Raw genomic sequence first — 57671 nt, 5'->3', positions numbered from 1 at the left:
ATCGCCGAGTACCGCCCATGCGTCGAGCAACGCGACGGCCGGATCGTCGGTGGTGCGCGCCGTGAGCTCGCGCAGCGCCGGATAGGCCGGTGAGGCCAGCCGGTCGAGCATGGCGGCGAGGAAGGTGCCGTGGGTGCCGGTCCTCAGCTCCAGTGCGGTGCGCCCGGGAGGGTTGTAGAGGGCGGCCGGTGCCCGGTTCTCGTCGTGGCCCCCGCAGCCGCAGCCGCAGTCGGAGCCGGAACCGCAGGAACTCCCCGCGCCGGGTGAGGTGTTGCGGAACGCTGTACTCATCGGGCGTCACTCCCCCAGGCGTCGCCGGGGGTGCCCCCACCCGCGAGCGTGATCTCCAGCGTGCCGTTCTCCGGCAGCACCGGGTCGTTGTCGCACTGGGCTGTTTCCAGCGGTCCGAGCCGCAGCACCCCGTCCTCCAGTTCTCCTCGGTCCTCGTGGAACTGCCTGCGCAGCCTTGTCACTTGGAGGCTCTCCACGCCCGCCACCGCCGCTCCCGCGGCGACCAGGCGGGAGAGCCTGACCGGTTCGCCGAAGGTGAGGGCGTCCGGGTGGAAGAAGCCGAGCCCGCGTCCGCCGGGCAGCGGGCGGGAGCCGAGCACGCGGCGCAGCTCCGCGAGGATCTGCCCGTGCTGGTGGCCGGGGGCCGCGCACACGGTGATGGCGATGTCGAGCGGAACGGCCCTTGCGGGGCGGACGATCAGGTCGTGGCCGATCCTCCGGCTGCCCTCGAGCGCCTGCTCGACGGCGGCCAGCAGCTCCGCGGTGGGCTCGTCCGAGCCGTAGGCGTCAATGGCGACGTGTGCCTCCGAGACGCTTCCCGTCCAGCGGATCTCGGCCGCCGCGCGCTGCACGCCGGGGACCCGCGCCGCGAGGTGCGCGTAGTCGTCGGCGGTGACCGCGCGGAGCCGGTTGCGCTTCAGGCCCAGCGGCGCCAACTGCCGTACCTGGTCGACCGGTTCGGGGGCGGTACCGCCGGTGGCGGGCAGCGGGTTGCGCACTCCGGCGACGGGCATCGGCTCGTCCGCGTCCACCGCGTCGGGGTCACGTCGCAGGACGAGGTGGCCGATTGCCTCGGCACCGAGGTTGCCCGCGGTGCCGCCGCCCGTGCGGTAGTGGAGGGCGAGCCTGCTGCCCGGTTCCGGCACGGCTCCGTACAGGCCGTCGCCGAAGCGGAGGGCGAGGCGTCCGTCGTCCTCCAGCTCACCGGTGAAGTGCCGGTCGTACGGGCCGCTTTCGAGCAGGTCACGGCGCGGGTGCCACACGTGTGCGCGACCCCTTGACCCGCCGTCGTCGCCGACGTCGTCGCTCACGGCGAAGACGGCGGGGAGCGCCGAGCGCGGGTCCTGCACGGCAGCGGCAGCCGCGCCGTGCAGTACGGGATCGTCCGGGTGCAGTCCGGCCGCGTAGGCGGGGCCCCAGGTCCGGGCGATCTCCCAGGAGATGCGTCCGTCCAGCACGGTGCCGGCGCGCGCCCGTGCGGTGAGGACGGTCAGCCGCCGCAGCTTCGCCCCGAGGTGGTGCTCGCTGCGGTGCAGCAACTCCCGCAGGGCGGCGACCGGATGCTCGCTCAGGGCGAGCCGCTCCAGCAGCCGCAGCCCGAACAGGACTGTCAGCTCCGCGATTTCGTCGTCGGAGAGTCCGTCGCGGTCGCGGGCCGATTGCCACAGGACGGCCAGCCGCTGCCGCACCGCCTCCGGAATGGCGGCGAGCCGCTGCGCCTGTCCGTCGGCGATGTGCCGCGGCTCCGGAAACGGCACGGCCTGCACGACCGGCTGATTCTCCAGCACGGGCCGCAGGCGCGGCGCGATGCCCGGGTAGACGGACTGCGCGAGGAGGGAACGCAGGGCCGCGGCCTGTCCGTGCACGGTCGCCGGGTGGACGCGCTCGCCGCCTCCGGCCGGGGGTGCCCCCACGCCGCGGAGCCCGGCGTTCTCCAGACCGATTCCGGCGCGTGCGGTGGCGTCGGCGCCCAGGAGTGCGTGCAGTTCGCGCACGCCGTCCGGGGTGAGCTGATGGCCGTGCTCCGCCTTGCGCAGAAGTGAGTTGACCAGGCGGGCGGGCGGATTGCCGGCCTGCCGGTCGGCGCAGCCAGACTCCGGTTCGCAGGACGGCAGCACCGCCGGCTCCGGCGGCACGACCATGGTCTCCGGAACGGTCCCGTTCCAGGTGAGGGAGCGGCCGTGGTCGGCCAGAACGGTGTTGCCGCGCGCCACGGTGACGTCGGTGACGAGTTCGCAGTCGGGGCCGCCGAGCGTGGACAGCACCAGCGGGAACGCGAGCGCGTCCTCCTGCGCCCAGGTCACCTCCAGTACGGGCTGGCCCATCAGTTCGTCGACGGACTCGGTGACGGAGGTGAGCCGCACGGGCTGGCGGTGCGCCGGGTCCGCATCCCCCGGGGTGCCGGTGCGGGCGCCGCGTACCTCCTCCAGGATCAGCAGGTCGCCGGGCCTCAACTGGAGTGTCCGGCTGGTGTGTTCGTCGTCGGCCCACTCGTCGCGCAGGGTCGCCGAGGTGGCTCCCCTGGGCAGGAAGCACTGCTCGTCGCCCCAGGTCCACAGCCGGATGGCGTTGTGGGCGGGGCGCAGATGCAGGGGCCGGTCATCCAGGGGCTCGAAGATCTCGGCGGCACCGCGCTCGTCGAGGCCGCCGAGTTCCTCCTCGTCAAGAACGGTTCCGGGAGCCGGCGGCTCGTGAAGTCCGGGCGTACGGAAGTCGATCGCGGCGAAGCGGTAGCTCCCGGGGTGCAGGACGAGGGGCTCGGCCACCTCCAGCGTGACGAAGGCCCGCGCGTTGCAGCCGTCGTGCATCGGATAGTCGATGAGCCGCACGTGCCTGCGTACGGACACGCGGCGCCGCGCAGTGTCCAGGTAGGCCTCGGTGGCTACGGCGTCCTGCTGGTAGCTGATCCGGTCCGCGGTGTGGGCGAGCAGCTCCACGAGGGTGGTGCCGAGGCCCGCGGGATGCCGCTCGCGCCAGTCGGGAGCGGTCAACGCGAGCCGGTCGAGGACGACTTGGCGAAGGGTGTCGAAGTCGCGGGCCGTGTAGTCGATGACGGGAGCCGGTGCGCTGCCGCCGCCGGCCGTTGCGCCCTGAGGTGAGCACCAGCCGTCGTCGGCACAGTCGAACGGGGAGGGACAGTCGGTGCCGAAGCGGAACTCGGCGCTGTAGTAGCGCTGGTCGAATCCCGGGTAGGGGTCGCTGCCGGGACGTCCTCCGGGGCCCTCCTCCACGAGGGAGAGGCGGTAGCGGGAGGTGTCACCCGTGCGGTCGAGGACGACCAGCAGCCGGTCGTCGAGCTCCGGGTCCTCCTCCCGCTCGACGCTGACCCTCTCCGCCGTCAGGCCTGTGATGCGGCGCCCGCCGTCGATGCGGACGTTGCCGGGCCGGATGCCGTGCGGGGCCTTGCCGAGGAAGGTCACGGTGAGGGTGCGTCCGTCGTCGCCGACCTCGACCCCGTCCACTCCGCCGAGGCGCGCGGCGCGGATCCTGCCGCGCCGAGTGTCGGTGCGGCAGATCATCTGCTGCCGGGGGCTGTTCACGCGGCTGTCCTCCCTTCGAAGAGGTCGTCGCGGCGGGTTGCGCTCGCGCCGTGCCTGATGAGGTAGCGGAGCCGGACCCGCACCGTCTCCTCCTCGCCGGTGACGTCGACGCCCTCGACCTCGACGAGGTCTCCGAGCCAGCGCTGCAGCGCGCCCTGCACGGACATCTCGACGGTGGCAGCGAGTTCGGGACTGTTCGGCGCGAACGCCAGGTCCAGCAGTCCGCAGCCGAAGTCGGGCCGCATCACACGCTCTCCGGGACTGGTGAACAGCAACTGCTCGATCAGGTCCCGCACATGCTCGTCGTACGGGGCGTGCGCGGTGCGGCCCCTGCGGTCGATGCGGAACGGGAAGGCGATGTCGGTGCGCGGCTTGCGCGTACTCATCGGCAGCTCACTCCCTGCTGTGCGGCGCCGACAACGGGCGGACCCTGCGGCGTGAGGTCGGCGGAGAAGCACTGTGCGGCCGTGGTGTTCAGCAGCAGCGGACGCCCGCCGGAGAGGGGCCGGGCGCCGCTGCCGGGGCTGAACCGGACGGTGAGGCAGGGGCGGGGCCGGCCGCCGGAGATGTGCGGGCAGCCGGTGACGACGAAGGCGTCACCCGCCCTCGCGACGGGCACACCGGCGATGCGCACGGGCCCCGCCGCACCTTGCGCGGGTCGTACGGTGCCGCCGTGCGGGCAGCGCAGCGCGCTTGCGGTGGTGAGGGGACTCGAGACGGTCCCCGCGTTGTCGGACACGGTGTTTACTCCCCCTGGTTTTCTCTCGACGGCGTTCTGGCAGCTCTCAACGGCGTTGCTGTGTCGGCCGGTTGTGCGCCGCGCCCTCAGCCGTCCCGCCGTACGGTCAGTCCGCCCTCGTTGATGTCCACGTCGCGGCCGGAGACCGAAATGGACGCTCCGTGGCCGCTGTTGATGACGACGCCCTTCTCGTCGATCTGCACATACGCACCGCCCGGCGCCTTCAGCAGAATCCCCGTGCCGCCCGGCACGTCCGACATGACGATCTTGTGTTTGCCCTCGGTCTCGATGACGACCGGGTGGCTGCCCGGCAGCTCCTTGACGACGTCCACCGGCAGTTCCGCCGCCTCGCCGTACCAACAGCCCGTCCAGATGGGGAAGCTGGGGTCGCCCTGCTCGAACTCCACCCACACGCCCGCGCCCACCTGCGGCAGCACGAACTGGCCCGCCGCCGTGCCCGTGAACGGCAGGCACGGCAGCGCCCACGTCGACGCCTCGTCCCCGAGCACGTCCGGCACCTGCGCGGTGATCCGGCCGATGCGCAGCGGGTCCTCGTTGTCGACGACCCTGCCTCGGTACTTGCCGAGGAAGCGGTTGTTCTGTGCGGGTGCCATGCGGCGGGCTCCTTGAGCTTCGTGGCTTCGTGGGCGGGTCGGCGGCTAAGGACGGACGCGGTCGCTCCGGGCGATGAGGCCCTCGCGGGAGAGGGTGAAGTTCTGCCTGAACGAACCGGGCTTGAGGTGGTGGGTGACGCTCTTGACGTAGTAGTCGCCGTCATACGTACATCCCGCGCCGCGCACGCCCACGAGTTCGCGGGGGCGCAGCACGTATCCGTGCCGGGTGACGTCCAGCTGGCCCGAGCCGGAGATCGCGTCGGCGGACGTCGCGGCGCGGGCCAGCGCCTCGGCCTCCGCCTGCGCGGGGTCCTTCTTCGCGGTGCCGGCGAGGGTCTTGCGCTTCAGCGCCGGCGTCGGCTGCAGCCCGAGCGGCGGACGCAGCGGATCGATGGGCCGCTGCGGCAGCAGGCGCGACTCCCGGTTGCGCGGGTCCTGCACGCGGGCCTGCGGCTCCTCGCGTGCGGTGCCGTCGTAGGCGAACGTCAGCTGCTCGACGGTGGATCCGGTGTCCATGTTGACGCTCAGCGCGTGCTGCCTCTGTCCGAGCCGCTGTTCGGGGCCCCAATACGCGGTGGAGCGGCCAGGACGGGGGCCGGGATCGAGGTAGAAGGTGTAACCGTTGGCGCGGGCAAGGTCGTTGACGTACGCGAGGTCCGTGCCGGTCTGGTAGTCGACGCGCAGCTCCTGGCGCGGCTGCTGCGGTATCTGCTCGCGGATGATGCGCGGTTCGATGCCGTAGTCGGCGTAGTTGCCGAGGATGCGGGCGACGCGCTGCGACGGGGCGAGGTTGGGGAAGCGGTCGGTGCGCTCCTCCAGGTCCATCAGCAGCGTGAGGTCCTCGCCGGTGACGGTCAGCGTGGAGTGGCCGGGCTGGTTGCTCGCGCCGACCTCGTGCCGCACGATCAGGCCGTCCAGCAGCACCGTGGGAGTGCCCTTCACGGTGACGGTGACGATGACGCGCGTGCGGGGGCTGAAGAACCCCTCGGGCAGCAGCCGTTGAATGATGGCGCCGCCCTTCGTCAGGTCGAATGCCATCTGGAAACCGCTGCGTTCACCCGACGTCATGGTGATCTGCGCCGACAGCAGCGCCTCGGTCACCTCCGGCGGTACGGGCTTCGTCAGCTTCGGCCCCATCAGCAGTCCCAGATGGACGGGACCGCGGCCGACGGGCTGTTCAGACACGCGGCGCCCCGCTTCCGCCGGTTCCCGGGAAGCCACCCGGGACGGGGATGTCTATCTCCTGGCCTGGCTCGTCCGTCAACTCGGCAGGATCGAAGACCGGGTTGGCGTCGGCGATGCGCCACCACTGGCCCGGATCGCCGAAGTAGCGCTGGGCGAGGAGGTCGGGCCGCTCCCCCGCGCTGACCGTGTGCGTGGCGAGGTCGTCGCCGTCCGTCTCCTGGGTCGGCAGAGGCGGCAGTAACCGCCGCTTCGTGTACCGGACTTCGGTGCCGTCGGGCATGCGGTGCACGCCGATCTCCGCGTCGTGGTACCGGCTGTCGCTCGGATACGGGTGCGCGCCCGGTATCCGGTCCAGCGCGCTCTCGTACGGCTCGATCCCTGCCATGGTTCCCCCTAGCCCCTGCTCGTACCGCTCGCGGTGAACGTTGTGCCGCCGCCCAGACCGCCCGCACCGCCCAGGCCCAGCGCGCCGATGCCGATGCCGGGTGCGATGCCGGCGAGGCGCTCCTTCTGCGCAAGGTGCGCCATGTACAGCTCCGCGCCGCGGTGCCCGGCCGGCAGATCGCTGACCGACAGCACCTTCATCCCGATGCTCAGCGCTGCCCGCATGGGGTTGAGATTCACGTCGAACGCGGACTCGTTGACGGACAGTTCCGTCAGCCGCACCGGCATCACGCGCTTGCTGCCCCAGGTGAACAGCGTCAACGGCTTTTCAATCGGGCTGATCTCGATCGCGCCCTTCTTCGACAGCCTGCTGTTCTCCCGGATCTGCGCCGTGGTGGGGTGCACCAGCATTTCCAGCGCGGCCAGTTGAGGGTGGATGCCGTTCGGTGAGGCCACCTCCAGCTGGTCGGTGGAGTCCAACTCGGCCGTGAACTTCCACGACTCCTGGGCCGGACCTTTGAGGCGCAGGGCCTCGTTCTTGTCGCCCCCGCCCTGCCCTTCGCTGTCACCGCCGGCGGACTGCGGTTGCAGCGACCGCTCCAGGGTGTCCGGATTGAACTGCAGCACGATGACGCGCTGCGGTGTGCCGCGCTCCGGGTCGAGGATGACGATGCCGGAGCGGATGGGGCGGGGTATGTCCGCGTAGCTCACAGCCGGGCCTCCAGACGCTCCTGAAGAGGTGAGTAGTCGTAATCAGGGAAGAGCCGTGGCAGAGCATCTAACATGCGGGTGATCCATTTCACGGTCGTCTGGAATTCGTCATGCCCCAGCGGAGCCCGGGTGAACAGGTGTTGCCAGCCGAACACGCCCTTGGTGAGGCGAAGGAGATCCATGTATGTGGTGTAGTCGAGTTCCATTCTCCATAGGCCTCGGCGATGGTCGGAGAACCAGAGCTCAGGATTTCCCCCACTTGACCTCAATCTGATAGCGGAGAAGGAACCAGCCCCGGTGAAGGGGCAAGCATCGATGACACGGAGATCCTTTCCGACACGTTCCTCTCTCTCCGTGTAGAAGAGGGAAGTGAAATCGGGCGGATCTCTCCATACAACATCTGTAAGGGGGGTGAGGTAGAACTCGCCCGTGACGAATGGATATGGCTCCACCGTCTGCCACTGACTCCCGATCTTGGTAATCCTGACAGATTTCCGATAGAGGGAGGAATCAACTGACGCCTCGTCCCTTAAGTCTGCAGCTTCGTTATGCGAATTCTCCGCGAAGGCGGGCTCGTTGACCTCATTGATGACTTCTACTCCCACGCTCTCCCGCAGTTCACGCTGAACTCGGAGCCACTCCTGGTCCCATGCGCTCAAGTTCGCCATGGTGTCACCTCCTCACTGCCAACTAGAAAGTCAGCCGACCCTTCCGTTTGGCTCTTCTCAGCTGCATCAGAGCCTCCAGCCTGTTCTTGTGACTTCCGCCCGTATGAGTCTCGTCGAGCTCTCCCGGACGCAGGTGCTTCCCCTTGTTGAGCGCCCTGGTCAAAGCGGCCATGTTGGAGAAGGTCTTGACTCTTCCGCGATTTGGAGCCGTCATACTGGCTATTCGCTTGGTGAAGTACATGCTGACGCCCGTCGCAATGTGGATGGTACGAGCATCATCCTCATTCACATTGGCCACAGGCGCAGAGTTGTCCTCCTTGTGCGGCGGTGGACGAAATTCACGTGACCAGACGCCGGTGGCCGGGTCTCGCTGCCAGTGACCGCTGGGATAGTCATACCCGCCCCAAGTAATGGTCATAGAGTTCGGGAACCCCGGGTATACGTCGTCATCGTAGTAGGAGACGTTGACGTCGTACCAGATCATTTTGTTGAGTCGCTGTCCCTTCCACTTGGAGTTCCGGATGACGTTGCCCAGCGATTTGGCAGCGGGATGTTCGACAGCGCTTGCAGCATCTTGGTTCTGTGAGTGGCGCGCAGGAACGAGGTTTGATGTGGTGGCCTCCCCGCCCAGCGGTGCCGGGAGTAGGTGCATGCGCACCCAGTCTCCATTGGCATTGTGGTGCGGCGATACCATGTCCCACCCCTTGGGGGACGCCTTCGGCCTCTCAAACGTCTCCGTTCCTCGCGGAGTTGATTTCTTGATGTGATGGGCTTTGAGACTTGGAGCCTTCTCGGGGCCGTCCTTGAACGGTGGCAATTTCGTAGGCGGAAGCGGCGGCTCGGCAGGCTGCTGCTCGTCGAAATCGAGCTCTTGCCCCTGCACCGGAGCCTGCTGCTGGTGGAGCTCCTCGAAACGCTGGCCCGGACTGAGTCCGGCGTGCAACTCAATTTTGGGCGCGCCCACACCGTAAAGCCGCTTCAGCCGGTAGTGGCGGCGCATCGACGCCAGCATGGTACGGACGTCGGCGTCCGGCATTCCGTGCTTCGTCCTGCGCTTGATGATCGGCCGGATTCTCGCGATGATCAGCGCCAGACGTTTCGATTTCTCGGCGTCCGACTCCTCGTCCTTCTTCCGCCTGTCTTTGTCCGCCTTGGACTTGGGCTTGCCCGGACCCCTCTTGTCGGGCCGGGGCTTGGACTTGCCGGGTCCCTTCTTGTCCGGCTTCGGGCGACGCTTGCCCGGGACCTCCTTGCCAGGCTTGGGCTTGGTCCTGTCGCCGTCCTTGTCGTCCTTGCCCTTCGGCTTCTTCCCGTCACCGTCCTTGTCGTCCTTGGACTTGGGCTTTCCGTCCTCGTCCGGGTTCTTATCCTTGCCCGGACTCTTGTCGTCGTCCTTCGGCTTCGTCGAACCCTTGTCACCCTTGTCGTCCTTCGGCTTGCCCGAGCCGTCCTTGTCGTCGTCCTTCGGCTTGGGCTTCGCGTCCGGGTCATCCTTGGGCTTCGGCTTCGACTCCGGCTTGGGCTTGGGCTTGGGGGCCGGCGTGGGACGGGTGTCCGGCTTGTCGTCGTCCTTGGACTTCGGCTTGCCGTCCTTGTCCTTGGACGTGCTCGGCTTGCCGTCCGCGTCCTTGTCCGGCCGGGGCTTCGGCTTGCCCGGGGCTTCGTCCTTGCCCCCGTCCCTGTCCTTGTCCCCGTCCTTGCCCGGGCCCTTCTGGCCGGGCTTGTCCAGGCCCGGCTTCCCGTCAGGCTTCGACCCCGGCTTACCGTCGGACTTGGTGCCGGGCTTCGCGCTCGGTTTCCCATCCGGCTTGGCACCCGGCTTCCCGTCAGCCTTGCCGCCCGGCTTCCCGTCCGGCTTGCTGCCGGACTTCCCGTCCGGCCTCGGCTTCGTACCGACCGGCCGCGCCCCCGGCGCGCCAGCCGTGTGCGGCGGCGCGTCCCCCTTGGCCGCGTCGGGGTCCTCTTCCCGTTCCTTCCGCTTGCCGCCCTTGCCGTCCGAGCCGTCGGCGCCCCCGCTCTTGCCACCGCCGGGCTTGTCCTTCTTGCCGCCGAGCTTGGCGGCAATCGCCTTCAGGCGGCGGCCGATCTTCGAGACGTACTTGCCGATGCCGCTCAGCAGGGCCTCGTAGGCCAGCTCCAGCAGTGCGACGATGCCTGCCGCGACCGCCTTGGCGAACAGGATCCCCGCGCCGCCCTGGCGCACGGCCTTCAGCCAGCTGATGACCGCGCCCATCGCCTTCAGGATCTCGCCGAGCGCGCCGATCGCCGTGCGGATGGCGTCGATGACGGCCATCACCCAGCCGGCGCCGGGGATGAGTTTGGCGACGACCTTCGTGATGACGATCTCGCCGATGATGAAGGGGAGTTGGGGGACAATCGCGTCCCACGTCTCCTTGACGATCCTTTCGAGGGTCCAGCCGCCCTTGAGCAGCTTGTCGAGGATCGCCTTCGGGACGCCGATGATCTCCTCGATCTTGGACTGGAACCACGCCTTGACGGCCGCCTTGACCTCGCGGAACAGGTGGTTCTTCGCCCCGTCCACCGCCGAGTTCTTCGCGCCGCTGAGCCAACCGCCGGGATCGGAGAGGAAGTCGACGGCGATGAGCATGAACTCACCCAGGGCGCCCAGGATCTTGGACGCGTACTCGAGAACCGTCTTCACGGCGGCCACGACGGCCTTGATGACGTCCTGCAGCGCCTTCATGAGGATGTTCAGGATGTTGCCGAGGAGCTTGGCGAGGGCGTCCAGCAGATCTTTGACGATCTGCTTGAGCATCCGGGCGAGCTTGTTGACGAGAGCGATCGCCGCCGCGATCAGCGAGGTGATGAACTTCCGTATGCGGTTGGCGAGTTCGATGACGGCACGAACCATCGCCTTCGCGAACTCGATCAGGTCGTTGATGAAGTTCTTGATCGCGTCGACGATGGCCTTGCGCGCGTCGTTGATCCAGCGCTCGACCGTCTCCTTGAAGTTCTTGATGAAGCCGATGACCGCGTCGCGAGCGTCCTTGATGACCTTGACGATCGCGTTCTTGATCTCGATGACCTTCTCTTTGATCCAGTCGAAGGCTTTCGTGACCCAGTTGCCCGACTCGTTGGCGCTGTCGTCCTTCTTCTTCTCCGCCTTCTCCTCGGCCTTGGTGCCCTCGTCCTTGATCTTCTTGTCGCTGCCCTCCTTCTCCTTGCCGACGTCCTTGTCGGTCTGCTCTTCCTTGTCCTTGACGTCCTTGCGGACCTTGTCGTGGCGGTCGGACTTCTTCGTGCCGAGCTTCTTCAGCTCGCCGTCCTGCTCCTTGCGCCAGTCCTCGCGCTGACCGTCGACGTCCTTGAGCGCCTTCTCCCGTTCGCCCGCCTGGCTCTTGGTGTTGGACGTGACCTCTTTGTCGACGCTGCTCTTGTGCTTCTCCTTGGACTTGCGGGAGTCCTTCTCCTTGGTCTCCCGCTCCTTCGACATGCCCTTCTGGCCTTCGCTGAAGGCCTTGCGGAACTGCGGACCGCGGTCGTGTTCCGCGACTTCCGAGGCCGCCTCGGGCGGTACGGCTCCCGTCTTGGCCCCGCCCGCGTGGCCCTTGCCGCCCTTGCCCCCTTGCTGTCCGGGGACCTTGCCCTTCATCTCCTCCTTGGGAGCGTCGGGGTAGACCTGGTTCTCGCCCATGTTGCGGCGGGCGTCGTCGCGGCCCGTGTCGACGGAATCCTGGCCCTTGTCGTCGACATGGCCGCCCTGTTCGTCGGCCTTTTCGCCGGCCGCGCCCTTCATGTCCACGCCCGGGGCGTTGCCGGCCTGGGCCTGCTTGAGGGCTTCGTCCTTGGTGGGCAGGCCGGCGAACTTGGCAGCCAGTTCCGAAGCGTCCACCTCGAAGCCGACCCAGCTCAGGACTTTGCCGATGCCGAAGCCCAGGGCCATCTTGAAGGTGTCCCAGCCGCCCGGCTCCTCCGCCTTCTCGGCCTCGATCTGGCCCTCGGGCTTCTTCTCGCCCTTGACTTCGGCCTTCTCGTCCTTGGGCGCGTCGGCCTTCTGGGCCGGATCCTGGGAGTACTGGGCCGGTGCGTCCGACTTGGGCTTGCCGTGCAGCGTCTGCGGTGCGCCCGCGGGGCGCTGCATCGAGGGGGGCGAGCCGGCGAGTTCCTTGTGCTCGTCGCCGACCGTGCGGTCCACCGCGCTGCTGACACCCCCCATGGCTTCAACCGCCTGGTGGGGCTTGAGACTTGAGGCGGTGGACAGCCCCGCTTCGGGGGACATCTTCGACAGGTTCGGGGTCGCCTTCGCGGCCTTCTTCTTGCCCTTCGCGCCGCCCGCGCTCTTACTCCCGGCACCGCCACCACCACCGCGGCCGCCGCCTCCGCCACCGCGGCTCGTGGGTGCGGGCCGCGACTTCGGCGACGAAGCCCTCGGCTCCGGTGCGGCCTTCGGCTCGGGGGCGGACTTCGCGGCGGTCGGTGCGGCAGAGGCAGGGGCGGACTTCGCGGGGGACGACGCGGCAGGTGCGGACCTCTTCTCCGTCGGCTTCTCCGTCGAGCCGCCCGTACCTCGGCTCCCGGTGGAGGGCGTCTCCTCACGCTGCTCCGGGGCTCCGCCCGAAGTGCCCTCCGTACCGGCGGACGAGCTGTCCGTGTCCCCGGCCCCGCTGGACGTGTCCGTGCCGGACTGGCCGGAGACGTGGGTGTCCCGGGCGGCGGACGGAGACTTGGAGTCCGAGCCAGGGCCGTCCTTGTCCTCGGCCTGCACTCCCTTGTCCGCACCGGATCCGGCGTTGTCCGCGGCCTTGTCGGCGCCCTTGCCGTCAGCCTTGCCGGCGTCCTTGCCGTCAGCCTTGTCGGCGGGGCCCGCCCCCGCGGTCTGCTGCTCCGCTCCCTTGGTCTCGGCCTGCGCGGAGCCGGTGCCGCCGGCCTTCTGCGACTCCTTCTCCTGCGCGCCCGACGCCTTGTCCCCGCCGGCAGCAGAACCCTTCTCCTCCTTGGCGGCCTGTTCCTTGACGTCCTTGTCGGCCTCGGCCTTGCCCGGTGCCTCCTGCACCGTGGCCTGAGCCGTGACCGGGCCCTCCTTGGGGTCGTCGCCGCTCTTCGGGTCGTTCGTGGCCGTGCCCGGCTTGGCGCCGAGCGCCTCCCCCAGGCCGAGACCATCGGCCAGTTGAGAAGGGCCGCCCTCCGTCTCGACCGGGGGTGTCGATTCACCCGACGCGGCTTCGTCCTGCTCCTCGGGCTCTTCCTCTGCCGCTTCGTCCTCGGCGTCCTCCGCGTCCCGCTCGGCCTGAACCTTGTCGGCCTTCGTCACCGGGGGCGCGGGGAAGGACGGCATCGCGGGCGGCGCGGCGGTGTGGTCCACCTTGTCGGCGGTCGGCACGGCCGAGACGTCGAGGTCCTTCTCGGGCAGGAAGTCCTCCGGCTGGAGCTTGACGTCCCACGCGCTCTTCTCACCGCCGCCGACCTCGACTTCGGACTCGCTGCCCGAGCCGAACGGGTCGTCGTCCGCCCCTTCCTCGGGACCTTCGAGGTCCTGGTTGCGTACGCCCTCGAGCCGGCTCGACGGGCCGGGCAACTCCTTGGCCCCGCCTGCCGAATCGGGCGACCCCTTGCCCTTGCCGTCCTTCTCGTCCTGCTTGGGCTGCTTGCCTGCCACCAGGGACTCGGCCGCCCCCGGACGGTTCCTGGCCGCCGACTCCTCCTTGCTCTCGGCCGGAGCACCTTCCTGTTCGGTCTTCTCCTGCGCCTTGTCCCCGTCCTTGCCGCCGTCCTTCTTCTCGCCCTTCTCCCCGGAGCCGTCGGCCTTCTCGCCGGACTTCTCCTCGCCTTGCTTCTGCTCGCCGGACTTCTCCCCGGCCTTCTCCTGGGACTTCCCACTGGAGGAGGCGTCCTGCTGCTGGGCCTGCTGCTCCTGGGCGGCGTCCGACCGGGACGCGGGGGTTGTCGGCTGTTCGCCCGTGGCCGTCGGGCTGGAGGCATCGCCGCCGTTGTCGGAAGCGGGCTCCTTCTCCTGCTGCTGCCCGCGCTGTTGGGTGGCTCCGCCCTGTCCCGGTCCTCCGTTCTCAGGCGTGCTGCCCGCGGCTCCGCCGTTGTTGGAGCGGCCCTTCTCGGGACCGGGCGCAGGCGCGGGCTTCTCCTCCCGCGCCTGCTGCTCTTCGGCCGTACGCTGCACGGCCTCGCGCTCGGACGTCAGCTCCTCGACCGGGTCCGGGATGAGGGCCGGGGCCTCCAGCGACCCCTGCCACGCCAAGCCGCCGGTCTCCGCCTCGCCGCTCTGCTCGAACTCCTCCATGAGGTCGAGGACCCGATCGTGCTCGGTGCTGAGCAGCCTGGTCTCCAGGCGTTCCAGAACGTCGTCCTGCAACCCTTCGGGCAGCCGCGCCAGTTGGCGGCGGGTGCGCTTCGAGCGGTCCTCGGGGTCGCTGCGCAGCGAGCGCACCACCGAGTTCGCCAGCCGCTCCACCAGCCCCGCCGGGTCGAGATTCTCCGTCCGCATGCGGTCCGCGTCGACCGTGGCGTAGCGCATCCAGGCAGGCGTGACCTCGCCCTGCTCGACGTCCACAGCCTGTGAACTCTCCGCGGTGGCCTGGCCCCCGGTGGCCTGGCCGGCGGTCTCCTCGCGCATCAGGCGTTGCGCCGTGGACTCCGCCTCCTGTTCGGCGGCCTCGTGCGGCAGGCTGACGGCGCCGAGGTCGCGGCCCGCCGTCAACGGGCCCGCGCCGTAAGGGTTCTGGACGGTGTGCAGCAGCTCGTGAGCCAGCAGCCGGTAGCCCTCGGACGTGCCGGGGGCGTAGGCGCCCTCGCGGAAGAAGATGTCCTGGCCGACGGCGACGGCGTCCGCGCCGAGCATGTCCGTCAGGGTGCCCGCGTCACGGTCGGTGTGGAGGCGCACGTTGCCGAGGTCGTGGCCGAGCTGCTCCTCCAACTCCCGCCGCACGCCGACGTCCAGGGGCTGTCCGGCGCCGCTGACGATGTCCTTCGGCTCAGGCGTACGGGACTTGGCGGCACGTTCCTTGCGCTTGCGCCGCCGTGCGTCGTTCGCCGCCTGCTGCTGGTCGGTGGAGGCGTGCGTACTGCTCATCGCCGCCTCCCGTCGAAGTCCCGCGTCCGCTCGGGCGCTTCGCCGTCGCCGGCGAGTCCCGCGTGGACGGAACGGGCGAGGGCTTCACCGAGACGGCCCGCGGAGATGGTCGCGGGCAGGGGCGGAAGGCCGGTGAGTGCGTCCATGACGTGCGGCGCGTCGCCGTCCGCCAGCGGCACTCCCTTGTCCCGTAAGAGGCGTGACAGTTCGTTCTCGAACGCGGCGAGGACCAGTCCGGCGTCGCCCTGGAAGCCGTCGAGCGCCAACTCGCCGATCTCGACCCGTATTTCGCGAGCTGACGTGTCACGGGCGCCCGGGCCTGTGCCTGTGCCTGTGCCTGTCCCCGCTCCCGCTCCCACTCCGTTCAGACCCATCCGCGGACCTCCGAGGGCGTCAAGGAGCGTTCCAGCTTCTGGTATTCGGTGCGTGCCGCCGCGAGCATGTGCCGCATCTGCAGCGCGTCGCCCTCTTCCGCCGCCAGGAACGCGCCGGACAGCGCGATGTTGCGGATGGAGCCGCCGGCGACTGTGAGTTGGGCCAGCGCGTCCGGCTCGATGTCCTTCATCGGGGCCTGTGAGGGCAGCACGCGGCGCCAGATCTCGGCGCGCTCGGCGTGGCCGGGGAAGGGGAAGTCGGCGACGAAGCGGATGCGCCGCATGAAGGCCGTGTCGAGGGCCTTCTTCATGTTGGTGGTGAGTACGGCGAGGCCCCGGTATGCCTCCATGCGCATCAGCAGATAGCTGACTTCGAGGTTGGCGTACCGGTCGTGGCTGTCCTTGACCTCGCTGCGCTTGCCGAACAGGGCGTCTGCCTCGTCGAACAGCAGGAGTGCGCCGCCGAGTTCGGCCGCGTCGAAGACCTTCCGCAGGTTCTTCTCGGTCTCACCGATGTACTTGCTGACCACCTGGGACAGATCGATGATGAACAGGTCGAGGCCGAGTTCCTTCGCCATGACCTCGGCGGCCAGGGTCTTTCCGGTGCCAGAGCTGCCCGCGAAGAGGGCGGTGACGCCGAGGCCGCGCCGCAGTGTCCGAGCGAACCCCCACTCCTGGTGCACGCGGGCCCGCTGGCGTACGTGGGCGACGATCTCGCGCAGGATCTTCAACTGCCGCTCGGCGAGGACGAGATCGCCCCAGCCCGCTTCCGGTTCGATGCGGCGGCCGAGGCCCTCAAGGCCGATGCGCGCCTCGGAGAGCCCGGCCTGCCAGGCCAGACCGCTCGCTTCGGCCTCGGCGGGAGCGTCCGGCAGATCGCGGCGCACGGAGACGGCAGCGGACCGCACCGTGTGGGGCGGCAGTTGGAACTGCGCCGCGAGAGAGTGCAGTTGACCGGGCTCCAGGCCCGGTACGCCGTCGAACGCGTCCCTCCACAGCCGCTGTTGCTCGGCGTCGTCCAGTTGCGGGACGGCGACACGCTCGCCGCGCGGCCGGTCCGTGCGGCGCGGCTCCGCCCCGGCGACGGCGAGCGGTACGGCGGCGGAGGCGATGAACGCCTCGGTGGCGGCGGCATGTTCGCGGTCCAGGTCGCCGGCCTCCAGCAGCAGCGCCGCAGGCAGCAGCACGGCTTCGCGCTGCCACAGTCGGGCGAAGGCATCACGGGCGGCGGGCTCGGTCGGGACATCCTCGGCCGACATCGTGTAGAGCCCGAATCCCGCCCGGGCTGCGGCAGTTGCGGCGATGTCCTCACGGGTCCGCAGGTCACCGCCGATCAGCTCGACGCGGAACGGCGCATCGGGACGACGCACGCTCCAGCCCGCCACGACCCGGTCCGCGGCCTCGTCGTGCGGGGTGGGCAGCTCGTCGGTGGCGGATGCCGGACGGAGCATGCCGTGCAGCCGCGGATCGAGATACGGGGAACCGGTGAGGAAGTGCAGGATGCGCTCGTCGAGGCGCAGCCGGGACGTGGTCAGCCGGGTCTCGTCGGCGAGTTCGACGAGCCGCCAGCGCCGCAGCGGCGCGACAGGCGTGAGGGCGCTCCAGTGGGCCTGCCCCAACGCGGCCAGGGCGAGGGAGAAGGTGGGGTGGGCGCGCTCGGGGTCGCCGGAGGCCGCCGCGCACCGCGCACCCGTCGTGGGGTCGAGTTCTGCGGCGGCGCAGAGGAGAACGATGTCGCGCTCGAACGAGCTGAGCCCGAAGGCGGATTGGAGCTTGGCGAGCGGAGCGGGCATGGCGACCTGCTGCGGGTCCGGCCGCTCCTCCGGCCGAGCCGAGCCGCTGCCGCTGCCGCTGCCGCTGCCGCTGTCCTTGAGGTTGGTGCCGTCGGTGCCGTCCTTGCGGCTGGTGCCGTCCGTGCGGTCGCTGCGTTCCGTGCGGTCGGCGCCGAGGTCGTTCCCCTGGCCGCCCCCGCCCCCGGGAGTACGGACACGGCCGGCGTGCGCGTCGACGCGTGCGAGCACGCCCGCGACGGCGGCGGAGAGTTCCGCCACCTCCCGCGTCTTCCCGTGGTCGCCCCCCGTTTCGTGCACCGCGCCTCAGCTCTCCCTGTTCTCGGAGGTGTTGTCCGTGCCGCCGCGCCTCGCGCCGCCGCCGCGCGCCGAACCGCCGCCACCCGTCTGCTTCTTGGCGGTGGCCTTCTGCGCCGCCGACTTCTTGGCGGCGGTTCGCTCGGCCGGTGCCTTCTTGGCAGCCGTCTTCTTGGCGGCTGCCTGCTTGGCGGCTGCCTTCTTCACTGCCGCCTTCTTCACCGCGGGCTTCTCCGCCGTCGCACTCGCCGCGCTCTTCAGCGCCACGGACTTCTTCGCCGCGGACTTCGCCACGGACTTCTTCGCCACGGACTTCGCCGCGGCGTCCCGCTTCGGGTCCGCCTCCGCAGCGGCGCCCTCATCGCCCGCATCGTCCGAGTCACCCGCGCCGGACAGGCGGGCACGCTCCCCGGCATCCGCCTCAGCCCCGCCGCGCGCGACGGAAACGCCGGGCGCGCTCGTGCCACCTGAACCGCCACCCGGACCGCCGCCCGGACCGCCGCCCACCCCGGGAGCGTTCTCGTGCGGCGTGCCCGAAGCGCTGACCGTCACCACGGTCCGCTCGACCGGGCGGCTCCGCTCCGGCTCCTCGCGGCCCTCGACCAGGACCAGCGACCCCTGGTACGTCATCGACAGCGCGTAGGGCGTCTGATGGAGCATCCCCCACAGCTTCGAGGTCTCGTCGATGTCCATCTGGAGCGGCGTGAAGCGCACCTTCTGCTGCGCCTCGGCGAGGTTGCTTCCCGCCAAGTACGGGCGCTCGCCGGCCTCTTGGATCACATCGGCGGGCAGCACGGGGAACTCGCGCAGGATCCGGGCCACGCAGCCGATGAGGCGCTGGCCGACCAGCTCGTTCTCCTCCCCGTACGCACTGATCACGTAGTGCAGATCGAGCGCCGCCACCGGCTTGTTGAGCAGCTTGCCGTCGGACGCGCGGGTGGGCAGGTCGTGGTTGCGCATCGACGGGTTGTGCGTGACCTGGTACAGGAAGACCGTGATCGTCGGCTCGAGCGGCGGCTCGGCCGGCGGCTTGCGGGTCTCGACGGATACGGCCATGTCGATCTCGGGACGCAGGTTGCTCTCGATCAGCAGCGCCAGCGCCTGCGTCACGTGCGCGACCGCAAGTGCGTTGCTCATGGGCTCAGTTGCTCCTCTCCCCGTTCCGGCCGCGTGCGAGGTAGGTCTCGAGGCTCACCGTGGGCGCCGTACGGCCGGTCTGCTGCCGCCCCGGTTCTCCGGCTCCGCCTCGGCCCGCGCCCGGCGGCGTGGCGGCGCTCACTTCGAGCCGGCCGATCTGGACGTGGACGACGCGTTCGGTCTGACGCGGACCGCCCCGTCGCCCTGCCGCGGCCTGCTGCCGGGCGCTCCGCCCCGCGGTGAGGTCGCCTGTTCCGGGACGCAGGGCGGCGGAGCGGGCCACCACCTCCCCGCTGCGGGCGACGAGCGCGGGCGCGGAGCCCGTCGTCCGTGCGCCGGACGAGGCAGGGTCGGTGTCACGCCCCCTGGTCCGCGCCGCCCGCTGCACCGGCGCGCTCGCCGCGGCCCGCAACGGACGGGGCCCGGGCTTCAACTGCGCGCTTCTCGGCGTCCGTTGAGCCTGTTGCGGCTCCCCCTGCTGCTCCGGGGACGCCGTCGTCTCGCGTACGACGGTGTGCCGTTCCGTATGTATCTCCCGTACGCCACGCAGCCCGGAGCGCTCGTCCGCACGTGACGGGCGCGGCGCAAGGGTCTGCGGGCCCGTCGGCGAGAGCCCGTCGTCTTCCTGGTCCCGGTCGCGGAGCGCTTCGACGCGCTCGTACGGGCCGGGAAGCCGCGGCCGTACGCGCACCCGGGGCACGGCGTCCGCCGAACCGCCCGGCGCGGTGCCACCGCCGGCGCCGTCCCCGGTGCCGGGCGGCAGCACCGGGAACGCGGCGTGCACGGCGGGCGCGTGCCGCGCCAGCAGCCGGTCGAAGTAGTCAGACATCAGCGCACAGCTCCAGGTAGTAGCGGCGCCGCGCCGGGCTGAGCGCCAGGATGTCCGGCTCCCGCCACCCGTAGGCGGTGGCGAGCAGGTGGACGTCCAGGAGCAAGTCGCGTGCCCAGGCGTCCAGTTCGGTCCACAGGTAGGAGGTGATGTCGAGTTCGGCCGGAGTGCGGACGCCGCACTCGGGACAGGCGATGTCGAGGGTGATCTCGGCGGCCGGGTCAGCCTGTTCGGCCGCGGCGGCGATCCGGTCCCGCACCTGCTCGGGCAGCAGTTCCCCGAGGTGCTCCGCGGGCACCTCCGTGCCGTTCCTGCGGGCCTTGACGGTGCAGGATGCGACGAGCAGGGCCCGCGCCGCGGTCCGCGGGTCGTCGGCGCCGGCCGCCCCCTCGGCCGCGGCTTCGAGGTCGGCGACGGCGGGCAGCCGGAAGTCGATCTCCCAGCCGTCCGCCGTCACCCGCAGGGGCTCCCGCTGCCGCGGGGGCCCGGCCGCCAACTCGCCTGCGTCGAGGTCGAATTCCATGGCCTCGCCGCACGAGGCACACTCGATCAGCACCTGCATCAGGTCGCCGAACAGCGCGCGCCGCAGCGCGTACAGGTCGGCTTCGCGCTCGCCGACCGGGACCCGCGGGAGTTCGCCGGGGCCGGCCTGCGGGCGTGCTGCCCGGTGGAGGATCCGCGCACGCTCCGCGTCGGTCCGGGTGAGTGCTTCCTCCCAGACCGACAGCAGGCGTGCGGCTTCCGAGTGGGCCATCGCCGTTGCTCCCCCCGTCCGGCGTTCAGGCGGGGTGGGTGAAGGAGGGCTCGGCGGGCTCCGGGACCTCGTAGTCCCGCTCCCATCCTTCGCACTCCAGCTTCAGGCTCTGGATCGCGACCGCGTTGGCGTTGGCGTCCATCTCGCCCAGCACCTGGTACTCGCTCGGCCAGGAGCGGTAGAGCTTGTGCGAGACGGCGACCTGACCCGCTTCGTTCAGGACCTGGATGACGATGTCCTTGCGGAAGTCGGCCAGCGACACCTCGGAGCCGAGACCGGCGCCGACCTGCCACACCTTGTTCGCCCAGCGGTCGAACTCCGGGTCGTGCGTGACACCGCGCTCCAGGGTGACGCCCTCGAACTCGGAGCGTCCGGGGGACTTGCGCGGAGTGCTGGGGTCGCCGCCGTGCCGGTGCTTGACGACCTCGGTGGTCCGCTTCAGCGGGCTGATCTTGCTGATGCCCGCGACCGTACGTCCGTCCCACAGGACGAGGAACTTGAAGTTCTTGTACGGGTCGAAGCGATGGGCGTTTATCTGGAACTCTGCCATCGGATTCCTTCGGTTCCTCGGGTAGTCGGTCACCCGGCCGCCGGCCTGCCGGACGGCGGCCGGCCCGTCAGGACGTGAACTGTCCCGCCATCTGCTGGACCTTGACGATCACGAACTCCGCCGGGCGCACCGGCGCGATGCCCACCACGATGTTGACGACGCCGTTCTCGACGTCCTCCTCCGTCGTGGTGTCGTGGTCGCACTTGACGAAGTAGGCCTCCCGCGGCGTGCCGCCCGTGAAGGCGCCCTGCTGGAAGAGCGTGTGCAGATACGAGGAGACGTTCATCCGGATCTGCTGCCACAGCTGCTCGTCGTTGGGCTCGAAGACGGCCCAGCGCAGGCCGCGGTGGAGGCTCTCCTCGACGTGGAGCGCGAGCCGCCGCACCGGGGTGTACTTCCATTCGCTCTCGCGTGCGTCCGAGCCCTCCAGGGTGCGGGCACCCCAGACCACGGGACCCACCATCGGGAAGGTCCGCAGGCAGTTGACGCCGAGCGGGTTGAGCAGCCCGTTCTCGCGGTCGGTGAGCCGCACCGACAGCGAGTGCACGTCGGCGAGACGCGCTTCCGTGCCCGCGGGTGCCTTCCACACGCCGCGTTCACCGTCCGTACGGGCGATGACTCCGGCGACGGCGCCGGAGGGCGGGAACGAACGCAGCCGGCCGGTGAGCGGGTCGGTCATCTGCAGATGCGGGAAGTACAGACCCGCGTGGCTGCTGCGTACGGGCTCGAAGGCGGCTATGCCGGTGCGGACGGCGTCCACTCCGGACCAGGCCGCGGGCGCGTCGACGAGGAGGTAGATGCGCTCCTCGCGGCACAGCCGCTGGGCCGCCGCCAGGACGGTGATCATGTCCTCGGTCGATTCGTACGCCGCGAGTTCGGGCAGTGCGAGCAGGTTGACGTCGTCGACGTCGCGCAGCGCCTGGAGCCCGGACTTGCGGGCCTCGCTGCCGACCAGGTCGCGCGGCCCGGGCGCCTCGCCGTCCTCGCCGCCCTCGAGGGCGAACACCGGTGGGTTGACGGAGGCTTCCAGGCCAAGGTCGTTGGCGCATTCGCCGACGAAGCGGACGACGGCCTCCGGATCGTTGCTCCCGGCGACGGTCTGGAGCCGGTTGCCGAATGCCGTGACCTCCGCGGCGGCGAAGTCGTGGCGTCCCGGCGCGTCCGGCAGGGCACGCAGCTTCCGCTCCAGAAGCAGGGCGAGTTCGGCGACGCTGCAGGGAGCCTCGCCGTCCTCGTCCTGGTCGTACAGGACGAACTCCCGCTCGGTGTCCCCGATCTTCACGGTCAGTTCGACACCGAGGTCGGGCAGATTCCCCGAGAAGGGCTTGGAGACCGTGCCGGACGGGTCGGGACGTCCCTCTCCCTCACCGACGACCTCGGCACGCACCAGCGTGGAGCCGGAGTTGACGACGGTCTGGACGTAGCGGCTGTGGCACGGGTCCATGGACAGCCCGCCGAAGAACTCACGGGCCTCTCCCCTGGCGTCGAAGACGCGCAGGTTGAAGGTCTCCTCGGGTGCCGGCGTGTCGTAGTCCACGGCCACGCGCAACCCGCAGCCCCACACGCCCGGCTCGCGGGCGGTGATCTCCAGCACCGGGCATTGGCTGCGGCCCTCGGTCGAGTCGAGGGTGACGGAGGCCGCCTTGCCCGAACCGGCCTTGGCCACGCGCACGATGACCGCGATGGAACCGCCGTTGCAGAAGAACTGGTGCACTGCGTAGGCGACGGCGCTCTGCGAGGTCAGACCCCCGAAACGGCGTTCGAACTCGGCGTAACTGGTGACCCGCACCGGCTTGTTGAGGGGACCGCGGCGGGTGTGGCCCACGAATGCGGTCGCCGCGGTGGTGACCTGGGTGATGGTACGGACGCTGCTGGGAATCTCTTCGACGTAAACACCGGGATAGGTCGGCTTCGTCGGCATTCCCCCTCCAATCCCTACGAGCGCCTGGACAACGGCATTCAGTGGGAAAGGGGGACACAGGTCCGTGGTGGTACGGCGGCCTGGGCGCACGCGACGACGCACTCGCGAGCTTCCCCCCGTGCCTCGCCGTCGAGCGGGGCGTCCGCCGTACCCATGCAGTACGTACGGGACACACCGTCCTCCGGCGCGACTCCTGATGCCCGAGTGCGTCGCCATTCATATCGGGAATACCAGGCGGCTCACACCCATAATTTCCGGCCACGGACAAGAGTTTCGCCAACGCCGTTGACATTCCACGGAGTTGGCATCCCGGCGAAGCAGGAGGTCAGGACCTCGAGCACCTGGGCCGCCAGGGGCGCGGCAGGGGGAGGGACGAGATCTCGTCACACAGCTGAGCACCTGGCCGGGGCGCGGGCATCCGTGCAGCTCAGCACGGTTGCTCTGCGTGCAAGAACGGTGGAACTAATCCGGAATGCGAGGATCCGCCACCGAATGCGCAAACCCTCCGCGAACCCTTCGAACAGGACCCTGACCTGCAACTATGTCGCAGAACGACGGGAGTTGAAGGCGAGGCGTGCGGGTCTCCCGAGGGGAGTCACGGCCGCACGCTGCACTGATTACTCCTCGGAGTGGCGCATTCCGGCAGGTGAACATTTTGGACTCGTACATGGAGACCTCGTGAAAAACAGGGCAAAAGGTGCGGTCGGCGCCCATTCCGTCAGCTGTGAACCCGATGGAGCGTCAGGCCAAGCGTCCACGTGCTCGCGCCCCACTCGGCAGTGACCCGAGCACCCCGGCCTCCCTGACACCGCAACCGCAACTGATGCCGGCGCCACGACAGTTGGGAAGCCCGGTGGTACTCCAGAGGAAGCCGTGCCGCCTTCGCGCACCGTTTTTCGCAGTCCGTGCAGGTCGCGCCCATCGGGCGCGCCCCGTGGCCTTCCGGTGTACACAACGCACGTAAGTTCTCGCGATCGTTGCCACGGTGCCCTTGATCTCCCAGGACGCGGCCCGGCAGCGTGGCCCGCTATGGAACGACAGCACTGGAAGAAGATCTGGGTGGGCTCGGCCGGCAACATGGTCGAGTGGTTCGACTGGTTCGTGTACACCAGCTTCGCCACGTACTTCGCCGGATCGTTCTTCCCGAGCGGGAACCCGACGGCTCAGCTCATGAACACCGCCGGCATCTTCGCCGTCGGCTTCTTCATGCGTCCCGTCGGAGGCTGGCTGCTCGGCCGGGTCGGTGACCGCAGGGGCCGCAAGGCCGCGCTGACGCTCACGGTCACGCTCATGTCGGCGTCGGCGATCCTCATCGCCATCGCGCCGACGTACGAGACCGCGGGCTACGGCGGCGCCGTGATCCTGCTCGTCGCGCGGCTGCTCCAGGGTCTGTCCGTGGGCGGTGAGTACGCCGCCAGCGCCACCTACCTCACCGAGGCGTCCGCCCCCAACCGCCGGGGCTTCGCGTCCAGCTTCCAGTACGTGTCGATGACCGCCGGGCAGCTGGTGGGCCTCGGCCTGCAGATCGTGCTCCAGAACACGATGTCCGAGGACACCCTGACCAGCTGGGGCTGGCGGATCCCGTTCATCGTCGGCGCAGCCGGTGCCGCGGTCGTCTTCTACCTGCGGCGCAGCATGCTGGAGACGGAGGTGTACGAGGAGGTCGGCGACACCCGCAAGGAGGACCGCGGGACGCTCGCCGCCCTGTGGCAGCACAAGCGCGAGGCGTTCCTGGTCATCGCGCTCACCATGGGCGGCACGGTCGCCTACTACACGTACACGACCTACCTGACGAAGTACCTGTCCAACACCGCGGGCCTGCCCAAGGACCAGGCGACGCTGGTCAGCTTCTGCGCGCTGTTCGTCTTCATGTGCCTGCAGCCTCTGGGCGGGCTGCTCTCGGACCGCATCGGCCGCCGCCCGATGCTCATCACGTTCGCGCTCGGCTCCACCCTCCTGACCGTGCCGATCATGAAGCTGCTCGGGCAGGCCGGCAGTTTCCTGCCCGCGTTCGGGCTGACCCTGCTGGCCCTGGTGATCGTCACCGGCTACACGTCGATCAACGCGTGCGTGAAGGCGGAGCTGTTCCCCACGGGGGTCCGCGCGCTGGGCGTCGCCCTGCCGTACGCCATCGCCGCCGCGCTCTTCGGCGGCACGGCCGAGTACGTCGCGCTGTGGTTCAAGAACGCCGGTATCGAGTCCGGCTACTTCTGGTACGTGGCCGGATGCGCGGCCGTCTCGCTGGTCGTGTACCTCACCATGCGGGAGACCCGCGACATCGACCTGTACCGCGTCGACGGCGACGAGGCCAAGACCGAGGAGGAGCGCTCGCGAAGCGACGTGCTCACGTCCTGACGCGCTCACATCCCGGAACGACAACGGCGCTCGGCGGCTGCCCATGGCGGTCACCGAGCGCCGTTTCGTCGTGATCGTTTCCTCATGAGGGGACGCACGCATACCGAGTGATCACGGACGAGCCGGCCAGCGGTCCCGACCTACACTGAAGACATACGGCAAGGAGATCGGCATGTCTGTCATACAGGAACAGCCGGCGATCCGGCCGTTTACGGTCGAGATCCCCGACGCCGAACTGGATTCCCTTCGGGAGCGCATCGAGGCCACGCGCTGGCCCGAAAAGGAGACCGTCCCGGATCAGTCCCAGGGCGTGCAGCTCGAGACGATTCAGGAACTCGCCCGCTATTGGGCATCTGACTACGACTGGCGCAAGGTCGAGTCGAGGCTGAACGCCCTTCCGCAGTTCATCACCGAGATCGACGGACTGGACATTCATTTCATCCACGTCCGCTCGAAGCACGAAAACGCTCTGCCGCTGATCGTCACGCACGGATGGCCCGGTTCGGTCATCGAGCAGTTGAAGATCGTCGAACCGCTCACCGATCCCACGGCGCACGGCGGGAGCGCGGCGGACGCATTCCACCTGGTCATTCCCTCGATGCCCGGCTACGGGTTCTCGGGCAAGCCGGCCACCGGCTGGGATCCCGTCCACATCGCGCGCGCCTGGGTGGAACTGATGAGGCGGCTCGGATACACCCGGTTCGTGGCACAGGGCGGCGACTGGGGCGCGGTCGTCACGGACCTCATGGGCGCAGATGCGCCTCCGGGGCTGCTCGGGATTCACACGAACATGCCTGGCGCGGTTCCGCCCGACATCGATCAGGCGCTCCAGGCCGGCAATCCGCTGCCCTCCGGTCTCTCCGATGAGGAGAAGCGGGCCTGCGAGCAGCTGGACTTCGTCTACAAGCACATCGCCTACGCCCAGATGATGGGGACACGTCCGCAGACGCTGACCGGTCTGGCGGATTCACCGGTGGGTCTGGCGGCTTTCATGCTCGACCATGATGCCGCCAGCCTGGAGCTCATCTCGGAGGCCTTCGCCGGACACCCGGGAGGCATTTCGCGAGAGGACGAACTCGACAACATCACGCTCTTCTGGCTGACGAACACGGCGATTTCATCGTCGCGCCTCTACTGGGAGAACAAGTTCTCGTTCCTCGACGTCAAGGGTGTTTCCATCCCGGTCGCCGTGAGCGTCTTCCCCGACGAGCTCTACGAGGCCCCGCGGAGTTGGGCGGAGCAGGCGTATCCCAACCTCATCCACTACAACAGGCTCGACAAGGGCGGACACTTCGCAGCCTGGGAGCAGCCGGAACTCTTCGCGGAAGAGGTGCGTGCGGGCCTGCGGTCGCTTCGCTGAGTGACCGCCTTCCACCCTCTGCGTATCCCTGGCCCGGCGGGCCTGGCCGGGGGCCGGACGGGTGGCCTGCGAGGCTCGGCCCCGGTCGAGTTGTCAGTACGCCGTTCAGAGCCGGGCCGCCGGGCGACTGCCCTGAACCGGGGACGGCCCTGCCCGTTGCCCGCAGCCCGCCGGCGAGATCACGTGAGGGCGCCGGCGCATCGTCCGCGTGGCAGACTCGTCCTGCAGTGCAGCGCCGGCCGGGAAGGCTCCCGGCCGGTCCGTAGCCGGGGCAGGGAGGCCACATGGGTGGGGACGATCCGCACATCCATGTCGAGGCGAAGGTCGTTCACCGCGACGCCGCCGTCCGCGACGTGATGGCCTCCGCGTTCGGTCTTGCGGGCGACCTGCCGAGTCACGTCAGCACCGGTTGCGGCCTGCGGGTGCCGTACGCGATGACCTCCCCGCGTCCCGGCAGCGTCACCTGCCTCGCCTGCCGTGACCATGCGCGGATCGAGCATCTGCGCTTCGCAGAAGAGGTCGAACGCCTGGGCACCATGCCCGGATCCACCATCACCACCGGCCAGGCGAAGCTGGCCGCGGACAGGCACCGCGAGCTCGCGGAGGGGTTCTCCGGCGCGGACGGCTGATCCCGTACGCGGGCACCGGGCAGGCGTCACCGCACCGCGAAGGGGACGGCTCATCGGCCGCGCGCGGTCGCCGTGCGCCGATCCGCCGGGCGCGCCCGTTCGACGCCCGGCCGCGACGCCCGGCCGCGACGCCCGGCCGTGAGCGCGGGGCATCCGCGCGGTCGGCGGCGCGGAGCACGACCGCCTCGGCGGCGTCCCGAATCCACTGCGGCAGCGGCGACTTCGAAACCGTCACCACATGACGGTCCGCCCTCGCGCGGCGGACGGCGGACGGCGGACGGCGGACGGCGGACGGCGGACGGCGGACGGCGACACCCTGCCGCCCCGGACGTACAACCCTTCAGCCTGCTTGATGGTCTGTTGTGACGTCAGTACTGATACGGGGGAAAGGTTCCGAATATGCCCGCACAGACCTTCCGTTCCGCGGCTCTCGGCGCTCTCGCGGCGCTCTCGGCGTTGGGGCTCACGCTTGCCGCGAGCAGCCCGGGCGTCGCCGCCCCGGCGAAGAAGACCAAGGCACCGGGCTTCCTGGCTCCCGCAGACCTGCCGCCGCACCCGTCCTCGCCCTGGTTCGCGGGCAAGGTGACGGCCGGGCTGCCGGATCCGGAACCGTTCTGCGCGGAGGGTGTGCTGCCGTCCGCCCGCAGCCACCACCGCGAGTTCCACACGGACTTGGACGCCACCGCCACCCAGGTCAGCGTCACCGCTTCGAGCTCCGGCGCGGCGAGCAAGCTGGCCGCCTCGTTGAGGAAGAGCGTCGCCGCCTGCGCCGCGGACTGGCTGCGCGAGACGCCCGGCGGCACCGCCTCCTGGGACGACTACAGCGGGCTGGCCGTGGGCAACGGCGCACACGTCTACGGCGTGCAGGTCTCGATCCCCGAATCCGAGATCAACGTGCACCTGTTCGGCGTCGGACGGGACGGCAAGGTCGTGACCCTGGTCCGCTGGGGCCAGATGGGCGACCTCGGCAGCGCCCCCGTCGGCGACTTCAAGCGGACGACGGGAACCGCCGTCACCAAGCTCAACTGAGCTTCCCGCGCCGCTGCTTGACGTCTCGCGTAAGGCGACGCCCGAGCCGATACCCGCAGATCCGGCACACGAGCCAAGCCGTGATGCCTCGCTCTCCTGCCCTCCGGAGCCGGGGGCGGGTGGGTCGCGGGCGGGGACTCGTCGGCCTCGGCCGGTTGGGCGCCGCCTCGTGGACGTCGTCAACTGCGGTCGGCCGGCGTCTCCTTGATGAAGCGGCGCAGTTCCGCGCACAGGGCGCGTGGGTTGTCGAGGGGGATGAGGGTCCGTGAGTCGGGGATCTCCACGTACTCGCCGCGCGGAAGCAGCGCGGCGAGGCGGCGGCCGGTCCGGGGCGGCATCATCCGGTCCTCCGCTCCCCATGCGACGAGGGCCGGTCCGCGGAACCGCTTGAGGCGTTCCGCGGCCTCGAGATAGGTGTCCTTCCGCACGCCACGGCAGAACTTCGCGAAGTCCCGGCGCACTTCACGGTTCGTCAACAGCGGGCCGTACCAGCGGCGCACCAGCTCGTACGGGATGGGGTGCTTGGCCATGCCGCCCAGCGAGGTCTGCATCCTCGTCAGGAACGGCACCCGGAAGGACTGCAGCAGAAGGAAGAGTCCGCCGGGGATCCTGCTCATCGCATGGAGGGTCCTGCCCTGGATGCCCGGCGGGTAGTTCTCCAGGGCCTCGCACGAGGTGAGGACCAGGCGGCCGATGCGTTCGTCGCATACACCCACGAGCAACTGGGCGGTGCCCGCGTCGTTCTGGACGAGCGTGACGTCACGCAGATCCATGCGCTCCAGGAACTCCGCGAGGACGGCCGCGACTCCGTGCGCCGAGAGATCCGCGTCCGGCCGCATCGGCCGTCGGTGGGCGCCGATGGGCAGCACCGGGACGAGGACGCGGAAGCCGTCGCGCAATTCGTCCACCACCGGCTGCCACACCGATTCGTCGAAGGCGAGGCCAGGGACGAGGACGACGGCCTCGCCCGGTCCGCCGGTGTCCGTGTAGTCGATCGAGCCGGCGGTCAGTTCGATCTCGGGCATGGGACCCCGCCTTCTAGATAGACCGATCTAGTGAGAGAGTACCGAGCATGAGGACGGCCGGCGACACGAGAAGTCGCATCCTGAGGGCGGCTACCGAACTCTTCCGACGTCAGGGGTACGCCGCCACGGGCATGAAGCAGATCGTCGCCGCCGCGGAGGCCCCGTACGGCTCGGCGTACCACTTCTTCCCGGGCGGCAAGGCGCAGCTGGCGGAGGAGGTCATCCGGACCACCGGCGCGGCCTACCTGCGCCTCATCGGTGAACTCTTCGCCGCACCGGACGAGCGGAGCGACCCTGCCCTCGCCACCAGCGAGGCCTTCACCGCCGCCGCCGAGACCCTGCACTCGCTCGACTACGCCGATCCCTGCCCGATCGCGACCATCGCCCTGGAGGTCGCCAGCACCCATGACGCGTTGCGCCGGGTCACCGAGGAGGTCTTCGCGAGCTGGACCGACCGCCTTGCCGGCTACTACGCGGCTTGCGGGATCCACGAATCCACCGCCCACGACACGGCGTTGTCGGTCATCGCCACGCTGGAAGGCGCCTTCATGCTCGGCCGCTCGGCGCGCTCCACCCGTCCCGTGCTGGCGGCGGCCACGGCAGCGGCCGCCCTTGTCCGCGCCGCCCAGCAGGTGCCCGGCTGACGGACCCCGCCCGTCCCGCCCGGCCCAGGGGCCCCGCCCGTCTCCCTGATCGACTGCGCACGACCGTTACCGGTTCGGCCACAGTGCACGGCTGTGTGCGTAGGGTCCGTCCGACCAATACACGCTGTAACGGCGAACAGGAGACGGAATGGCAGTCAACGCGCAGTCCGGCAGCGAGGGTGACGATCAGGCGCCGCTCTCCCCCGCGGAGCGTCGCGCCGCTGAACTGTACGCGACCGACCGGCAGTTCCAGCAGGCGAAGCCGCTGGACGAGGTCACCGAGGCGATACGGGCACCCGGCATGGGGCTCCCGCGGATCATGGCCACGGTCCTGGAGGGATACGCCGACCGGCCCGCCTTCGGAGAGCGCGTAAAGAAGTTGGCGAAGGACCCGCGCACGGGCCGCACCATGACCGAACTGCTCCCGGAGTTCAGGACCATCACCTACCGCGAGGTCTCGCAGAGAATCCAGGCCCTCGCGAGCGAGCTGACGAACGATGCGAAGTCCCCGGTCGCCGCCGGGGACTTCGTGTGCACGCTGGGCTTCACCAGCGGCGATTACGCCACGGTCGATCTGGCGTGCATCCACCTGGGGCTGGTCTCCGTACCCCTGCACTTCAGCGCCACCCTCGCCGAGCTCGGGCCGATCGTCGCGGAGTCGGCCCCGCTGATCCTCGCGGCCAGCGCCGAACTCCTGGAGACGGCCGTCGAACTGGCCCTTGGCAGCGAGTCGTTGCGGCGGCTGGTCGTGCTCGACTGCGACATGGGCGTGGACGAGCAGCGCGAGCGCTTCGAGGCGGCAGCCGGACGGCTGGCCGCCGCCGGTTCACCCGTGGCCATCGACACCCTCACGGCGATGCTCGAACGCGGTCACACGCTGCCCCCGGCGCCGCTGTGCACCACCGTGGACGAGCAGTCACTGACCTCGCTGCTCTACACCTCCGGAAGCACCGGTGCACCCAAGGGCGCCATGTACACCCAGCGATTGGCCACCTATCTGTGGGGCGCTTCGTGGCGCAAGACCGACACCCCCGTGATCAGCCTCAACTTCCTGCCCATGAGCCATCTCGCCGGGCGCTACACGTTGTTCAGCACGCTCAGCGCGGGCGGCATCCACTACTTCACGGCGAAGAGCGACCTGTCGACCCTGTTCGAGGACATGTCACTCGCCCGCCCCACGGACCTGATGCTGGTGCCCCGGGTCTCCGAGATGCTCTTCCAGCAGTACCAGAGCGAAGTCGACCGGCGGGTGGTCACAGGGCGTGAACCCGCCCTTGCCGAGGCGGAGTTACTGACCGAGATGCGGGAGGAGATGCTCGGCGGCCGGATCGTGCGGGTCATGTCGGGCAGCGCACCGCTGGACTCGGAGACGGCCGCCTTCCTGGAGTCGTGTCTGGAGCTGAAGCCGCACGACGGCTACGGCGCCACGGAGGCCGGGATGATCACCACCGGCCACAAGATTGCTCCGGTGGTGATCGACCACAAGCTCGTGGACGTGCCCGAACTGGGGTACTTCCGGACCGACTCGCCCTACCCGCGGGGCGAGTTGAGGATCAAGACCGAAATGGTCATGGCTGGCTACTACAAGCGGCCCGAAGCCACCGCGGAAGCCTTCGATGAGGAGGGCTTCTACAAGACCGGCGACATCATGGCGCAGACCGGTCCGGACGAGTACGTCTACGTCGACCGCACCAAGAACGTGCTGAAGCTGTCGCAGGGCGAGCTCGTGGCCATCTCGCGGCTGGAGACCGTCTTCGCCGCCAGTCCGCTGATCCGGCAGATCTTCGTCCACGGAAGCAGCGAACGCTCCTACCTCCTCGCCGCCGTCGTGCCCACGCCGGAGGCGATCGAGGCCGCACAGGACAGCGAGGCCGCGCTCAAGTCCTCACTGAGCGCCGAACTCCAGCGGACCGCGAAGGAGGCGGGCCTCAACTCATACGAGATTCCACGTGACTTCATCGTGGAGACCGAACCCTTCTCCACACGGAACGGCCTCCTCAGCGACGCCGGCAAACTGGCGCGCCCCAGGGTCAAGGAACGCTACGGCGAGCGGCTGGAGCAGATGTACGCCGACCTCGCCTCGCGGCAGGCGAGCGAACTGCGTGCCCTGCGCCGCGAAGGACGGGGACGGCCGGTGCTGGAGACAGTCGGCCGGGCCGCCAAGTGCCTACTGGGCTGCTCCTCCACGGACCTCGATCCCGGGGTGCACTTCACCGACCTGGGCGGCGACTCGCTCTCCGCGGTCTCCTTCTGCCGGCTCCTCGGCGACATCTACGAGGTGGACGTCCCGGTGTCGGTCGTCACCAGCCCGGCGACCGATCTGCGGCAACTCTCCCGCCACATCGAGCAGCGCCTCGACTCCGGCCACGACCGGCCCTCCTTCGCCGCCGTGCACGGAGCGGACGCCACGGAAGTGGGCACCGGCGACCTGGACCTGGCGGCGCTGGTCGACGCCGAAGTCCTCGCCAGGGCCAAGGAGCTCCCCCGGCCGGGCCCCGGAGACGCCGTACGGACGGTCCTGCTGACCGGGGCCAACGGCTACCTCGGCCGGTTCATGTGCCTCGAATGGCTGGAGCGGCTCGCCGAGTCCGGCGGCACCCTGATCTGCGTCGTGCGCGGAAGCAGCGCCGAGGCGGCGCGACGGCGTCTCGACGCGGCCTTCGACAGCGGCGACGCCGAACTCCTCGCGCGCTACCGGGAGTCGGCAGCCGCAGGCCGTCTTCAGGTGCTCGCCGGCGACATCGCCGAGCGGAACATGGGCCTGGACGATGAGACGTGGAACCAGCTCGCGACCGATGTCGATCTCATCGCCCATCCGGCCGCCCTCGTGAACCATGTCCTGCCCTATGAGCAGCTGTTCGGCCCCAATGTGGCGGGCACGGCCGAACTTGTCCGGCTGGCGATCACCACCCGGATCAAGCCCTTCGTGTTCCTCTCCAGCGTGGCCGTGGGAACCCAGCTCGCGGGAGCGCCCCTCTCCGAGGACGCCGACATCCGCAGCGCCGTCCCCGTCCGCCGTCTCGACAGTGCGTACGCCGGGGGCTACGGCACGAGCAAGTGGGCCGGCGAGGTGCTGCTCCGCGAGGCCCATGACCTGTGCGGGCTGCCCTGCGCGGTCTTCCGCTCGGACATGATCCTCGCGCACAGCGAGTATCAGGGGCAGCTGAACGTGCCCGACCTGTTCACGCGCCTGCTGCTCAGCCTGGCCGCGACGGGCATCGCCCCGCGTTCCTTCTACCGCACCGGCTCCGGAGGCGACCGTCCGCGGGCCGGATTCCACGGGCTGCCCGCCGACTTCACCGCCGAGGCCGTCACGACGATCGGCGGGCGCGTCGTCGAGGGGTTCCACACCTACAACGTCGTCAACGCTCAGGACCACGGCGTCTCGCTCGACGTCCTCGTGGACTGGCTCGCCGAAGGAGGACGGCGCATCCAGCACATCGACGAATACGGCGAGTGGGCCGCGCGCATCGAGACCGCCCTGCGTGGCCTGCCGGAGCATCAGCGGCAGCACTCGTTGCTTCCGCTGATGGACGCCTTCCGTGAGCCGCAGCGTCCCGTTCCGGCGTCGGGCATCCCCGCGGACCGGTTCGGCGCAGCGGTGCGGGAGGCCGGAGTCGGACGGGACGGCGAAATCCCCGTCCTGCGGCCCTCGCTCATCACCAAGTACGTCGCCGACCTCGAGCACGTCGGACTGCTCTGAGGCTGCGGCACGGCGGGTACCGCTGCCGCGCGGACGCCACCGCCCCCACCGCAAGGACGACGGGTGCCCCGGGGTGTCGCACCCCGGGGCACCCGTCCGCGTCGTGCGGCGCCGTCCACCGCTACGCGGCGATCTCCGCCAGCACCCTTGCGCGTGCGCTTGTGGCATCCGGCGCCGAGAGGGCGATGCCGGCCAGCACGCGGCAGTCCTCAAGTGTCCGCGCCGCCAGGGCTGTTCGTACGTCGCTCAGACAACTCGGCGCCGCTGACAGGCTGCTCACCCCGAGGCCGACGAGCACCAGGGCCAACGCCGGGTCGGCGGCCGACTCTCCGCACACGCCGACGGGCCGCCCGTGCCGCGCGCCCGCGTCGGCCGCCATGCGTACGAGGTCCAGCAGGGCGGGCTGCCAGGGGTCGAGGAACTCGGCCAGCTCGCCGAGGGTCCGGTCAGCGGCAAACGCGTACTGAGCAAGGTCGTTGGTGCCGATGCTGAGGAAGTCGCACACCTGAGCCAGCTCCCCGGCGCGCAGCGCCGCGGCCGGTACCTCCACCATGGCGCCGGCAGCCCGCAGGCCGTGTGCGCGTACCTGCTCGGCAAAGGCGGCGGCCTCGCGGGGCACCGAGACCATGGGGGCCATCACCCGGACCTCGGCACCGCTGTCCGCTGCCGCTTCGGCGATGGCGGCGAGCTGCGTCCGCAACAGCTCCGGGTCGCGGGTGGCGGTGCGCAGGCCGCGTACTCCCAGAGCCGGGTTCTGCTCGTCCGCCGCGGTGGCGAACGGCAGCGGCTTGTCCGCACCGGCGTCAAGCGTGCGGACGACGACACCGCGGCCCGCGAACGCGGTGAACACCTCCCGGTAGGCGGCGACTTGTTCTGCCGCGGAAGGGGCTTGGGCGCGGTCGAGATAGAGGAACTCGGTGCGGAAGAGACCCACGCCCTCGCTGTCCGCCGCCGCCGCGGCCGGCAGCTCGTTCGATGCGCCGAGGTTGACCAGCAGCTTCACCGGATGACCGTCGGCCGTACGGCCCGGCCCGCTCACCGACTCCGCCAGGCGGCGCCGCTCCTGCTCGCGTTCGGCTGCCTCCGTCACGGCGTGCGGCGGCGGATCGACATGTACGGCACCGGCCGCGCCGTCCACCAGAACCGGACGCCCGTCGGTGAGCGTGCCGGCCCCGTCGCAGGCGACCACGGCGGGCAGGCCGAGGGTCTTGGCGAGGATGGCGGTGTGGCTTGTCGGCCCGCCCCGCTCGGTGACCAGGGCCAGGGCCTGGGACGGGTCGAGCAGTGCGGTGTCCGCGGGAGCGAGGTCGGCGGCGACCAGGACGTAGGGGCGTCCTGGATCCGGCAGCCCCGGCATCGGCAGTCCCAGGAGCGAGGCCACCGACCGGTCACGCAGATCGTCGAGGTCGGCCACCCTCTCGGCGAAGTAGCCGCCCGCCTGCTCCAGCGCGGCACGGAACTCGCCGAAGGCGGCGGCGATCGCGTGCGCCCCGTCGGCGCCGGACCGTATCCGGGCCTCGACCTGGTCGCCGAGCGCCGGGTCCGCGACCATCATCGACTGGGCGGACAGCACGTCGGCGGCGTCCCCCGTGACGGCGCCGGCCCGCCGCTCCAGGTCCTCGGCGACCTGGCCCAGCGCGCCGCGTGCGGCGGCGACCTCGGCCGGCACGTCCGCCTCGGTGAGGGCGCGGGCCTCGGGCAGGGCGGGTGCCGGTGCCATGCGGGCGACTTCACCGGCCGCGCTTCCCGCACTGACCCCGATCCCCGTCAACACGGCAGTCGTCACAGCTGCTCCTCGGTGTCGGCGACGCGGGCGGTGGCTTGTACGAGTGGTGCGGAAGGGCGGGCGCGCGGCCCGCTGCGCGCACCGGCGAGGTGGGTTTGCAGAGCCATGAAGATCTCCTCCGGCATGGTTCGTCGACGGCGTGGAGCAGCACGAAGGGCACCCGGAGCCCGGGCCCTCCGTGCTGTGCCGCTCAGACCGGGACCGACTCCCTGGACGCCTGCTCGGACTCGGACGGCGCAGCGGCGGAGGCAGTCTCCGTTGCTGAACCGGGCGTGTTCCGGCGGCGCTTGAGGAGGATGACGAGGCCGCCGGTGACGAACGTGCCGGCCGCGACGGCCACCAGGTACAGCAGCGGCTGGCCGATCAGAGGCACGACGAAGACACCGCCGTGCGGCGCGCGGAGAGTGCAGCCGAACGCGGTGGTCAGCGCACCGGTGACGGCGCCGCCCGCCATCGAGGCGGGGATCACCCGCAACGGGTCGGCAGCGGCGAACGGAATGGCGCCCTCGCTGATGAACGACGCCCCCAGCACCCAGGCGGCCTTGCCGTTCTCCCGCTCCGTCCTGGTGAACAGCTTCCCTCGCACCGTGGTCGCCAGGGCCATGCCGAGCGGCGGCACCATGCCCGCGCCCATCACCGCGGCCATGACCGTGAGACTGCCGTCCGAGGGGTGCGTGAGACCGCCGACCGCGAAGGTGTACGCGACCTTGTTGACCGGACCGCCCAGGTCGAAGCACATCATCAGACCGAGCAGCACACCGAGCAGCACGGCGTTTCCGCCCGAGAGCCCGCCCAGCCAGTCGGTCATGCCCTTCTGCGCCGCGGCGATCGGCTTGCCGACCACGACGAACATCAGAAAGCCGACGGCGACCGACGAGAGCAGCGGGATCACGACCACCGGCATGACGCCGCGCAGCACAGGCGGGATGCGCAGCCGCTGAATCGCCATCACCACCGCGCCGGCGATCAGGCCGGCGACCAGTCCGCCGAGGAATCCCGCGTTGATGGTCATCGCGACGGAGCCGCCGACGATGCCGGGCACGAGACCGGGCCTGTCGACCATGCCGTACGCGATGTAACCGGCGAGGACCGGGACGAGGAACTCGAAGGCGGCGCCGCCGGTCTGGAAGAGCAGGGCGGCCCAACTGGCGACCTCGGTCCAGCCGAAGTGCTCGGCGACCGACGGCGCCTTGTTGATCTCGTAGCCGCCGATGGCGAAGGCGATCGCCATCAGAAGCCCGCCCGCGGCGACGAACGGCACCATGTAACTCACGCCGGTCATCAGCCACTTGCGCAGCCGCGTACCGAAGTGCTCCCCGCGGGCCTCCGGCGTCTCCGTGGGCTCCCCTTCCCCGGCGGGTCCGGTGACCTCGCCGCGCCGGGCCTTTCCGCGTACTTCGGCGATGAGTTCCGCGGGCCGGTTGATGGCGGCCTTCACGCCGACGTCGACGGTGGGCTTCCCCGCGAACCTGTCCTGCTCCCGCACCCCGACGTCGTGCGCGAAGATCACACCGTCCGCGGCGGCGATGTCGGCCGGGTCCAGCCTGGTGAACCCACCCGAGCCCTGCGTCTCCACCACGACCTCGGCACCCTCGGCCTCACCGGCCTTCTGCAGGGACTCGGCAGCCATGTAGGTGTGGGCGATCCCGGTGGGGCACGAGGTCACGGCGACGATGCGGAAGGGTGCCGATGCCTGCCCCTCGTCCTCGTCGTCGTCGCCGTCGGCCTCCGTCACGGTCTCAGCCGCGGTCTCGGCCTCGGCGGTCTCAGGTACCGGTACCGGCGCCGGCGAGGGCTCCTCGCCGCGGATCAGGGCGGCGACGGCGTCCGGGGACTGCTCTCCGCGCAGCGCGTTCGTGAAGTCCTCGTCCATGAGCCGCCGGGCCAGGGTCGACAGGATGGTCAGGTGGTCGTTGTCGGCTCCGGACGGGGCGGCTATCAGGAAGATCAGGTCGGCGGGGCCGTCGGCCGCGCCGAAGTCGATGCCCTCCGCGCTGCGTCCGAATGCAAGCGTCGGTGCGGTGACGTGTTCGCTGCGGCAGTGGGGGATGCCGATTCCGCCGTCGAGACCGGTCGGCATCTGGGCCTCGCGGGCGGCCACGTCGGCGAGAAAGCCGTCGAGGTCGGTGACGCGGCCGGCGGCCACCAGCCGCTCGGCAAGCGAACGGACGGCTGCTTCCTTTGTCTCGGGGGACAGGTCGAGGTCGACCAGTTCCGCGGTGATCAACTCACTCATCGCGCGGCTCTCCTTGCTCGATGGCCGCCCTGCCGGACGGTGTCGGGGACCTGAGGGTTCGGGAGTTCACGTGGGCGTTCACGGGGCCGGCTCCGTCAGTGCACGGTCCAGCGGAATGTCCGCGGTGACCGCCACCGCGGAGGGATCCAGATCGGTGGGCGTGGGCATGGCGCTGCCGGGCAACTGCACGGCGGCGGCGCCGTGTGCGACAGCGGCCGCCAGAGCGGCAGGACCTGTCCCTCCGGCAGCGAGGAATCCCGCCAACGAGGCGTCGCCCGCGCCGACGTTGCTGCGGACCACATCTGCGGGCGCGCTGCCGAAGTGCGTTCCGGACGCGTCGAGGAGGAGCTGACCGTCCGCCCCGAGGCTGGCGAGGACCGCCTGCGCGCCATGTGCGCACAGCTCCTCCGCCGCCTTCACCGCGTCGCCGAGGGTGGCCAGGGGACGTCCGACGGCCTCGGCGAGCTCGACGGTGTTCGGCTTCACGACATCCGGACGTTCCGGAAGCGCGGCGGTCAGTGCCGCACCGGAGGTGTCGAGGGCGATCCGCGCGCCCGCCCTGTGGATACGGTCGACCAACTCGGCGTACCAGTTGGGCGGCAGGCCCCGCGGCAGGCTGCCGCAGCAGGCGATCCAGTCGGAGTCCGCCGACAGCGCGCGTACGGCCTCCAGCAGCGCCTCCGCCTCGGTCCCCGTGATCTCCGGGCCCCTCGCGTTGACCTTGGTCAAGGTGCCGTCGGCCTCGACCAGCGTCGCGTTGACGCGGGTCGAACCGGTCACCGGGACGCCGGACACCTCGATGCCGAGGTCGCCGAGCAGCCGTGACAGCAGCGCGCCTTCCGGACCACCCAACGGCAGGACGGCGACCGTACGGTGACCGGCGGCGGCCACGGCGCGGGAGACGTTGACGCCCTTGCCGCCGGGGTCGACCCGGTCCGTGACCGCCCGCAGGACGGAGCCGCGGTCCAGGACCGGCAGTTCGTAGGTGCGGTCCAGGCTCGGGTTCGGGGTGACGGTGAGGATCATGCGCGCACCACTTCCGTGCCCTGCTCCTCGATGGAGCGTGCGTCCTCGGCGCTGAGCCCCGTGTCCGTGATGAGCAGGTCGACGTGGGTGAGATCGCCGAAGCGGCCGAAGTGCTCCTTGCCGAACTTGCTGGAGTCGGCGAGGAGTACCACCCGTCGCGCGGCCGCGATGATCGCTCGCTTCACCGCGGCCTCGGCCAGGTCGGGCGTCGTGAGACCGCCACCGGTCGAGAAGCCGTTGGCCGCGAGGAAGACGACGTCGGCGTTGATCTCGCCGTAGGCGCGCAGCGCCCATGCGTCGACGGCGGCCCGTGTGCGGTGCCGTACCCGTCCTCCGACGAGGTGGAGCGCGATGCCCGGATGGTCGGCGAGCCGGGCGGCGACCGGCAGGGCGTGGGTGACGACGGTGACCGTGGAGTCCACCGGGATTGCGGCGGCGAGGCGGGCCGACGTGGTGCCCGCGTCGATGATCACGCTCCGGTCGGCGGGCAGTTCGTCCAGGGCGGCCCGGGCGATGCGGTCCTTCTCGTCCGACGCGACGGCGTCCCGCTCGGCCAGATCGAGTTCGAAGTCGAGCCGTCCCGCCGGGATGGCGCCGCCGTGGACCCGGTGCACCAGCCCGGCCCTGCCCAGGGCCTTCAGATCCCGCCGGACCGTTTCGGCCGTGACCCCGAACTCCTCGGCGAGAGACAGCACGTCGACGCGCCCGCTCTCATGGGCCAGCCGCAGGATCTCCTGCTGGCGCTCCGCTGCGTACATGTGGATTTACGTCCGTTCCATGCCCGAACCTGTTGCTTTCCGAGGACGGTACGCGGGCATTGCCGGGAAGTAAACACGTTCGGGCAAGAAGGTGGGCACGAACGGACGCGCTCCCCGACAGGGCATGCGGGCACGGCGTGGGATGCCCGGGGAGGCCGACGTCCCCAACTGCCCACCGCTGTGGGCGCGTTCGGTGAAGTCATGGAGGACCGGCTGCAGCTCACGCCGGGTTCGGCGGCGGGAGCGCGCGACGATGCGGTCCGCGTTTCATGGGCCAGGCGCCATGAAAGGCCGTCCCCGGTCACCGGGAACGGAAGCCGGTCACCGGGAACGGAAGCCGGTCACCGGGAACGGGACCGGGACCGGAATGGGGATATGGCCCGGAGTTGTGGCCGGCCGTGACGGCTCCCGCCGACCCCGGCCGCGCCGGCCGCGGATTCACGCGGCCGCTCCCCCGGCGGACGTGCCCGGCTCACGTCTCCGCCGGGGGACGGGGCCGCCGCGTCAGGCGCCGTGCCCCCGCCGTCGAGCGGCGGGGGCACAGGCCTCAGCGGCCTGACCCGGTGTGCCTCCGCTGCCCACATCCACCCGTGCGTGGTGTGGAGCGGCTTCGCTCACCGGCGCGCGGCCGGGCTGGTCCAGTCGTCGGGCACATGAGCGATGCGGACGCGCTGCGGGTGATCCCCGACGGGCACCGAGGCCGTCTTCTCGCCGGTGGCGAAGTCGATGGCCGTGACCTGGTCGCTTCCGCTCTCGGAGATGACGCAGGACTTGCCGTCGCCGCTGACCGTGGCCCAGTAGGGCTTCGAGGCGTCGACCAGGGGCCCTTCCTGCAGGGTGTCGCGGTCGACGACCGTCGCGTAGTCGTCCATGGTTCCCGCGACGCAGAGCTTGTCGCCGTCCGGGCTCATCGACATGCCGTGGTGACGGGAGTCGTTGACCCAGGTCGTGCGGTCCTCGCTGGTGTCGGGGTTCTTGGGCAGCGTCTTGACGCGCGTGATCTTGTCCGCGGCCACGTCGTACTCGAGGAACCCGTTGAAGAAGGAGACCTGGAAGTAGAGCGTGGACTCGTCGGGCGTGAAGGCCACGGGCCGCACGGCGTCGGAGAGGTCCTTGCGTCCGAAGGCGTCGAGCCTGTCGCGCATGTCGATGACCTTGGCCTCCTTGAAGGTGGCCGCGTCCACGACGGTGATCTTGCGGTCGCCCTTCGTCCAGTCCAGCCACGGGTCGTCGGCGGCGGTGTTGACCTCGCCGATGGACATGTTCCACAAGTACTTGCCGCCGTCGGTGAACACGTTCTCGTGCGGCTTGTCGCCCGCCTTGAACGAGCCCGCTTCCTTCCCCGTGCCGATGTCGAGCACGTGGACGGTGTTGGAGGTGGAGGCGGAGACGGCCACGCGCTTGCCGTCAGGCGAGACGGCCATGTGGTCGGAGCGGTGACCGGAGACGGGGAAGCGCCAGTTGATCTTCCCGGTCGCGACGTCGATGGAGACGACGTCGGCGAAGCTCGGACGTGAGACGACCATGGCCGTCCCGTCGGGCGTGGAGTACATGTCGTCGACGAACTGGTCGTGACCCTCGCCCGGTCCGTTGCGGATGCCCAGGAAGAACAGGAGCTTGACGGGGTCCGCGTATATCTCGTCCAGGCGCTCCTGCTTGTCGGGGATCACGTTGATGCGGCCGAGCTTCTCGAAGCTGCCGCTGGACTCGATCACATCGGCGGTGCCGTCCCAGTTGTTGCCGACGAACATCACCTCCCGCAGCCCGGCAGCCTCCTCATCGCCCGGGCCGGGTACGGCGGCTGCCACGCCGGCCGTGGCGGCCACTGCCACGAGAGCTGTGGCGAGGACGAACGGGAGCAGGCGCCGGCGGGCGCGTGGACGTGACATCGGGAGGAGCGGCGAGTCGGCGTCCGTCTGTGTCCTTGGTACGGGCATGGCATGGCTCTCCTTCGCGTGGCGTCTCCGCGCTCGCCGAGCTTGCGGCCGTACGGGACGAGCGTGAGGATGCCGGCTCTCCCCGCAGAGTTCGGCGGGGCCCTGCGGGGAGAGCCGGCAGCTGGGGGTGGCTTCCGATGCGAGCGAGAATCACCGTCACATGGCGTCCGACCAGGTGCTTCTCATGAGGCATCACTGACGGCACAATGTGAAAAGACTCCTGTTCACATTGGGTACTACCGAAGGTAACTACGGCCTCCGTGTTCTTCAACCCCCCGTGGGCAGAAGATGGCCGGAAGGCGAGCGAGGGAGAGCGGTGGAGCAGCGGCTCAGGCGGCCGACCGGCCGGTACGCGGGCAAGGCGGCGAGCGAGAGGCAGGCCGAGCGGCGTCAGAGATTCCTCGACGCGGCGCTTCAGCTCTTCGGCGACGCTCCCGGCTACCGGTCGACGAGCGTCGCCGCGCTCTGCGAGGCGGCAGGGCTGTCGACCCGTCAGTTCTACGAGGAGTTCCGCACCCTCGAAGACGTGCTCGCCGTCCTGCATCTCCAGGTCAACGACTGGGCCCAGGCGGCGGTCCTGGACGCCCTCGGAACAACCGGGGACCTGCCGTTCGCGGAACGCTACGGCTTCGTCTTCCGTGCGTACGCGGCGAGCCTCACCTCGGACCCGCGCCGCATGCGGATCGCCTTCACCGAGATCGTGGGCGTCAGCCCCCGCCTGGACGAGCAGCGGCTCTCGCGCCGCGCCAGGTGGGTCGAGCTGATCCGTGCCGAGGCGGCATCCGCGGTGGAGCGGGGCGAGGCCGCCGACCGTGACTACCGCATCACCGCCGCCGCCTTCATCGGGAGCGTGAACGGGCTGCTGCACGACTGGTCCGCGGGCTGGGTCGACGCCACCCTCGACGAGATCGTGGACGAACTCGTCCGGCTGCTGCTGGCTCTGCTGCGTCCATGAGCGGTTGGGCCACGTCGACTCCGCCCCCGCCCTCCCGGGCCTCACCCCGCGAGGCCCGCCGCGAAGCCCACTCGGGTGGCAGGCACCGGCCGCACGCCCGCTTCGGCACAGGAGCGGGAAAGGGCACCGCGTGCCGGCTGTTCTCGAACCCCTCGCCGAACTGGTGCGGCGCCGCAACGAACCCGCGGTCGCCCAGACACTCCGGTCAACGGCGGCAGCCGTACTCAGCTACCTGGCGGCCCTGTGGCTCAGCAACGCCCAGATTCCGCTGCTCGCCCCGCTGACCACGCTGCTCGTCGTCCAGGTCACCCTCTACGCCACGCTCACCCGGGGCATCCGGAGGGTGAACGCCGTGGTGGCCGGGGTCCTCGTCGCCGTCGGCTTCAGCAACCTGGTGGGCCTGAGTTGGTGGTCGCTGGGAATCCTGATCCTCGCCTCGCTGACGGTGGGTCACCTCGTGCGCGTCAAGGAGTTCGTGCCGGAGGTTGCCATCAGCGCGATGCTCGTCCTGGGCGTGAGCGTGACCCAGGTCGCCGCGACGGCACTGGACCGCGTGGTGGAGACCCTCATCGGCGCGGTGGTGGGCCTGCTGTTCAACGTGGTCTTCGTGCCGCCGGTGTGGACGCAGTCCGCCACCGAGGCCATCGAGGACCTGGCCAGCCGCCTGCGCCGTCTGCTCCGCCGGGTCGGCGAGGAACTCGGCCGTCACACACCGGTGGAGGATGCCGCGGAGCGGCTGCGGGAAGCGCGCCGCCTCGACCACGACATCGTGCAGGTGGACGCGTCCCTGGCGCAGGCCGAGGAGAGCCTGAAGCTCAACCCGCGGGTCAAGGAGGGGCTGCTCTCCCGTGTGGTGCTGCGGACGGGTCTGGACACCCTGGAGATCTGCGTGGTGGTGCTGCGCGTCACCGCCCGCACCCTCACGGACCTGGCCCGGAACCGGGAGGACGAGCCGCTCTTCCCGCCCCAGGAGGCCGCCGCGCTGGAGGAGTTGTTCGCCCATCTGGCCGGGGCGGTGAAGGCGTTCGCCGTCCTCATCACCAGTGACGTGACCGCGGACGCGGACACGGCCGAGGCCCGGCTGGTGGAGGAGCTCTCCGCGGCCCGCGAGGCACGTGACCGGGTGGCGGACCTGTTGCTCACCGGCGTGCAGAACCATCCGCGCCAGTGGCAGCTCCACGGCGCCCTGCTCGCCGAGATCGACCGGATGCTCGACGAGCTGGACGTGGAGAAGCGTTCGGTGCGGCTCGCGGAGGAGCTCGACCGGTACACGCGGGAGACGGTCGACCGGCACCCGCGGCTGACCAAGGCCGCCGAGCTCATCCACCTCTCCGTCCCGGACCGGCAGCGCAAGCGCCGCGGCGAAGCGAGATGAGAGTGCCGGACGGCTTTCCTGAACGAGCGGAGCCGGGTGACCGGGCCGGACGAGGTTCCGGCGAGCCCCGTGAACGGGCCCGTTACCGGGACGTTTTCGCCGCGGCCAGGGCCGGGATGATGCCGCCGGCCCGTACGATCTCCCGCTGCCGGGCGGAGAGGCGGTGCCTCACCCCGTACTCCTCGTCGCGTGTGACGTTCCGCAGCCGCAGCGTGCCTCCCGCCGCGTCAGCCCCCTCGCCGAGGGCGTCGCGCAGGCCGTCGAGGCGGAGCACGTCGTCGCCGCGGATGCGTTCGGCGTCGCCGCCGTCCTCGAACTCCAGGGGCAGCACTCCGAAGTTGACGAGGTTCTGCCAGTGGATGCGCGCGAAGGACTTGGCGACGACGGCACGCAGCCCCAGGTAGCGCGGCGTGATCGCGGCATGCTCGCGTGAGGAGCCCTGGCCGTAGTTGTCGCCGCCGACGACGAAGTGCCCGTTGTTGCCCTCATCCCGGGACGACTCCGCCGCGCGCCGCGGATAGTCCGGGTCGATGCGGATGAACGTGAACTCGGCGAGCTTGGGGATGTTCGACCGGTACGGCAGGGCCCTGGCACCCGCAGGGGAGATCTCGTCCGTGGAGACGTCGTCCCCGGCCTTCAGCAGCACCGGGCCCTCCAGCGTGTCCGGCAGCGGGTCGAACTCGGGCAGCGCGGAGACGTTCGGGCCGCGCTCCAGCTCGACGGACGCGGCCTCCTCCACGGGGAGGGGCGCCTCCAGCATCTGCTTGTTCACGCTGGCCGACTCCGGCAGTGCGATGTGCGGCGCCTCCATCCCGGTATCGGCCGCCCAGTCGCGCGGGTCGGTGATGACGCCGGTCAGCGCGGAGGCGGTGGCGGTCTCCGGGGAGCACAACCACACGGAGTCCTCCTCCGTCCCGGAGCGGCCGGGGAAGTTGCGGGGGAACGTGCGCAGCGAATTGCGTCCCACCGCCGGTGCCTGGCCCATGCCGATGCAGCCGAGGCAGCCGCTCTGGTGCAGCCGGGCACCGGCGGTGATGAGGTCGAAGGTGCCGCCCGAGAGGGTGAGGTCCTGGAGGATCTCGCGCGACGTGGGGTTGATGTCGAGGCTCACCCCGGCAGCCGTGTTCCGCCCCGCGACCATGGCGGCTGACACCGCGAAGTCGCGCAGCCCGGGATTCGCGGAGGAACCGATCACCGACTGGTCGACGGGCCGGCCCGCCACCTCCCGCACGGGCACCACGTTGCCCGGCGAGGAAGGACGCGCGATGAGGGGTTCGAGTGAGGAGAGGTCGATCTCCTCGTCGAGGTCGTAGACGGCTCCGGGCTCCGCGGTGAGCGGTACGAAGTCCTCCTCGCGGCCCTCGGACCGCAGGAAGGCCCGTACGGCGTCGTCGGACGGGAAGACGCTGGCGGTGGCGCCCAGTTCCGCGCCCATGTTGGCGATCACGTGCCGGTCCATCGCGGTCAGCGAATCGAGGCCCGGGCCGTGGTATTCGAGGACGCGGTTGACGGCGCCCTTGACCCCGTGGCGGCGCAGCAGCTCCAGGATGACGTCCTTGGCGCTCACCCACGGCGGCAGCTCACCCGTCAGGCGCACACCCCAGATCCGGGGCATCCGCACGTAGAGGGGACGGCCGGCCATGGCCAGAGCCACCTCGAGGCCGCCGACACCGATGGCCAGCATGCCGAGCGAACCGGCCGCACACGTATGCGAGTCGGAACCCGCGAGGGTCTTGCCGGGAATGCCGAAGCGCTGCATGTGGGTGGGGTGCGAGACGCCGTTGCCGGGCTTGGAGTACCAGAGGCCGAAGCGCCGGGCGGCGGAGCGCAGGAACGCGTGGTCCTCGGCGTTGCGCTCGTCGGCCTGGAGGATGTTGTGGTCCACGTACTGGACGCTGACCTCCGTACGGACCCGGTCCAGGCCGAGCGATTCCAACTCCTGCATCACCAGCGTGCCGGTGGCGTCCTGGGTGAGGGTCTGGTCGATGCGCAGACCGATCTCCTCGCCGGGGCGCGCCTCGCCTTCGACCAGGTGGCCGTCGATGAGCCGCTGTGCAACGGTTCCCCGTGCAGAGCGACCCGTGACCGTCGTGACGGCCTCCTCGTCCGCGCTGGCCATGGCCGGGCTCCCTCCTGCCGCAGTGTGCTCCGGTGCTCGCCTCCGGGTACCCGGCGGGACGGTGTTGTACGTCCGGGGGTTCACTCTGTCCGGATCCGGCACCCGGATGCCCCTCCGGAACAAGCCCCGGAGACGCTGGAGGCGTGTGCGTCCGGGCGCCGTGATCGCACAGCTCTCGACCGGGACAACGCCTGGCTCCTCGACACCGGCGGATCGGATCACCTGGACCACAAGGTGATCGACGTCTCGGTCCGCTTCGCGGCGCGGAGCGGTGTCCGGCCGGTGCGGCAGATCGCCGAAGGCTGCGGCCTCTCGCGGGCCGAGGTCGGAACGCTCATCACGGAAGGGTAGGTCGTCGCGGCAGTCCGGCTCAGCGGCAAGCTCTCCGGCAAGCTCACCTTCACGCTCAAGCGCTGAGCCCTCCCCGGGACGAGGGCCAGGGGCCTGTCCGGCAAGATCCGCCGGATACGCCGGATACGCCGGATACGCCCTAAGGGCGACGGCCGCCGCTCCGGCGCAGCCGCGCCCGTACAGCCCGCTGAGCGACGGGGCCGAGTTCCTCCAGCACGCCGACCAGTCCGGACAGCTGCTCGAGCGCGTCCAGGGCGCGCTGCGCACCCTCCTCGTCGACGCCCTCGTAGAGCTCCAGTCCGACGAATCCGGCCGCGATCGCCCGGGCGAGACCGGGAGCGTCCACGAACTCGGCGATCGGCGATCCGGCGAGCACACGCGCCAGCACCTGTTCGACCTCGTCGATCCACAGCGCGAGCCCCGCGGACGTGGCGGGAGCGAGACGCGGCTGCGTCTGAGCACCCGACAGAAGCTGTGCGAGAACCGCGACATGGCCGCCGGCGCGCTCCTCGGAGTGCAACTCCCTTGCGAGGGTGACGAGTTCGGCCAGGCTCTCCACCCGCGCAAGACGTTCGCGGTACAGCGCGACCCGCTGCTCGGCGCCGAACCGGCAAGCGGCGGCGAGGAGTTCGTCGACGCTGCCGAAGTGGTAGAAGACCAGCGCCTGGTTGACTCCGGCCGCCGCGGCGACGGTACGGGCGGAGGTCTTGGCGTAACCCTGCTCGGTCACCGTCCGCAGCGCACCGGCAAGGAGCTTGGTACGGGTGTCGCCGCTCACGCCCTGGACTCCTCGCGCACCGGGCGCAGTCCGGCCGGCACGGGGCGTCCGGTGGCGTCGGAGAACTCGGCGGTGAAGAACCCCTCGTAGCCGAAGAGCGGCCCGAACTTCCGGTTCTCCACCCTCACTTGGACCCGGAACCGGCCCGTCGCGTCGTCGTACGACTCACGCACCACCGCGTCACCCCCTATCGCGTCCGGCACCCTGACATCGACCCGTCCCTCGCGGAAGCGGTGCTCGCCGGAGCGGATGACCAGGGCGCCGTCCGTGTCGGCCGACAGGTGCAGGTCGGTGGCGAGGTGCTGGTGCGTACCGAGGTAGTCGACGATGCAGCCCCGCTCCGGGCTGAAGACCATGGTGGCGTCGAAGCGGTGGGTGCGGCGGGGGAAGGTGAACGTCCGCACGAAAGTGACGGTCTCGCGGCCGAAGGAGTCCGTGTAGGGGAAGTTCTCGATGGTGAAGGGGACGTCCCGTCCGGCCCGCGGCACGAGGATGTTGCGGCTGCCGCCGAGGGCCAGGAACGGCCGGACGAAGCTGCGGCCGTGCCAGATCCGCGTCATCCGGCCGGATCCGACGCACGCCTCGCTACTGGCCAGGCCGACGGAGAAGCGCCGCCGGATGTGCGGATGGAGCTTGTCGAAGTCGGCGCCGAGCGCCCGCTGGAAGATCGAGGTCATGGCTGCTCCAGGGTTCCGAGAAGGGCGGGGACGGATTCGGCGCCCGCACGGTCCGCACCGTGTGCACGCCCGGGCGGACGGCGCAGGGCGCGGCGGGCGGCGGGGGTGACCGGCAGCGGGGTCACGAGCAGCGCGGCGGCGGCCACGACGGCCGGGACCACCGCCGCGAGGACGACACCACCCGGCGAACGGTCAGGGACGAGGGCAATGGCCGCGGCCACCGCCGCGAGCACCGCCGCCGCGCGGACGAGCAGCTCCGCGAGCGCATGCAGCAGCGAGCGCTCCGGGGAGATGCCGCGCTCGCACCACAGCCGGAGCCGGTCGAAGGACCAGGCCGTCGCCCAGCCCATGAGGGGCCGGAAGAGGAACCGGTCGGCGACCCGGCCGAACCGTCCCCAGCGCGGCCGGTAGTCGTATCCGGTGAGGAAGCGCAGCCCGTCGCCGTCGGGGACGTAGCGCCAGTAACCGCTGCCCTCCGCGATGAGGGACAGCGGATGCGCGGAGGAGAACCGGAGGGCCGAGACCCGGCTGCCGTCCGGGCGCTCGCGCTCGCCCGCCGAGACCCCGGTGCCGGCGATCGTGACCATCGGCAGCACCCGTGTCGCGTACCGGAAGCGCTGCGGCTCCCCCGGCGCGCACGGCAGGTATGTGATGTCGCCGAACCGCAGGTCCCAGCGCTTGTGTTCGTCCGGCTGCCGGCTGCGGTCCCAGACCGTACCGAGGCCGGCACGGATGCGCGTCTCGATGTAGAGCCGCACCGGAACCCCCTCCTCATGAATTTGAGCGCTCGCTCAAAATACACAGCACTTGAGCACCTGCTCAAGAGGGCGAGGTCACAGCGGAGATGGGCCGCGCGACGGGCGAACTCCTTTCGCATGGCGGACGGTGCGCTGATATATATGCCGCCCGGCCCACCCGGCCCACCCGGGCCGCGGCCGCCGTTGGACGGCGGTACCGGGGCATCGACGCGTAACGGCGTAACGGCAGTACGGAGCAAGGAGTTGGACCCGATCACCACGGCTCGGCGCGGGCGTGCGACGCCGTTCGCGATCCTCGTCGCCCTCACCGTCCTCGCTGCTGCCTGCACGACCGGCGCACTCGTACAGGCCGAGCGGCATCTCCTCGCGGCCTGCGAGGGAAGTCCCGTGCCGTGGAGCCACTTCGCCCTGGCCTACGCGGGGTTCGGGGCGGCGGCTCTGGCCGTGTTGCTCCATGTACTCGGTCGCCGTCGTGTGCGCGGTTCCGACGGAGCCCGGGTCGCGGCTCCGACCGGCCGTGCCGGTCGTGTCACCGCGGTGGCCTCGGGCGTCGTCCTGCTGGCCGGCGCCTTGGCTCTCTTCTCCGACCACCAACAGGCGTCCATGGCCAAGGAGGCGAACTCGGGGAACGTGCTCGTCGTCTGCACCAGCGGCTGAGCACCCAACGACGCCGGTCCCCCGGCGCGGCCGCGACTCGGCGCCCGGCCATGCTCGACCGCTCGTCAGCGCCGGAGGTTCCTCTTCTCCTGCTCGTCGAAGTCGCCCACGGACAGCGGGTCCCCGGGCAGGGACGTGTTGCCGGGGCGGGCGCGCAGGCCGTCGAGCATGAGCCCCATCGCACGCTCCGCGGCGACGCCGGCGGAGCCGTCGGGCGGGTCGGGAGTACGGCGCAGCAGGAGCGAGAGCAGGGCGGCGACGTCGCCGGTGCCGATGTCGCCGCGCAGCGTCCCCTCCTCCTGGGCCGCCTTCACCACCCGGTCGAGCACGCCGAGCAGTTCGTCGCGGAAGCGGCCCGTCCCGGGATCGTCCCGGATGGTGTCGCGGGCCAGTTGGGAGTGGACGGCGAGCTGGACACTCAGCTGAAGCTCCCGTGAGCTGCGCAGCATCCGTACGAGCGCCTCCCATGCCCCCGGTTCCTCGGCGACGGCGGCGCGGGACTCCTCCAGCACACGGGCGAAGGTGTCCCTGGCGACAGCGCGGATCAGCGTCTCCCGGTCGGGGAAGCGCCGGTAGAGCGTGGCGACGCCGACGGCCGCGCGGCGGGCGACGTCCTCCATCGGCACGTCGGGCCCGCGGACGGCGAACATCTCCTTGGCGGCGGCGAGGATCTTCCGGCGGTTGCGCAGCGCGTCGGCCCGCAGCGGGGTTCCGGACCCGCTCACGGCATCCGCGTCGGCACCGGTTCCGGCGCCCCTCGCGGAACCTGTCACGGAACCGGGCACGGAATCCGTCGCTGACCCGGAGCTGGAGCTGGAGCCGGCCGCCATGTCCCCGCCTTTCCAAGGAAGTTGGCTGATTCTTTCACCCCGCCATGTGGACGAAAATCATCCACTTAACTACCGTGAAACCGCGCGCCGCTGAAGATCCGCCACGTGAAAACCGCGTCCCTGATTGGGGTCCCATGACGAGCGATCAGCCCACGGTGACACTGCCCGTCCCCCGCACGTGCCCGTTCTCACCGCCCGCGGAGTACGAGCGGATGCGCGAGAACTCACCGGTCTCCCGCGTCGGCCTGCCCGGGGGCCGCACGGCGTGGGCGCTGACCCGGCACGAGGACGTACGGGCGATGCTCGCCGACCCGCGTTTCAGCGCGGACCGCACCCGTCCCGGCTTCCCCGTGCTCGCCGAGGGGCAGCAGCAACTCGCCGCACGGTTCAAGCTGTCGCTGATCTCGATGGACCCGCCGGAGCACGGGCCCGCCCGCCGGGCGGTGGTCGGCGAGTTCACCGTCAAGCGGATGGCGGCGCTTCGGCCGCGCATCCAGCAGATCGTGGACGAGCACGTCGACGCCCTGCTGGCGGGACCCCGTCCGGCCGACCTCGTCCGGTCGCTGTCGCTGCCGGTTCCCTCCCTGGTCATCTGCGAGTTGCTCGGGGTGCCGTACGCCGATCACGACTTCTTCCAGTCGCGGTCGGCACGGCTTCTGCGCCGCACCGAGCCGGTGGCCTCGCGCGAGCAGGCTCGCGACGAACTCCGCACGTACCTCGACGCGTTGGTCACGCAGAAGGAGAAGGACCCGAGCGACGACCTGCTCGGCAGGCAGGTACTCAAGCAGCGGGAGACGGGCAGGGGCGACCACGAGGACCTGGTGAGCCTCGCCGTGCTCCTTCTCATCGCGGGGCACGAGACGACGGCGAACATGATCTCGCTGGGCACGCTCGCCCTCCTGGAACACCCCGGTGAGCGGAGCAGGCTCGGCGAGGACCCCGACGCGATGCCGGAAGCCGTCGAGGAACTGCTGCGCTACTTCAGCATCGTTGACGCCGTGACCTCCCGGGTGGCGACCGAGGACGTCGAGATCGGCGGGGTCCTCATCCGGGCCGGCGAGGGAGTCGTCGGGCTCGGCAACTCCGCGAACCACGACCCCGGCGTCTTCTCCCGTCCCGGCGAACTCGACATCGGGCGCGGTGACAGGCACCACGTGGCCTTCGGGTTCGGCGCTCACCAGTGCCTCGGCCAGAACCTGGCGCGGATGGAGCTGGAGATGGTCTTCGAGACCTTGTTCCGGCGCGTTCCGGGACTGCGCCTCGCCGCACCCGTCGACGAACTGCCCTTCAAGGACGACAGCAACATCTACGGCCTCTACGAACTCCCGGTCACCTGGTAGCGCTTGCCCGAAGCGGCACAAGGACAAGGAGAAGCGATGCGCATCGTCGCGGACACCACGCGTTGCGTCGGCGCCGGCCAGTGCGTGCTCAGCGAGCCCTCGGTGTTCGACCAGGACGAGGAGGACGGCACCGTCCTCGTCCTGGTCGAAAGGCCCGCCGAGGGCGGGCTGGACGGGGTGCGGGAGGCGGTCGGAACCTGTCCCAGCCAGGCGCTCTCCCTCACCGAGGACTGACCCGCCGCCGAGGACCGGCGGACTCACCCAAGAGCGACCGATTCACGGAGGACCGGGGCAGGAACGGCCGCCGGAAGGGCCGGCCGGGGCGGGCGGCCGTGCCCCGTCACCCGCCTGGCCGCTGTCCTTGGCCGAGCCCCACCCGTGCCACCGGTCGATCTCGATCCAGGCACTGACCCTGCCCCGGTCCCGTTGCGGATACTGCTTGCCGAGGTAGCGGTGCGCGAGCCGGTCGATGTCGGCCAGACCCTCGTCGTCGCGGAATTCCGCGACGCGGCCGATGAGGCTCACATGCGTGTACCAGTTGCCCTCGTCGAGCACGGTGAGGGTGACGCGGGGGTCGTTGCGCATGTGCTCCAGCCGCTTGCGGGCCTCGTCCATGTTGACCAGGACCCGGCCCTTCTCCCACAGGTACCAGGTCGCCGTGGACACCGGCTGGCCGTCGGATCGCAGAGTCGTGATGACGGCCGGGTTGGCCTTCTCCAGCACTGCCACTGCGTCGTCGGGAAGCGGTGGTTTCGACATGGGGCGAACTCCTCGGCTCTCTCGCTTGCTGCTGCGGTTCCGTATGACGCCAGGCCGCGTACCCGGAGGCCCCCGTCTCAGGCCCCTTTCTCAGGCACCGGCATGGCGGCCGTTCACAGCAGCACGACGGCGGTGCCGAGGACGAAGGTGTACCACCACTCCACGAACCGCTGCGTGCGGTGGTCCTGTGCGGGTGTGCGCAACAGCAGTACGCGGGCGGCCAGCAGGAGGCTCAAGCCGGCCAGTGCTGCGTCGATGGCAGCCGTCCACCAATGGAAACCGGCGGGTGCCACCATCACGAAGTGCGTGACGGGAAGCAGCGCCACGAAGCTCACAGCGAAGTAGATGCGGCAAGGAAGGTCGCCGAGGACGATCGGCATGGTGCGCCGGTCCAGCGTCCGGTCGCCTTCCACGTCCCGCAGGTCCTGGACGCCGATGATCAGGAACGTCATGGCGGCCATCGTGAATATCCAGTGCCACGCGGCGGTGGTGATGGGCGTGACCATCTCCCAGGCGGAGGCGAGCTGGGAGACGACGCCGAGCGCGATCAGGAGGTTCTTGGCGAACCAGTGCCGGTGCCCTCCCCACGCGTAGTGGAGCATGAACAGCAGCTGCCACAGCAGGGCCCACTCCACCACGCCCAGGAGAAGACCGACGGCGGGGAAGAGAACGTGGACGGCGGCCAGGCGGCGCTTCGCCCCGCGCATGGTGCTGTCGCCGGTGACCAGAGGACGGAAGGGCTTGTTGAGCCGGTCCTCCTCCACACCGGTGATCTGGTTGATGAGGCTCGATCCGTAGATGAAGAGCCAGAAGTAGAGCACGGCCCCCGCGACGGTGAGGGCGGCAGCGTACGCCCCGAGCCCCGCGCTCCTCACCGCGGCGACGACGAAGCAGGAGGCCGGCACGACGGTCGACCACAGGTCGTTGCTGTTGAAGCGGTAGCTGATGAAGATCTCGCGCCACACGTGGCCGGGGAGCCGGCGCAGGGCGGTGACGGCCCCCTTCTTCTCGCCGACCGGTGTCTCTCGGGGCGCCTCCGGCACTGGCCCGTCCCCCGCCGGCTTCTCCTTCGCCGGCACCCCGGCTCTTGCCTCCCCCGTCCTCGTGCTCGCGGACGCGTGCGCGACCGTCACGGGTCTGGCCCGGCTGGTGTACTGGTCGGCCAGCTCGGCGAGGCGGTGACGGTGCGGGCTGGGCGGCAGCACTTTGAGCGCCCTGCGGCAGCGGTCCAGATGCGAATCGGCGGCCTGCTGCGCGGCCCTCAACGCCCCCGTCTTGTCCAGGAGCCGATGCAGCCGGTCCTGCCGAAGCTCCTCGTCCGTGCCTCCGTCGAGGAGTTCGGCCAGGAGCGCGCGGTCGGCGTCGCTGCCGTGACGGTGGGCGAGCAGGTGCGGCAGTACGGGGCGTCCGTTGCGCAGATCGCTGGTGCGCGACTTGCCCGCCACACCGTCGTCCCCTCCCGTACCGCGGGGCAGCGGAGCGTACGGCAGCAGGTCGTCCTGTATCTGGAAGGCGATCCCGAGCGCCTCCCCGAACTCAGTGAGCGCGGCGGTCTGTTCGGCCGTCGCCCCTGCGAGTACGGCACCGGTGCGGCATGCCGCGCGCAGCAGGGCAGCCGTCTTCAGCCGCGCCACTTCCATGTACGTGTCGATGTCGTCGTGGAGGGTGCCGCTGAGGTCCAGCTCCATCGTGGCCCCTCGGGTGATCTCCAGTCCGGCTTCGGCGATGACGGCCGTCGCCTCTGTGATCAGACGGTCTGGGACACCGCGCCTGCGGCACTCTCCGAGGGTCTCGAAGACGGCGAAGAAGAGGGCGTCGGCACCGACGATGGCCCGGTCGGCGCCGAAGCGGCGGTGGATCGCCGCGCGCCCTCGGCGCAGCTCGTCCCCGTCGATGATGTCGTCGTGTATGAGGCTGCCTGCGTGCATCAGCTCGAACCCCGTTGCCACGGGCTCGACTTGCTCCGTGCTGCCGCCCACGGCCGCCGCGGACTCCAGCAGGAGCACGGGGCGGAGCAGCTTGCCGGGCGGCAGCAGGGCCCAACGGTGCTGCTCGGCCAGCGGGTCCCCGTAGCGTAAATCCAGCCAGTCCTCGAGGTGTTGCCGCGCGGCCTTGCGGGTCTCGGTCTCCGTCTCCTCGCGGGGGCGGGTCCGGGTCCGGGTCGCGGCCCGGGTTCCGGGACCTGTCCCGGTCCTGGCTATGCGGGGCGGTCCGGAGCGTGCCGCGGGGCCCTGACCCGGCAGACCTCCGGAGGATGCCTCCGGCTTCGGGTACTCCTGTCCGTCGAGCATGGTCGTCGCGCCTTCCGTGAAGAACCTCGGTGGTGCTTCGGGCAGCTGCTGCGTGCGGACGTGCGTGTTCGGTCCGTACGTGGGGCAGATGCGCGACGTGCCCCTGCTCCCCCTCCCCGTACGGTCCGGGCCGGCTGGAGCGGCCCCACAGTCGCCCCCGGGCGGACGGCCCGAGGGAGGGACGGCGTGGCTGGTCCCCCGCCGTCCCTGCTACCGGCGCGGCTACCCGGCGGGCCTGCCGAGCCGTACGGGCAGCGTCGTGACGCTGTTGGAGAACATCGACGGCACCGGCTCGAGGGTGCCGGGCACGGCTCCGAGGATCATGTCCGGGTAGCGCGCGAAGAGTTCACGCAGCGCGATGGTGGCCTCCAGCCGGGCGAGCGGTGCACCCAGACACGCGTGCACGCCATGACCGAACGAGAGGTGCCGTGCCTGTTCGCGGCTGATGTCGAAAGAGTCCGCGTCCGGGCCGTGCTGCTGCGGGTCCCTGCCGACCGCGCTGTAAGGGGCCATGATCGGGTCGCCCGCCGGGATGGTGACGCCCGCGACCTCGATGTCCTCCGTCGCGTAACGGAAGGGGAAGTTGCCGATGGGCGCCTCCCACCGCAGCGTCTCCTCGACGACCGCGGGCCACATGTCCTCCTCGCCCCTGGTGAGGGCGAGTTGGTCCGGGTGCGTGAGCAGGGCCCGTACGGCGTTGACGATGAGGCTGAGCGTGGTCTCGTGGCCCGCCGAGAGCATCACGAGGAGCGTGCCGACGAGTTCCTCCTGCGTCAGCGCGTCCGGCTCGGCCTCCCGTGCGGAGATCAGGGCGCTGGTGAGGTCGTCCCCCCGCTCCTTGCCCCGCAGTTCGACGACGCGGGCCAGCAGCTGGTAGACGGCGATCTGGTTCGCGCCGACCACCTCGGGGGACAGGTCGGAACGGAAGATCTTGTCCACGGCCTCGCGCAGCTCCGGCCGTTCGTGGTCCGGGATGCCGAAGAGGTCGCTGATGACCTGCATGGGCACCGGGTAGGCGAAGTGCTTGCGCAGGTCGACGGTGCCGTCGGGGTCCGCGTGCGACGGCAGCGCCTGCAGCAGGTTCTCGACGATCTCGGAGGTCGTGGGCCGCAGTTCCTCCACGCGGCGTGCCGTGAAGGTCTGGCTCACGAGCTTGCGCAGCCGGCGGTGCTCGGCACCGTCGGCGGTGACCATGTTGGTGACCTTGACCATGCCGATCAGCGGCCAGTCGTCGGGGATCTCGCCGCGCTGCATGGCGCCCCAGTTGTGCCAGTCCTTGGAGATGCGCGGGTCCATCACCAGCTCGTTGAGCAGCTGGTGGCGTGTGACGCTCCACGCCTCCACATCACCCGGCAGCCTGACGCGCACCACCGGTCCCAGCCCGCGGAGTCTCGCGGCCTCTCCCATGTGGTCGCGGCCGTGGGGGTCCAGTTCCAGGACGGGTACGCCTGATGTGGGTGATGCCTGGTCGGCCGTCATACGGTCTCTCCAATGGGACGAGCGGCGGATGCGGGCGGGGTGCGGATCTCGTGGGGAACGGCGAACGCGACGGGCAGTTGTGTCGGGCAGCGTGTCCAGGGCGAGGGGTTCCAGGTGATCTCGCCGGGCGTCACGGTCAGCCGCAGTCCGGGCAGCAGGTGCAGCGCGGTGTCCACGGCCGTACGGGTGATCACGCGTGAGGTGTCCTGCGCCGGGCACATGTGCGGTCCGGCCGAATAGGCCATGTGCGCACGGTTGTTGGGCGGACGCTGCCCGCCCGGCGCGAGTGCCGGGTCCGAATTCGCGGCGGAGAGCCCGAGGATGAGCACGTCGCCGTGGCGGATGGACTGGCCGCCCAGTTCGATGTCGCGCAGCGCGTAGCGCGCGGGCATGTGCGTCATCGGCGGTTCGCGCCACAGCACCTCGTCGAGCGCGTCGTCCACGCCGAGCTGGCCGCTTCGCAGACGGTCGTCGAACGAGGTGTCCGTGATCATCCGGTAGAGGGTGTGCGCGATCCAGCAGGTCGTGGTCTCGTTCCCGGCGGAGATCATCACCACCATGGACTGGAGAACCTCGGGGTCGTCCTGAAGGTTCGGGTGGTTCATCAGGGCGGTCGTCAGATCCTCGGTGGGGTTCTGCTGCCGCTCCCGCAGGGTGTCGAACAGGATCTGCTCGAAGCTTCGGTTGCCGACCTGCGAGTCCGTCTGGCTGCTGAACAGCGCGATCAGCGCGGCACGCAGCTCGTGGCCCTGGCGTGTGTCCAGGCCGAAGAGGCTCGCGACGGCCAGCATCGGGACGTACGCGGCGTAGTCGGCGACGAGGTCGGCCCTGCCGAACTGGGCGAAGGTGTTGATGAGTTCCTTGCAGATGCGCTGCACCTGGCGGCGCAGCGCGCGGTGGTTGATGCGTCCGACTCCGTCGTCCAGGGGCTGGCGCAGACGCCGGTGCTCCTGCTGGTCGGCGCCGATGACGTTGGGCCGGTAGGCCATCATCGGCAGCAGTCCCGAGTCGGGCGAGACGATGCCGTCGTTGAGGTCCCGCCAGTTGCGCGCGTCACGCGAGAAGAGCGCCTCGCGCTCGGTGATGATGCGCAGCTGCTCCAGACCCATCACGAGCCACCCGGGCACTCCCGGCTCCAGCAGAACGGGCGCCACCGGGCCGTACTGCAGCCGGAGTTGGTGGTAGATGCGGTGCGGGTCTCTGGACTGGGTGATGTCCGTGAGCGAGACGAGCGTCTCGGAGTCGAAAGGACGCGTCGGTGCCGGTGTGGTCACGCAACCTTCTCCTGAGCTTTGATGCGGGCGGCGTACTCGACGAGGCTGATCAGCGCCTGCGTCGAGGAATGGCGGTTACGGGCGTCGATGTGGACGAGCGGGGTCTCCGGAAGCAGGTCGAGGGCCTCGCGCAGATCCGCCTCGTCGTAGCGCACCGAGTCCGGGAACTGGTTGATGGCGACGGCGAACGGGAGGCTGCGCACGTCGAGTTGGTCGAGGATCTCGAAGCTGTCCTCGATCCTTCTCGTGTCGATGACGACGAGCAGGCCGATCGATCCGATGACCAGCCCCTCCCACAGGTCCCAGAAGCGACGCTGGCCCGGCGTGCCGAAGAGGTACAGCACCATCCGGGAGTTGAGCGTGATGCGCCCGAAATCCATGGCCACGGTCGTGGCGGTCTTCCCCGACAGTCCGGAGAGGTCGTCCACGCCCGTGCTGGCCTGGGTGATGGTCTCCTCGGTGCGCAGCGGATCGATCTCGCTGACGCTCCCCACGAGCGTCGTCTTGCCGACCCCGAAGGAGCCGACGACGAGGATCTTCAGCGCCTGGTCGACTGTCGGTGCCAGATAGCGCCTCTCAGGCGCTGAGTTGTCTGCGGAGTCCATCCAGTACCTCTTGGAGTATGTGCACGTCGGGAAGCTGCGCCTTTGGGACCTGCGAACGTGTGGTCAGGTAGCCGGCATCGATCAGGTCGCAGGCGAGGATCGTGACGACGCTGACCGACAGGCCCAGGTGCGCTGCGGACTCCGCCACGGAGAGTCTGTGGCGGCACATCCGCCACAGCATCCGTTCCTGCCTGCTGGCAGTCACCGGGAGTTCGGTGCCCTCGGGGTCGACGGTCTCCAACAGAGTCTCGATTGCGAGCCGTTGACGAGGCCGAGCCCGCCCTCCGGTCAGCACGTAGGGGCGCACGGGTCCCCTTTTCGGTCCTCTCGGTCGGGTCACGTGACTGAGCGCCTCCTCGGCGGGCTGCCCTGGTGGTCGCCGAACCGCT

Annotated in this window: 45 protein-coding genes and 1 pseudogene (1 of these 46 cut by a window edge); 12 read left to right on the top strand and 34 right to left on the bottom strand. The window is 70.3% G+C overall.

Annotated elements, in window-relative coordinates; translation table 11 throughout:
• Positions 1-287 precede the first annotated feature (287 nt).
• From G4Z16_RS20155 to G4Z16_RS20080, 16 genes are all read right to left on the bottom strand, one after another.
• On the bottom strand, positions 288-3530 hold the full coding sequence (locus tag G4Z16_RS20155; protein WP_197354779.1) for a putative baseplate assembly protein: 3243 nt from the start codon (positions 3528-3530) through the stop codon (positions 288-290).
• A 17-nt stretch (positions 3531-3547) separates the two neighbouring features.
• Positions 3548-3937 carry a GPW/gp25 family protein gene (locus G4Z16_RS20150; protein ID WP_197352115.1) on the bottom strand — a complete coding sequence of 130 codons (390 nt, stop codon included), beginning with the start codon at positions 3935-3937 and terminating at the stop codon, positions 3548-3550.
• On the bottom strand, positions 3934-4290 hold the full coding sequence (locus G4Z16_RS20145) for a hypothetical protein (protein WP_197352114.1): 357 nt from the start codon (positions 4288-4290) through the stop codon (positions 3934-3936). The genes G4Z16_RS20150 and G4Z16_RS20145 overlap by 4 nt, the downstream gene beginning before the upstream one ends.
• Positions 4291-4376: 86 nt before the next feature.
• Entirely contained in the window at positions 4377-4904 is a 528-nt protein-coding gene (locus tag G4Z16_RS20140; protein WP_197352113.1) for a phage baseplate assembly protein V, read from the bottom strand.
• A 45-nt stretch (positions 4905-4949) separates the two neighbouring features.
• Positions 4950-6089, bottom strand: a complete 1140-nt coding sequence (locus G4Z16_RS20135; protein ID WP_197352112.1) for a hypothetical protein — start codon at positions 6087-6089, stop codon at positions 4950-4952.
• A complete protein-coding gene (locus G4Z16_RS20130) occupies positions 6082-6474 on the bottom strand; it encodes a LysM peptidoglycan-binding domain-containing protein (RefSeq protein WP_197352111.1) in 393 nt (130 codons plus the stop codon). Before G4Z16_RS20130 ends, G4Z16_RS20135 begins: the two co-directional genes overlap by 8 nt.
• A gap of 8 nt (positions 6475-6482) precedes the next feature.
• The gene (locus G4Z16_RS20125) at positions 6483-7184 is read right to left on the bottom strand and encodes a CIS tube protein (protein ID WP_197352110.1); all 702 of its coding nucleotides are present in this window, start codon (positions 7182-7184) and stop codon (positions 6483-6485) included.
• Positions 7181-7852, bottom strand: coding sequence for a hypothetical protein (locus tag G4Z16_RS20120; protein WP_197352109.1), 672 nt, complete (start codon positions 7850-7852; stop codon positions 7181-7183). Before G4Z16_RS20120 ends, G4Z16_RS20125 begins: the two co-directional genes overlap by 4 nt.
• A 22-nt stretch (positions 7853-7874) precedes the next feature.
• Positions 7875-14894 (bottom strand): eCIS core domain-containing protein, encoded by a 7020-nt coding sequence (locus tag G4Z16_RS20115; RefSeq protein WP_197352108.1) that lies wholly within the window; start codon positions 14892-14894, stop codon positions 7875-7877.
• Positions 14891-15268: a hypothetical protein gene (locus G4Z16_RS20110; protein ID WP_246530961.1), complete on the bottom strand. Its 378-nt coding sequence runs from the start codon at positions 15266-15268 to the stop codon at positions 14891-14893. Before G4Z16_RS20110 ends, G4Z16_RS20115 begins: the two co-directional genes overlap by 4 nt.
• Complete coding sequence (locus tag G4Z16_RS20105; protein WP_246530960.1) at positions 15259-17358, bottom strand: ATP-binding protein; 2100 nt, start codon at positions 17356-17358, stop codon at positions 15259-15261. Before G4Z16_RS20105 ends, G4Z16_RS20110 begins: the two co-directional genes overlap by 10 nt.
• A gap of 6 nt (positions 17359-17364) precedes the next feature.
• Positions 17365-18492, bottom strand: coding sequence for a Pvc16 family protein (locus G4Z16_RS20100; protein WP_197352107.1), 1128 nt, complete (start codon positions 18490-18492; stop codon positions 17365-17367).
• Positions 18493-18496: 4 nt separating this feature from the next.
• Positions 18497-19321, bottom strand: coding sequence for a hypothetical protein (locus G4Z16_RS20095; RefSeq protein ID WP_197352106.1), 825 nt, complete (start codon positions 19319-19321; stop codon positions 18497-18499).
• Positions 19314-20075, bottom strand: coding sequence for a T4 family baseplate hub assembly chaperone (locus tag G4Z16_RS20090; RefSeq protein WP_197352105.1), 762 nt, complete (start codon positions 20073-20075; stop codon positions 19314-19316). The genes G4Z16_RS20095 and G4Z16_RS20090 overlap by 8 nt, the downstream gene beginning before the upstream one ends.
• Before the next feature lie 25 nt (positions 20076-20100).
• A complete protein-coding gene (locus tag G4Z16_RS20085; protein ID WP_028436610.1) occupies positions 20101-20625 on the bottom strand; it encodes a phage tail protein in 525 nt (174 codons plus the stop codon).
• A gap of 67 nt (positions 20626-20692) precedes the next feature.
• Complete coding sequence (locus G4Z16_RS20080; protein ID WP_197352104.1) at positions 20693-22546, bottom strand: phage tail sheath C-terminal domain-containing protein; 1854 nt, start codon at positions 22544-22546, stop codon at positions 20693-20695.
• A 1029-nt stretch (positions 22547-23575) separates the two neighbouring features.
• Between G4Z16_RS20080 and G4Z16_RS20075 the strand changes: the two genes are divergently transcribed.
• The 4 genes from G4Z16_RS20075 (at position 23576) to G4Z16_RS20060 (ending at position 27919) form a co-directional block, all read left to right on the top strand.
• Positions 23576-24901, top strand: a complete 1326-nt coding sequence (locus G4Z16_RS20075; RefSeq protein WP_197352103.1) for an MFS transporter — start codon at positions 23576-23578, stop codon at positions 24899-24901.
• A 172-nt stretch (positions 24902-25073) separates the two neighbouring features.
• Positions 25074-26261: an epoxide hydrolase family protein gene (locus G4Z16_RS20070; protein ID WP_197352102.1), complete on the top strand. Its 1188-nt coding sequence runs from the start codon at positions 25074-25076 to the stop codon at positions 26259-26261.
• Positions 26262-26545: 284 nt separating this feature from the next.
• The gene (locus G4Z16_RS20065) at positions 26546-26890 is read left to right on the top strand and encodes a hypothetical protein (protein WP_197352101.1); all 345 of its coding nucleotides are present in this window, start codon (positions 26546-26548) and stop codon (positions 26888-26890) included.
• A gap of 399 nt (positions 26891-27289) precedes the next feature.
• Positions 27290-27919 (top strand): hypothetical protein, encoded by a 630-nt coding sequence (locus G4Z16_RS20060; RefSeq protein WP_197352100.1) that lies wholly within the window; start codon positions 27290-27292, stop codon positions 27917-27919.
• 179 nt (positions 27920-28098) lie between these two features.
• Here the strand turns inward: G4Z16_RS20060 and G4Z16_RS20055 are convergent, their stop codons facing one another.
• Positions 28099-28944, bottom strand: a complete 846-nt coding sequence (locus G4Z16_RS20055) for an alpha/beta fold hydrolase (RefSeq protein WP_197352099.1) — start codon at positions 28942-28944, stop codon at positions 28099-28101.
• 47 nt (positions 28945-28991) lie between these two features.
• Here G4Z16_RS20055 and G4Z16_RS20050 point away from each other — a divergent pair, with 47 nt between their 5' ends.
• Together G4Z16_RS20050 and car are read left to right on the top strand one after the other, a co-directional pair.
• Entirely contained in the window at positions 28992-29588 is a 597-nt protein-coding gene (locus tag G4Z16_RS20050; RefSeq protein ID WP_197352098.1) for a TetR/AcrR family transcriptional regulator, read from the top strand.
• Between the two features lie 148 nt (positions 29589-29736).
• A complete protein-coding gene (car, locus tag G4Z16_RS20045; protein ID WP_197352097.1) occupies positions 29737-33291 on the top strand; it encodes a carboxylic acid reductase in 3555 nt (1184 codons plus the stop codon).
• A 121-nt stretch (positions 33292-33412) separates the two neighbouring features.
• On the opposite strand, the gene ptsP is transcribed toward car, so the two are convergent.
• The 5 genes from ptsP to G4Z16_RS20020 form a co-directional block, all read right to left on the bottom strand.
• Entirely contained in the window at positions 33413-35077 is a 1665-nt protein-coding gene (ptsP, locus tag G4Z16_RS20040; protein WP_197352096.1) for a phosphoenolpyruvate--protein phosphotransferase, read from the bottom strand.
• A gap of 190 nt (positions 35078-35267) precedes the next feature.
• Positions 35268-37313 (bottom strand): PTS fructose transporter subunit IIABC, encoded by a 2046-nt coding sequence (locus G4Z16_RS20035; RefSeq protein ID WP_197352095.1) that lies wholly within the window; start codon positions 37311-37313, stop codon positions 35268-35270.
• A 78-nt stretch (positions 37314-37391) separates the two neighbouring features.
• A complete protein-coding gene (gene pfkB / locus G4Z16_RS20030; RefSeq protein ID WP_197352094.1) occupies positions 37392-38339 on the bottom strand; it encodes a 1-phosphofructokinase in 948 nt (315 codons plus the stop codon).
• A complete protein-coding gene (locus G4Z16_RS20025) occupies positions 38336-39097 on the bottom strand; it encodes a DeoR/GlpR family DNA-binding transcription regulator (protein ID WP_197352093.1) in 762 nt (253 codons plus the stop codon). Before G4Z16_RS20025 ends, pfkB begins: the two co-directional genes overlap by 4 nt.
• Positions 39098-39711: 614 nt before the next feature.
• Complete coding sequence (locus G4Z16_RS20020) at positions 39712-40986, bottom strand: YncE family protein (protein ID WP_197354776.1); 1275 nt, start codon at positions 40984-40986, stop codon at positions 39712-39714.
• A 364-nt stretch (positions 40987-41350) separates the two neighbouring features.
• On the opposite strand from G4Z16_RS20020, the gene G4Z16_RS20015 reads away from it, so the two are divergent.
• Positions 41351-41989: a TetR/AcrR family transcriptional regulator gene (locus G4Z16_RS20015; protein WP_197352092.1), complete on the top strand. Its 639-nt coding sequence runs from the start codon at positions 41351-41353 to the stop codon at positions 41987-41989.
• Between the two features lie 130 nt (positions 41990-42119).
• A complete protein-coding gene (locus G4Z16_RS20010; RefSeq protein WP_197352091.1) occupies positions 42120-43364 on the top strand; it encodes an FUSC family protein in 1245 nt (414 codons plus the stop codon).
• Between the two features lie 82 nt (positions 43365-43446).
• Here G4Z16_RS20010 and G4Z16_RS20005 read toward each other — a convergent pair whose 3' ends face one another.
• Entirely contained in the window at positions 43447-45483 is a 2037-nt protein-coding gene (locus tag G4Z16_RS20005) for an aconitate hydratase (protein WP_197352090.1), read from the bottom strand.
• 156 nt (positions 45484-45639) lie between these two features.
• On the opposite strand from G4Z16_RS20005, the pseudogene G4Z16_RS32620 reads away from it, so the two are divergent.
• Positions 45640-45900, top strand: a pseudogene (locus tag G4Z16_RS32620) (DUF1062 domain-containing protein); the annotation flags it as partial.
• 73 nt (positions 45901-45973) lie between these two features.
• Here the strand turns inward: G4Z16_RS32620 and G4Z16_RS19995 are convergent.
• Genes G4Z16_RS19995 through G4Z16_RS19985 form a run of 3 tightly spaced genes read right to left on the bottom strand, consistent with a single transcriptional unit; the run spans position 45974 to position 48047 of the window.
• A complete protein-coding gene (locus G4Z16_RS19995; RefSeq protein WP_197352089.1) occupies positions 45974-46612 on the bottom strand; it encodes a TetR/AcrR family transcriptional regulator in 639 nt (212 codons plus the stop codon).
• Positions 46609-47289 (bottom strand): DUF4166 domain-containing protein, encoded by a 681-nt coding sequence (locus G4Z16_RS19990; RefSeq protein WP_197352088.1) that lies wholly within the window; start codon positions 47287-47289, stop codon positions 46609-46611. The genes G4Z16_RS19995 and G4Z16_RS19990 overlap by 4 nt, the downstream gene beginning before the upstream one ends.
• Positions 47286-48047, bottom strand: coding sequence for a hypothetical protein (locus G4Z16_RS19985; RefSeq protein ID WP_197352087.1), 762 nt, complete (start codon positions 48045-48047; stop codon positions 47286-47288). The genes G4Z16_RS19990 and G4Z16_RS19985 overlap by 4 nt, the downstream gene beginning before the upstream one ends.
• Positions 48048-48290: 243 nt before the next feature.
• Here G4Z16_RS19985 and G4Z16_RS19980 point away from each other — a divergent pair, with 243 nt between their 5' ends.
• Positions 48291-48704 carry a hypothetical protein gene (locus tag G4Z16_RS19980; RefSeq protein WP_197352086.1) on the top strand — a complete coding sequence of 138 codons (414 nt, stop codon included), beginning with the start codon at positions 48291-48293 and terminating at the stop codon, positions 48702-48704.
• A gap of 65 nt (positions 48705-48769) precedes the next feature.
• Here the strand turns inward: G4Z16_RS19980 and G4Z16_RS19975 are convergent, their stop codons facing one another.
• Entirely contained in the window at positions 48770-49429 is a 660-nt protein-coding gene (locus G4Z16_RS19975) for a TetR/AcrR family transcriptional regulator (protein ID WP_246530958.1), read from the bottom strand.
• Between the two features lie 239 nt (positions 49430-49668).
• On the opposite strand from G4Z16_RS19975, the gene G4Z16_RS19970 reads away from it, so the two are divergent.
• Both G4Z16_RS19970 and G4Z16_RS19965 read left to right on the top strand, forming a co-directional pair.
• Complete coding sequence (locus G4Z16_RS19970) at positions 49669-50874, top strand: cytochrome P450 (RefSeq protein WP_197352084.1); 1206 nt, start codon at positions 49669-49671, stop codon at positions 50872-50874.
• Between the two features lie 36 nt (positions 50875-50910).
• Positions 50911-51108 carry a ferredoxin gene (locus G4Z16_RS19965; protein ID WP_197352083.1) on the top strand — a complete coding sequence of 66 codons (198 nt, stop codon included), beginning with the start codon at positions 50911-50913 and terminating at the stop codon, positions 51106-51108.
• Between the two features lie 42 nt (positions 51109-51150).
• Here the strand turns inward: G4Z16_RS19965 and G4Z16_RS19960 are convergent, their stop codons facing one another.
• The 7 genes from G4Z16_RS19960 to G4Z16_RS19930 form a co-directional block, all read right to left on the bottom strand.
• On the bottom strand, positions 51151-51633 hold the full coding sequence (locus G4Z16_RS19960; protein ID WP_197352082.1) for a PPOX class F420-dependent oxidoreductase: 483 nt from the start codon (positions 51631-51633) through the stop codon (positions 51151-51153).
• Between the two features lie 113 nt (positions 51634-51746).
• The gene (locus G4Z16_RS19955) at positions 51747-53924 is read right to left on the bottom strand and encodes a polyprenyl synthetase family protein (RefSeq protein ID WP_197352081.1); all 2178 of its coding nucleotides are present in this window, start codon (positions 53922-53924) and stop codon (positions 51747-51749) included.
• Positions 53925-54146: 222 nt separating this feature from the next.
• A complete protein-coding gene (locus tag G4Z16_RS19950) occupies positions 54147-55403 on the bottom strand; it encodes a cytochrome P450 family protein (protein WP_197352080.1) in 1257 nt (418 codons plus the stop codon).
• Positions 55400-56677, bottom strand: coding sequence for a cytochrome P450 family protein (locus G4Z16_RS19945; RefSeq protein ID WP_425508095.1), 1278 nt, complete (start codon positions 56675-56677; stop codon positions 55400-55402). The genes G4Z16_RS19950 and G4Z16_RS19945 overlap by 4 nt, the downstream gene beginning before the upstream one ends.
• On the bottom strand, positions 56674-57282 hold the full coding sequence (locus tag G4Z16_RS19940) for a GTP-binding protein (RefSeq protein WP_028436634.1): 609 nt from the start codon (positions 57280-57282) through the stop codon (positions 56674-56676). The genes G4Z16_RS19945 and G4Z16_RS19940 overlap by 4 nt, the downstream gene beginning before the upstream one ends.
• Positions 57254-57577, bottom strand: coding sequence for a DUF742 domain-containing protein (locus tag G4Z16_RS19935; protein WP_343070940.1), 324 nt, complete (start codon positions 57575-57577; stop codon positions 57254-57256). Before G4Z16_RS19935 ends, G4Z16_RS19940 begins: the two co-directional genes overlap by 29 nt.
• 41 nt (positions 57578-57618) lie before the next feature.
• A protein-coding gene (locus G4Z16_RS19930; RefSeq protein WP_037976732.1) for a roadblock/LC7 domain-containing protein crosses the window boundary here: on the bottom strand, positions 57619-57671 show its 3' portion. Its footprint extends 352 nt past the window's final position; 53 of the gene's 405 nt are visible here — the last part of the coding sequence; the start codon falls outside the window, past its right edge; it ends in the stop codon at positions 57619-57621.

The organism is Streptomyces bathyalis, from assembly GCF_015910445.1.
Lineage (GTDB): Bacteria > Actinomycetota > Actinomycetes > Streptomycetales > Streptomycetaceae > Streptomyces > Streptomyces bathyalis.
This window is presented reverse-complemented; position numbering and strand designations above follow the sequence as displayed.

Bases quoted from the DNA above. Each gene is read 5' to 3' on its own strand.
- G4Z16_RS20050 (WP_197352098.1), top strand. From the start codon at position 28,992: ATGAGGACGGCCGGCGACACGAGAAGTCGCATCCTGAGGGCGGCTACC.
- G4Z16_RS19960 (WP_197352082.1), bottom strand. From the start codon at position 51,633: ATGTCGAAACCACCGCTTCCCGACGACGCAGTGGCAGTGCTGGAGAAG.
- G4Z16_RS20085 (WP_028436610.1), bottom strand. From the start codon at position 20,625: ATGGCAGAGTTCCAGATAAACGCCCATCGCTTCGACCCGTACAAGAAC.
- G4Z16_RS20075 (WP_197352103.1), top strand. From the start codon at position 23,576: ATGGAACGACAGCACTGGAAGAAGATCTGGGTGGGCTCGGCCGGCAAC.
- G4Z16_RS20120 (WP_197352109.1), bottom strand. From the start codon at position 7,852: ATGGCGAACTTGAGCGCATGGGACCAGGAGTGGCTCCGAGTTCAGCGT.
- G4Z16_RS20005 (WP_197352090.1), bottom strand. From the start codon at position 45,483: ATGGCCAGCGCGGACGAGGAGGCCGTCACGACGGTCACGGGTCGCTCT.
- G4Z16_RS19940 (WP_028436634.1), bottom strand. From the start codon at position 57,282: ATGGACTCCGCAGACAACTCAGCGCCTGAGAGGCGCTATCTGGCACCG.
- G4Z16_RS20100 (WP_197352107.1), bottom strand. From the start codon at position 18,492: ATGAGCAACGCACTTGCGGTCGCGCACGTGACGCAGGCGCTGGCGCTG.
- G4Z16_RS20055 (WP_197352099.1), bottom strand. From the start codon at position 28,944: ATGCCCGAGATCGAACTGACCGCCGGCTCGATCGACTACACGGACACC.
- G4Z16_RS20080 (WP_197352104.1), bottom strand. From the start codon at position 22,546: ATGCCGACGAAGCCGACCTATCCCGGTGTTTACGTCGAAGAGATTCCC.
- G4Z16_RS20140 (WP_197352113.1), bottom strand. From the start codon at position 4,904: ATGGCACCCGCACAGAACAACCGCTTCCTCGGCAAGTACCGAGGCAGG.
- G4Z16_RS19955 (WP_197352081.1), bottom strand. From the start codon at position 53,924: ATGCTCGACGGACAGGAGTACCCGAAGCCGGAGGCATCCTCCGGAGGT.
- G4Z16_RS20070 (WP_197352102.1), top strand. From the start codon at position 25,074: ATGTCTGTCATACAGGAACAGCCGGCGATCCGGCCGTTTACGGTCGAG.
- pfkB (WP_197352094.1), bottom strand. From the start codon at position 38,339: ATGATCCTCACCGTCACCCCGAACCCGAGCCTGGACCGCACCTACGAA.
- G4Z16_RS20025 (WP_197352093.1), bottom strand. From the start codon at position 39,097: ATGTACGCAGCGGAGCGCCAGCAGGAGATCCTGCGGCTGGCCCATGAG.
- G4Z16_RS19970 (WP_197352084.1), top strand. From the start codon at position 49,669: ATGACGAGCGATCAGCCCACGGTGACACTGCCCGTCCCCCGCACGTGC.
- G4Z16_RS20155 (WP_197354779.1), bottom strand. From the start codon at position 3,530: ATGATCTGCCGCACCGACACTCGGCGCGGCAGGATCCGCGCCGCGCGC.
- G4Z16_RS20060 (WP_197352100.1), top strand. From the start codon at position 27,290: ATGCCCGCACAGACCTTCCGTTCCGCGGCTCTCGGCGCTCTCGCGGCG.
- G4Z16_RS20115 (WP_197352108.1), bottom strand. From the start codon at position 14,894: ATGAGCAGTACGCACGCCTCCACCGACCAGCAGCAGGCGGCGAACGAC.
- G4Z16_RS20090 (WP_197352105.1), bottom strand. From the start codon at position 20,075: ATGGCCCACTCGGAAGCCGCACGCCTGCTGTCGGTCTGGGAGGAAGCA.
- G4Z16_RS20110 (WP_246530961.1), bottom strand. From the start codon at position 15,268: ATGGGTCTGAACGGAGTGGGAGCGGGAGCGGGGACAGGCACAGGCACA.
- G4Z16_RS20020 (WP_197354776.1), bottom strand. From the start codon at position 40,986: ATGTCACGTCCACGCGCCCGCCGGCGCCTGCTCCCGTTCGTCCTCGCC.
- G4Z16_RS20035 (WP_197352095.1), bottom strand. From the start codon at position 37,313: ATGAGTGAGTTGATCACCGCGGAACTGGTCGACCTCGACCTGTCCCCC.
- G4Z16_RS20065 (WP_197352101.1), top strand. From the start codon at position 26,546: ATGGGTGGGGACGATCCGCACATCCATGTCGAGGCGAAGGTCGTTCAC.
- G4Z16_RS20150 (WP_197352115.1), bottom strand. From the start codon at position 3,937: ATGAGTACGCGCAAGCCGCGCACCGACATCGCCTTCCCGTTCCGCATC.
- G4Z16_RS19950 (WP_197352080.1), bottom strand. From the start codon at position 55,403: ATGACGGCCGACCAGGCATCACCCACATCAGGCGTACCCGTCCTGGAA.
- G4Z16_RS19990 (WP_197352088.1), bottom strand. From the start codon at position 47,289: ATGACCTCGATCTTCCAGCGGGCGCTCGGCGCCGACTTCGACAAGCTC.
- G4Z16_RS20130 (WP_197352111.1), bottom strand. From the start codon at position 6,474: ATGGCAGGGATCGAGCCGTACGAGAGCGCGCTGGACCGGATACCGGGC.
- G4Z16_RS19965 (WP_197352083.1), top strand. From the start codon at position 50,911: ATGCGCATCGTCGCGGACACCACGCGTTGCGTCGGCGCCGGCCAGTGC.
- car (WP_197352097.1), top strand. From the start codon at position 29,737: ATGGCAGTCAACGCGCAGTCCGGCAGCGAGGGTGACGATCAGGCGCCG.
- G4Z16_RS20095 (WP_197352106.1), bottom strand. From the start codon at position 19,321: ATGTCTGACTACTTCGACCGGCTGCTGGCGCGGCACGCGCCCGCCGTG.